Annotated in this window: 43 protein-coding genes and 1 pseudogene (2 of these 44 cut by a window edge); 29 read left to right on the top strand and 15 right to left on the bottom strand. The window is 38.5% G+C overall.

Going from position 1 to position 57,671, the window contains the following annotated elements; genetic code table 11:
* Together MTO68_RS18495 and MTO68_RS18490 are read left to right on the top strand one after the other, a co-directional pair.
* A protein-coding gene (locus MTO68_RS18495) for a Fic family protein (protein ID WP_244013855.1) crosses the window boundary here: on the top strand, positions 1–1,114 show its 3' portion. Its footprint begins 77 nt before the window's first position; only the last 1,114 of its 1,191 coding nucleotides appear in the window; its start codon lies beyond the left edge, outside the window; its stop codon occupies positions 1,112–1,114.
* A gap of 164 nt (positions 1,115–1,278) precedes the next feature.
* Positions 1,279–1,740: a hypothetical protein gene (locus tag MTO68_RS18490; RefSeq protein WP_244013853.1), complete on the top strand. Its 462-nt coding sequence runs from the start codon at positions 1,279–1,281 to the stop codon at positions 1,738–1,740.
* A gap of 224 nt (positions 1,741–1,964) precedes the next feature.
* Here MTO68_RS18490 and MTO68_RS18485 read toward each other — a convergent pair whose 3' ends face one another.
* Entirely contained in the window at positions 1,965–2,411 is a 447-nt protein-coding gene (locus MTO68_RS18485; RefSeq protein WP_244013852.1) for a GNAT family N-acetyltransferase, read from the bottom strand.
* A 269-nt stretch (positions 2,412–2,680) separates the two neighbouring features.
* The gene (locus tag MTO68_RS18480; RefSeq protein ID WP_239045037.1) at positions 2,681–3,151 is read right to left on the bottom strand and encodes a hypothetical protein; all 471 of its coding nucleotides are present in this window, start codon (positions 3,149–3,151) and stop codon (positions 2,681–2,683) included.
* A gap of 446 nt (positions 3,152–3,597) precedes the next feature.
* Between MTO68_RS18480 and MTO68_RS18475 the strand changes: the two genes are divergently transcribed.
* The 3 genes from MTO68_RS18475 (at position 3,598) to MTO68_RS18465 (ending at position 5,203) form a co-directional block, all read left to right on the top strand.
* Positions 3,598–4,179: a DUF4189 domain-containing protein gene (locus MTO68_RS18475; RefSeq protein WP_239045038.1), complete on the top strand. Its 582-nt coding sequence runs from the start codon at positions 3,598–3,600 to the stop codon at positions 4,177–4,179.
* Positions 4,180–4,439: 260 nt separating this feature from the next.
* Entirely contained in the window at positions 4,440–4,748 is a 309-nt protein-coding gene (locus MTO68_RS18470) for a hypothetical protein (protein WP_244013850.1), read from the top strand.
* Positions 4,749–4,759: 11 nt separating this feature from the next.
* Positions 4,760–5,203 carry a hypothetical protein gene (locus MTO68_RS18465; RefSeq protein ID WP_244013848.1) on the top strand — a complete coding sequence of 148 codons (444 nt, stop codon included), beginning with the start codon at positions 4,760–4,762 and terminating at the stop codon, positions 5,201–5,203.
* Between the two features lie 127 nt (positions 5,204–5,330).
* On the opposite strand, the gene MTO68_RS18460 is transcribed toward MTO68_RS18465, so the two are convergent.
* Positions 5,331–5,669, bottom strand: coding sequence for a hypothetical protein (locus tag MTO68_RS18460; RefSeq protein WP_244013847.1), 339 nt, complete (start codon positions 5,667–5,669; stop codon positions 5,331–5,333).
* A gap of 131 nt (positions 5,670–5,800) precedes the next feature.
* On the opposite strand from MTO68_RS18460, the gene MTO68_RS18455 reads away from it, so the two are divergent.
* Positions 5,801–6,562, top strand: coding sequence for a DUF4882 family protein (locus MTO68_RS18455; protein WP_244013845.1), 762 nt, complete (start codon positions 5,801–5,803; stop codon positions 6,560–6,562).
* Positions 6,563–6,756: 194 nt separating this feature from the next.
* On the opposite strand, the gene MTO68_RS18450 is transcribed toward MTO68_RS18455, so the two are convergent.
* The 3 genes from MTO68_RS18450 to paaZ form a co-directional block, all read right to left on the bottom strand.
* Positions 6,757–7,998 (bottom strand): OprD family outer membrane porin, encoded by a 1,242-nt coding sequence (locus tag MTO68_RS18450; RefSeq protein ID WP_244013843.1) that lies wholly within the window; start codon positions 7,996–7,998, stop codon positions 6,757–6,759.
* Positions 7,999–8,018: 20 nt separating this feature from the next.
* Entirely contained in the window at positions 8,019–9,395 is a 1,377-nt protein-coding gene (locus tag MTO68_RS18445; RefSeq protein ID WP_096734980.1) for an MFS transporter, read from the bottom strand.
* 783 nt (positions 9,396–10,178) lie between these two features.
* Positions 10,179–12,248 (bottom strand): phenylacetic acid degradation bifunctional protein PaaZ, encoded by a 2,070-nt coding sequence (gene paaZ / locus MTO68_RS18440; protein ID WP_244016002.1) that lies wholly within the window; start codon positions 12,246–12,248, stop codon positions 10,179–10,181.
* 304 nt (positions 12,249–12,552) lie between these two features.
* On the opposite strand from paaZ, the gene paaA reads away from it, so the two are divergent.
* The 13 genes from paaA (at position 12,553) to MTO68_RS18375 (ending at position 24,481) form a co-directional block, all read left to right on the top strand.
* The gene (gene paaA, locus MTO68_RS18435; RefSeq protein WP_151802502.1) at positions 12,553–13,494 is read left to right on the top strand and encodes a 1,2-phenylacetyl-CoA epoxidase subunit PaaA; all 942 of its coding nucleotides are present in this window, start codon (positions 12,553–12,555) and stop codon (positions 13,492–13,494) included.
* Positions 13,495–13,530: 36 nt separating this feature from the next.
* The gene (gene paaB / locus MTO68_RS18430; protein WP_004817294.1) at positions 13,531–13,821 is read left to right on the top strand and encodes a 1,2-phenylacetyl-CoA epoxidase subunit PaaB; all 291 of its coding nucleotides are present in this window, start codon (positions 13,531–13,533) and stop codon (positions 13,819–13,821) included.
* Between the two features lie 11 nt (positions 13,822–13,832).
* Positions 13,833–14,588, top strand: coding sequence for a 1,2-phenylacetyl-CoA epoxidase subunit PaaC (gene paaC, locus MTO68_RS18425; RefSeq protein WP_244013841.1), 756 nt, complete (start codon positions 13,833–13,835; stop codon positions 14,586–14,588).
* A gap of 28 nt (positions 14,589–14,616) precedes the next feature.
* Positions 14,617–15,117 carry a 1,2-phenylacetyl-CoA epoxidase subunit PaaD gene (gene paaD / locus MTO68_RS18420; RefSeq protein ID WP_209827587.1) on the top strand — a complete coding sequence of 167 codons (501 nt, stop codon included), beginning with the start codon at positions 14,617–14,619 and terminating at the stop codon, positions 15,115–15,117.
* 52 nt (positions 15,118–15,169) lie between these two features.
* Entirely contained in the window at positions 15,170–16,228 is a 1,059-nt protein-coding gene (locus MTO68_RS18415) for a 2Fe-2S iron-sulfur cluster-binding protein (RefSeq protein WP_096734974.1), read from the top strand.
* Between the two features lie 25 nt (positions 16,229–16,253).
* The gene (locus MTO68_RS18410) at positions 16,254–17,024 is read left to right on the top strand and encodes an enoyl-CoA hydratase-related protein (RefSeq protein ID WP_004817286.1); all 771 of its coding nucleotides are present in this window, start codon (positions 16,254–16,256) and stop codon (positions 17,022–17,024) included.
* On the top strand, positions 17,024–17,815 hold the full coding sequence (gene paaG, locus MTO68_RS18405) for a 2-(1,2-epoxy-1,2-dihydrophenyl)acetyl-CoA isomerase PaaG (RefSeq protein ID WP_244013839.1): 792 nt from the start codon (positions 17,024–17,026) through the stop codon (positions 17,813–17,815). The genes MTO68_RS18410 and paaG overlap by 1 nt, the downstream gene beginning before the upstream one ends.
* Before the next feature lie 2 nt (positions 17,816–17,817).
* Positions 17,818–19,371: a 3-hydroxyacyl-CoA dehydrogenase gene (locus tag MTO68_RS18400; RefSeq protein ID WP_244013838.1), complete on the top strand. Its 1,554-nt coding sequence runs from the start codon at positions 17,818–17,820 to the stop codon at positions 19,369–19,371.
* Between the two features lie 10 nt (positions 19,372–19,381).
* The gene (gene pcaF / locus MTO68_RS18395) at positions 19,382–20,596 is read left to right on the top strand and encodes a 3-oxoadipyl-CoA thiolase (RefSeq protein ID WP_244013836.1); all 1,215 of its coding nucleotides are present in this window, start codon (positions 19,382–19,384) and stop codon (positions 20,594–20,596) included.
* 69 nt (positions 20,597–20,665) lie between these two features.
* Positions 20,666–21,994, top strand: a complete 1,329-nt coding sequence (paaK, locus tag MTO68_RS18390; protein ID WP_105713456.1) for a phenylacetate--CoA ligase PaaK — start codon at positions 20,666–20,668, stop codon at positions 21,992–21,994.
* Positions 21,995–22,043: 49 nt separating this feature from the next.
* On the top strand, positions 22,044–22,985 hold the full coding sequence (locus MTO68_RS18385; protein ID WP_244013834.1) for a PaaX family transcriptional regulator C-terminal domain-containing protein: 942 nt from the start codon (positions 22,044–22,046) through the stop codon (positions 22,983–22,985).
* Positions 22,986–23,045: 60 nt separating this feature from the next.
* Positions 23,046–23,633 carry a gamma carbonic anhydrase family protein gene (locus MTO68_RS18380; RefSeq protein WP_244013833.1) on the top strand — a complete coding sequence of 196 codons (588 nt, stop codon included), beginning with the start codon at positions 23,046–23,048 and terminating at the stop codon, positions 23,631–23,633.
* 389 nt (positions 23,634–24,022) lie between these two features.
* Positions 24,023–24,481 (top strand): hypothetical protein, encoded by a 459-nt coding sequence (locus tag MTO68_RS18375; RefSeq protein ID WP_244016001.1) that lies wholly within the window; start codon positions 24,023–24,025, stop codon positions 24,479–24,481.
* A gap of 134 nt (positions 24,482–24,615) precedes the next feature.
* Here the strand turns inward: MTO68_RS18375 and MTO68_RS18370 are convergent, their stop codons facing one another.
* The 4 genes and pseudogenes from MTO68_RS18370 to MTO68_RS18355 form a co-directional block, all read right to left on the bottom strand.
* Entirely contained in the window at positions 24,616–26,217 is a 1,602-nt protein-coding gene (locus MTO68_RS18370) for a bifunctional aspartate transaminase/aspartate 4-decarboxylase (RefSeq protein WP_244013831.1), read from the bottom strand.
* A 54-nt stretch (positions 26,218–26,271) separates the two neighbouring features.
* On the bottom strand, positions 26,272–27,957 hold the full coding sequence (gene aspT / locus MTO68_RS18365; protein WP_244013829.1) for an aspartate-alanine antiporter: 1,686 nt from the start codon (positions 27,955–27,957) through the stop codon (positions 26,272–26,274).
* Between the two features lie 540 nt (positions 27,958–28,497).
* A pseudogene (locus tag MTO68_RS18360) lies at positions 28,498–28,890 on the bottom strand (transposase family protein); the annotation flags it as partial.
* Between the two features lie 37 nt (positions 28,891–28,927).
* Positions 28,928–29,332 (bottom strand): transposase family protein, encoded by a 405-nt coding sequence (locus MTO68_RS18355; protein WP_008942454.1) that lies wholly within the window; start codon positions 29,330–29,332, stop codon positions 28,928–28,930.
* Positions 29,333–29,443: 111 nt separating this feature from the next.
* Between MTO68_RS18355 and MTO68_RS18350 the strand changes: the two genes are divergently transcribed.
* Together MTO68_RS18350 and bamE are read left to right on the top strand one after the other, a co-directional pair.
* Positions 29,444–37,225 (top strand): YadA-like family protein, encoded by a 7,782-nt coding sequence (locus MTO68_RS18350; protein WP_244013827.1) that lies wholly within the window; start codon positions 29,444–29,446, stop codon positions 37,223–37,225.
* A gap of 101 nt (positions 37,226–37,326) precedes the next feature.
* Positions 37,327–37,743, top strand: coding sequence for an outer membrane protein assembly factor BamE (gene bamE, locus MTO68_RS18345; RefSeq protein ID WP_244013826.1), 417 nt, complete (start codon positions 37,327–37,329; stop codon positions 37,741–37,743).
* 172 nt (positions 37,744–37,915) lie between these two features.
* On the opposite strand, the gene MTO68_RS18340 is transcribed toward bamE, so the two are convergent.
* Complete coding sequence (locus MTO68_RS18340) at positions 37,916–38,977, bottom strand: alpha/beta hydrolase-fold protein (RefSeq protein ID WP_004717735.1); 1,062 nt, start codon at positions 38,975–38,977, stop codon at positions 37,916–37,918.
* Positions 38,978–39,416: 439 nt separating this feature from the next.
* Positions 39,417–40,226: an IclR family transcriptional regulator C-terminal domain-containing protein gene (locus tag MTO68_RS18335; protein ID WP_244013824.1), complete on the bottom strand. Its 810-nt coding sequence runs from the start codon at positions 40,224–40,226 to the stop codon at positions 39,417–39,419.
* A 137-nt stretch (positions 40,227–40,363) separates the two neighbouring features.
* Here MTO68_RS18335 and pobA point away from each other — a divergent pair, with 137 nt between their 5' ends.
* From pobA to MTO68_RS18320, 3 genes are all read left to right on the top strand, one after another.
* Complete coding sequence (pobA, locus tag MTO68_RS18330; RefSeq protein WP_244013822.1) at positions 40,364–41,596, top strand: 4-hydroxybenzoate 3-monooxygenase; 1,233 nt, start codon at positions 40,364–40,366, stop codon at positions 41,594–41,596.
* A gap of 437 nt (positions 41,597–42,033) precedes the next feature.
* On the top strand, positions 42,034–42,468 hold the full coding sequence (locus MTO68_RS18325; RefSeq protein WP_244013820.1) for a hypothetical protein: 435 nt from the start codon (positions 42,034–42,036) through the stop codon (positions 42,466–42,468).
* 271 nt (positions 42,469–42,739) lie between these two features.
* A complete protein-coding gene (locus MTO68_RS18320; protein WP_004717728.1) occupies positions 42,740–43,420 on the top strand; it encodes a GntR family transcriptional regulator in 681 nt (226 codons plus the stop codon).
* A 65-nt stretch (positions 43,421–43,485) separates the two neighbouring features.
* Here the strand turns inward: MTO68_RS18320 and MTO68_RS18315 are convergent, their stop codons facing one another.
* Positions 43,486–44,430 carry a PDR/VanB family oxidoreductase gene (locus MTO68_RS18315; protein ID WP_244013818.1) on the bottom strand — a complete coding sequence of 315 codons (945 nt, stop codon included), beginning with the start codon at positions 44,428–44,430 and terminating at the stop codon, positions 43,486–43,488.
* A 12-nt stretch (positions 44,431–44,442) separates the two neighbouring features.
* Positions 44,443–45,519 (bottom strand): aromatic ring-hydroxylating dioxygenase subunit alpha, encoded by a 1,077-nt coding sequence (locus MTO68_RS18310; RefSeq protein WP_244013817.1) that lies wholly within the window; start codon positions 45,517–45,519, stop codon positions 44,443–44,445.
* Between the two features lie 636 nt (positions 45,520–46,155).
* Between MTO68_RS18310 and MTO68_RS18305 the strand changes: the two genes are divergently transcribed.
* Together MTO68_RS18305 and MTO68_RS18300 are read left to right on the top strand one after the other, a co-directional pair.
* The gene (locus tag MTO68_RS18305) at positions 46,156–47,502 is read left to right on the top strand and encodes an MFS transporter (protein WP_244013815.1); all 1,347 of its coding nucleotides are present in this window, start codon (positions 46,156–46,158) and stop codon (positions 47,500–47,502) included.
* 31 nt (positions 47,503–47,533) lie between these two features.
* Positions 47,534–48,817 (top strand): OprD family outer membrane porin, encoded by a 1,284-nt coding sequence (locus tag MTO68_RS18300; protein ID WP_209827561.1) that lies wholly within the window; start codon positions 47,534–47,536, stop codon positions 48,815–48,817.
* A 225-nt stretch (positions 48,818–49,042) separates the two neighbouring features.
* Here the strand turns inward: MTO68_RS18300 and dsdC are convergent, their stop codons facing one another.
* Positions 49,043–49,966, bottom strand: coding sequence for a DNA-binding transcriptional regulator DsdC (gene dsdC, locus MTO68_RS18295; protein WP_314340592.1), 924 nt, complete (start codon positions 49,964–49,966; stop codon positions 49,043–49,045).
* 370 nt (positions 49,967–50,336) lie between these two features.
* On the opposite strand from dsdC, the gene MTO68_RS18290 reads away from it, so the two are divergent.
* The 3 genes from MTO68_RS18290 to MTO68_RS18280 form a co-directional block, all read left to right on the top strand.
* On the top strand, positions 50,337–51,266 hold the full coding sequence (locus MTO68_RS18290; protein WP_244013813.1) for an OmpA family protein: 930 nt from the start codon (positions 50,337–50,339) through the stop codon (positions 51,264–51,266).
* A 74-nt stretch (positions 51,267–51,340) separates the two neighbouring features.
* The gene (locus tag MTO68_RS18285; RefSeq protein WP_244013811.1) at positions 51,341–57,346 is read left to right on the top strand and encodes an Ig-like domain-containing protein; all 6,006 of its coding nucleotides are present in this window, start codon (positions 51,341–51,343) and stop codon (positions 57,344–57,346) included.
* A gap of 267 nt (positions 57,347–57,613) precedes the next feature.
* Positions 57,614–57,671, top strand: the start of a protein-coding gene (locus MTO68_RS18280) for a TolC family protein (RefSeq protein ID WP_244013809.1). 1,151 nt of this gene lie beyond the right edge of the window; the window shows 58 of its 1,209 coding nt (coding positions 1–58); its start codon is at positions 57,614–57,616; its stop codon lies beyond the right edge, outside the window.

The following is a 57,671-nucleotide window of genomic DNA, read 5'->3' as shown; positions in this document are numbered from 1 at the left end:
TCAATTGGGTTTTGAACATACTCAAGTTCAAGCGATGCTCAATCGTGTCAATGATTCACAAAAGCGCTTTAACAAAACCCCAAGTTTACCCTTAATTATTGATCAAGTGCAGGATAAGGTATTAGCAAGCAGTATTTACAGTACCAATACTATTGAGGGAGGGCAATTTACAGAACAAGAAACTGCAAACATATTAAAACAGGACCCTAAGACTATTCAAAAGTCAGAAGAGCGAAGACTGACAAATTTAAAAGAATCTATTGAATGGATAAAAAAATCCAGTTCTAAACAGTTAAAGCCTGTAGAAGGTAAGCCTTTTGAACTTTCTACGATGTTTCAATTACATACACTGGTATCTCAGAATTTAGAAGAGCAACATAATCCAGCAGGGCAGTTACGAAATAACCAGCCAACTCAAAAAACAATAGTTGGTAATGATTCTCATGGGGGGACATATCGACCACCCAAATGCATAGAGGATATTGAATATCTTATTCAGGCGTGGATAGAATGGTTAAATAGTCCAAACGTAATTAATCAACCAGCGATAATTAGAGCAGGGCTAGCACATTATTATTTTGAGCTAATTCACCCATTTTGGGATGGTAATGGACGTACTGGGCGTCTGATTGAAATGTTTATTCTTGAGCAGTCAGGATATCGGTTTAGTTCATCTGCTATTTGGAAGTATTATCAAACAAATATCCATGAATATTTTGCTTTATTCAATCAGTGTAGAAAACTAGCTGATAAAAAGGAAGATAATCCTAATCAACCATTTATTGAATTTATATTGAATGGTATGTTTGAAACAATTGAATATCTTCATGATGAAAGTAATAAATTAATAGGATATTTGCTTTACCAAACAGCTTTAAATAACGCTAAATTTAGGAAGGAAATTTCAGATAGACAATTCAACCTTATTCATAATGTAATGCGAGTGATGAGTGAAAGTAATAAATTTTTGTCAAAAGCAGAACTTTATCGTATTCCACAAATCCAGATTTTATATGATAGAAAAACCGAAAGAACATTTTATAGAGATATTGATAAGCTTGTTGAATTAAAATTTTTATCTGAGCAGGATGGATTGGTGGTTATGGGAAATTGATTAATAAGAGAATCCTTTAATTTTTTGTATCAATAATTTCAACGCTTTTTCATGCCTAAATATCTATCATGGACATCTACAAGTACGATTTGAAAATCACGTACATTACAAATAGAGTATGATACATCGCGATGACTTTCACTATTTTGAGTTGAGTATACTTGATGAAAAAAATATTAATGTTGCTTATCAGTCCTGTAATTGCTGGTTCTGTATATAGCGCTGAAGATTGGTCGAAAAAACCTCAATCCTATGTGTTTTTACAAAATGAAGAACCTCAATATGGGAATAACAATAGTGAACATGTTGATTTTTTTGAGTTGTCAAAGCAACAAGAGCAAGATCGTATCGCTCAACGCGATGTAAATGTCGCAAAAATGTATGAAAATCGAGCAAATACTTCTAATATGAGTCCATTTGAAAGATCTCAATATCTTCTGAAAAATAATGATACTTATGCTTTGAATGCACATGAAAGCGAGCAACAGCTAAAATCATTGCAAAAGGCCCGCAATAGAGGGGTCATTTCAGAGCGCGATTATCAACAGAAAATGATTAAGCAAAATCAGATGCCTTTAGAACAGAAAAATAATCAACTTAAATATTCTGTTCCTGTAGGGGAGTGATGATGAATATCTTTAGGTATGATTGGTGTTGAACTAGTTTTTACTTACTTATTTTTATAAAGAAGTACTTTAGGGTACTTTTTTAACACATTAAAAATTCAACCTCTCTACAAGTTGAAATTGTGACAAGCAATTCTATAATCTTTCGTTATCTTTGATTTAAGTTTTTATCATAGTATTTACGAATCATCCGTATCTCCTAAAAAAATTAAGTTAAAATGTAATTATATTAGAGGTTTAGAATAAAAATACACTAACTCTGGATCACCATCATCAAGATTTTCTATGTGACCGCTCGCGATAAATCCAGAATTTAGTAATAACTGCTGCATTGGCAAGTTAGATCGATTCGTTGTGGTAAAAAGCTTCGGATGTTGGCATTTTGACTTTAATGCGTTCAGTAATATACGTCCCGTACCACAGCGACGATAAGGTTCTGCGACCATCAGCATCTCAATAAAACCGCATCCGAAAAAATGGTAATTTAGAACGCCATAGCCCATCACTTTTCCATTTTTTTCAACAAGAAAGCAGACACCTTGTATACACCAATTGTGGATTTGTAATATTCGCTGCGGATCGTGTGAGGCAACACTGTCGATAGCGATTAAGTCTTTAGTGTCAGTTTCAGTCGCTAGGCGAATAAGCATATGTTCATTTATATCAGTCATTACGCTATTCACTATAGCAAAATATATAGACCAATTTAAAATTATGGTCGTGATAAGAAATTCTAGATAGTTTCTTTATAGATCAATCGCCTAATAATAGCCTTGCCGCAAAAAATAGAATCAGGGCAGAGTAAAGATATTTTACTTTGAGGTATTGATACTGTTGCTAAACACAATGAGTATAGGGCTTTGAATCATGCGAAGAATAAAGTGCTCAAGTGAGCCTAAATCAGATATAAGCTCATTTGAAATTATAGGCTTAAGCTACTCTATTTCTTCTTTTTATCACAACCGATTACGCTGGCATCGGTGATGATGTTCTTACCGTCTGTGTACAGTGTGATATTGCAAAAGTAATCGATAACAGTCCGATTTTCTGTATATCCAGTCTTCCGATATACTGGTTCGCTACCAACTGGCATTTGGCCAACCACGCCGCCGCCACCGATTCCAACCATGGTCGTCTTTTGGCCAATATACTCAACACCTGTCTGCACGAAAACTTTTTCTGGTGTTACATGAGTCTGCACTCGATTCCACCCATAGAAGCCACCACTACCATACGACGATGGACCTAGACCATGATCAGGTTTGCCAAATATTTTAAATGCATTACTGGCTGGTTGCCCGACTAGTTTTTGTGCAGCCACTTCGACTTCATTGGGTTTGGTGGCCAAGGTGGCGCAAGCGCTGATACTAAGCACCATGAGGGTGATACAACTATATTTGAATAAAGGCATGGAAAAGACTCCTGAAATAATCAATGTTATACGTACAGAGCAGAGCGAGATATTAATTCATCATAATTTATTATTTGGTATATATTTCACACGATTATATCGCATAATTATTGATAGTCAAAAGCCCATCTCCACTGAAATAGTTGGGTGTCAATTTTCCGCTACTCATAGTCCATTGCTGATCTTTTTAAAAGGCGTGATCCTTGTATTGAGCGCTGTTTTGGATAACTTTTATTATATTGAATTTATTAATCAGTATATTGATTTAATTAAAAATATTATATAGATCTCAAGTTGTAATGAGCATAGTTATGAGGATGGAAATAAGCAATGCTAATTCAAAATTTGAGTTTAGTGATGAATTATTCTAAGATTTAGAACAACTAAAAGTTAACTTATAAATGATAGATATTTCACAAAATAATTTACGGCATGGATGAAAAATTATGGCTAAATACAATAGACCGCAGATCATACAATTTTTTATATCGTTAATTTCTCTTACTCTATTTTCTTTAACGATGTCAGGTGTTGCGCATGCTGAGGGGAATTGTCCTCCGGGCTATTATCCTGTCGGTGGTCAAGGTGTACAAGGCTGTGCGCCTATTCCAAATTATGGAAGCAGTGGGGGATATTCAGCTCCAAGCTATCGGACACCAAGCACAGAAGGTTATGTGGCTTCGGGTACAAATGGTGTAATTGGTGTGGCTACTGCAAAAATTTTCCGCGGAAAGTTAGAAGAGAAAGCATTGCAAGCTTGTGAAAAAAAAGGTGGGACTGATTGCAGAATTTGGTTTACTTATGATGACAACCATTGCGCGACTATAGGGCAAGCTGAAGGAACAAATAGATTGTATAAAGCACGAACAACGGCGGGTGAAGTGCGCGATGTTGTTCCAATGTTAGTCCCAGGAAGTAGAAAAGCTTTAGGACGGAAAAAAGTTTTAGAGGCGTGTCGTTATGATGGCTTCCCAGAGGCTCAATGCAAAATTATTTATGAAGATTGCCGTAGGCTTAATCTTCCATAAGCGTTTTATTTTGTGATTAAAATATGAAATACAAAGCTTAGAAAGACGTTTACGGAGTCGAGCTGAAGCGAGTTTTTAAGACAAATAAAACCACCTTCGGGTGGTTTTTGTTTAATGGATGATTCTAGTTTGGTACTGGAAATACCTGCTATTTCGTATAGGAATCATTTTGTTAATGGAGAAAGTTTTGAGCAAGGGTGATCAAATTTTGTATTGTTTCTTTCTTATGCTTTAATATCAATGTAATGGGCAGAGGGCTAGTGCTACAAACATTAGAGTGGACTTTACCTGATTATGTCTATGACCCATATGATTATGAATTAAATAAAGATACAGATTTTAAAAAATTGAATCCTGAGCAACAGGCTAATATTGTAGCTGATTATTTTGGATTAATTGAAGGATATAATCAGATTAATTTCAGTTTAGCTTGGCGAAATCATATAGCTGATAATTCACAGTATATAAGACAGGTAATGCAACCGATTATAAGTAATCCTTCAGGATATACACTGGTTTCTAATTCTACTCCGACTCCACTAGTTCCTTTAATTTTTTTAATTTACTGAATTATCATCTCATGAAAAATATTAATTTATTAAGTGTTTTTTTTATATCAATAATATTAATTGGTTGTAAAGAGAAACGTGTAGCTGATTTCCAATATGAAATATTAGAAGATGAGAGCATTTGTTCATTAAAAACCCAAGAAATTTATGATTCTAATGAATTTTCAATGTTTGACACATCATTTAAAAATGAAAGTGGAAGTTTCAATGATGAATTATCAAAGAAAATATATGCACAAAGTTTAGAAAATTTATCTAATAAAGATAGTAAGTATATTTTTTGCTTTTCAAAAGATATGCTTATGTCAAATTATTTAGAGACTCAGATCCGTATTGAGTTAAAAAAAGGAAAATCCTTTAGACAATATGAATTTATAAATTACTTCTGTCTAAGTAAAAAAAATTCAATTATGAATTTCAATAGTCGGGATAAGAGTATACAAGAATGCCAATAATTCTGATTTCTGTAAAATTACCATAATACAGGTGACTTGAAATCTTACTTTCAACATCTATATCTGAGTCAAAGCAGCTCTAGAATTCAGCACACTGGAACAGTTTTACCGAATAAGTCTTAAGTTTTTAAAAGTGGACTTTGATCTGTTTATCTGCCGTTCTGCATTGTATTTTTTGCTGTTCTATAGGTAAACCAATGAGTTCATCATAAGCATTCATTACCTGTTCATCTGTAGGGTCAATCTGTTCACGGGAAACCTTACATTTCTTTTGATTTTTTAAAAACAAAGCACTTAAGCTTTTTCCGTAAGTTGAATTTTCATCTTTATCACAAAGACTACTAAGAGCAACTAAACGAGCAAATTTTAATTGTTGAACTTGGATTTGACATGATGATTTGGATTTTGGTAACTCAGCCCAAGTTCCACCACTAATTAAGAGGGTGAGAAGTAGGAATTTTTTCATTTTTTGATCCTTTATTTTGTTTATTCAATGATAGATTTTTTATTGAATAGTTGGTAAATTTTTATCGGATTTATTTCATAAAACTCATTTTCTGTTCTATATTTTATTTTCAAAATAACAAGGAATGGATAATGAAAAAATTAACAATAGCACTAGCAACTGGATTGATGAGTATGAGTGGGTGGAGTGCTTGTAGTTATAATTTTGATGCGACACAAGCTCAAATATCTGCAGTTTTCTCAGGATTTCAGAAATTCCCCAGTATAGTTGGACAAAAGACATCATTTACAACAGCTGTCACTCCAGAGAACTCTCAACAGATGTATATTGCAGCAAATGGTAATGCAATTTCAGGTCAAAGTAATGGTAGTGCTGTTCCACAGAGTGGAATCTTCGCTTATGAATACAAGATTAAAGTGCCAACAACCTTGCTTCCTAATAATGAACAGATATTTATGTATCCTAATTATGCTGATGCTTATTACGATAATGGAAAAGGTCAAATAGTAGCTCTATATGCAAATCATTTACTCGGTAGTACCACTCCAAATAAAGTCACAATTGGCGTGGGGAGTACTGTTGATGGTGCAACAGGTATGATTGAGCTGCCTTTGACAAGTACAACTGATGGATATCAAAAAATTGGTATATATGTTAACCAAGATACAAAGCAGGTTGGTGTCATTTATAATGGCGTTAATAAGGGTTATGTTTCAGCAAATCCAAGTAAGATTAATAGCTTAGCTTTTACAAATGGAATGGCTTACTATGGAACATATTCGACTTCACCTAATATTGGAAAGGTCCATTCAGTAGAACTGATTACAGATAAAAATCAATTCCAATTTACTTATCCAACAGGTACGAAAGATATTTGTGGAAATACAATTTAAAATTTTTTTGTAATACAAAGCTCTTCGATTTTCATAAATAAAAAACCAGTTTTAGTGATTTAAAACAATTAGGCCTAGTCAGACAATATGGCCATATATTAAGCGACAGTCAGTTGATATAAACGTTTTTTTCTCACATCCATGCCTGATGAAATTCATCAGACATGGATTGAAGCGATTTCGAGATGAGAGGATTAGAATTTATATTGATAATTGATAAAGAAACGATTTTCTGTAAAATCACTCCCATAATCTTGCTGGTAACGTGTAAATAAGTGCTGTAAAGACAGTCCTTTTAGCGCAGGTTGCTGAAAATTATAGGTGGTCAGAACATCAAGTTCGGACTCTTTATTTTTATTACCATTACTCATTTTAATATCTCGCCCAACCGCATATTTTGCAATGCTGTTTAAACCGAGGATGTAATCTTTAAAATCATAACCATAAACAAAATGCCATGATTTTTCATTTTCTTTAAAAAAGCCTGTGACATTCCAGTTAATAAAATAAAGCTCAGGTAAAAAACCATCAGGCAAAGGGTAGGCGTCCCCAATAATTCGTTGATAACCGACACCTAAAGTGTGATTGTTCAGTTTCAATGTTTCCAATAAACCTACATTTTGGCTATCAATGTCTAAAGCACTGCTATTATCTTGCGAATTAAAATATCGTAATTTTGAATGCAGGGCGATATTGTCAGCAATTGGGTATTGATGCTCCACACCTAAATAGTGTTTATCATATAAATTTTCTAAATGCCCATAGTAATAATTGATATTAAAACCTTTATTTACATCATAAGATAAATTCAGGTAATCCAATCCATCTGAATAATGTTTTATACCTTTCTGCGTATAAGAAAATTTATAAAAATCCTCCTCATTGCGAGGAGAGTTTTTCGACACATGACCAAGTTCGACTTTAAGTTTTTCCTGAATTGGAAATTTTAAGTTCACCCCTTGATAAGTCGTTAAAAGCTGACGGCTTGTGTCGATTGCGGTCATGGGTAAATTGAGCCATAACTCACCCACTCTCAATTCTGCCTGATCATATTTAAGTTTAAGTGTACCCCCATATTTTAAATAGTCTGCTGCTTGTTCTTGTTTGACTGGGTCAAAAGGCAATACGGTATCATTGACATGTTTGTCATTGCTTAGACGTACCGCATATTGCACTGAACCATCAACGCCAATTTGTAGGGGATGTTCTAAAATTTCAAGCGGTGTGTCATAAAATTGTGAGTGATAAAATAATGATACACCTTGTGACCAACTCCCCGAATCTTTGACATTTTCTTGGTCAAAATTGCGATCAATATAGGCATTTTTTAAAGTTAATTTCCATTCATCTTTGGCTAGCGCTAGTTGTGTAAAAGCACAAGTATTAATGAATATGAGCGTAGTAAAAATCTTTGTAAATGGTGTATTGAATAACATAAGGCATCCTTGACTTAAGTTTATTTCCAAATGAAAGGTGATTTTTTCTGGGTTTCTTCAGCATCAGGTTCTAAAGCAATACCTGTGCGGTCTTTAAAAATACAAATCGCTAAAAAAGCAATCACAGACATCACGGTTAAATATGCACTGACTAAATAAATACCGTTTACTTTGCCGATTAATGCTGCTGCAATTAATGGCGCGAACGCACCGCCAATGATCGAGCCAATCGCATAAGTGATGGATATACCTGAAAAGCGAATAGAAGCAGGGAAGAGTTCAGAATAAAAGACAGCTTGTACACCATAGGTGATTCCAATACCCATTGATAATAGGGCTAAGCCTGACATGATGTAGCTATAGTTACCTGTACTGATCAGTGGGAAAAGCACCAGAGCGGTAATGATTTGAATCAATGAACCGAAAATATAAACTGGTTTACGTCCAAATTTATCTGAAAGCACTGCAGATAACCAAGTAAAGAAGGTCCAAATAACGGCAGAAATACTGATCAAGGTCAAAATGATTGGACGCTCTAAATTCAGACCATTTGGATTGGTGGTAAAGCTTTGAATAAAGCCACCAGCAGTCATGTAGCCCAGCGCAGTTGTACCAGCTATCAATAATGCTGAGCTAAAAATGACTTTTTTATACTGCCCAAAAAGTTCACGGATCGGTTTTTGTGTGGTGCCTTTCTGTTTTAATTCCTCAAAAATAGGGCTTTCTTCAACTGAACGGCGAATCCAGTAGCCTAAAGCAAAGAGGAAAATACTGCATATAAATGGAATTCTCCAACCCCATGCTAAAAACTCTTCTCCTGGTGAAACATAGCCAGTCATGATCACTAAAACCAGTGACGCCAGTAATAAACCAAGTGGAACACCGAGTTGTGGGAATGAGCTAAATAATCCACGTTTGTGGGTGGGTGCATGTTCAACGGCCATCAGTACAGCGCCGCCCCATTCACCCCCTGCGGAAATTCCTTGTAAAATACGCAGTAAAATTAAAATGATAGGCGCAATGATACCCACGCTGTCGTAAGTGGGCAATAAGCCAATTAGAGTTGTGGTTCCACCCATCATGATTAACGTAGCGGCTAGAACGGTTTTACGTCCAAACTTATCGCCAAAATAACCTGCGATAAATGCGCCAAAAGGCCGAAAAATAAAACTGATCCCTACAGATGCAAAAACCAACAGGGTGGCAAAGGCTGGACCTGCGGGTTTAAAAAACAGTTGATTAAAAACTAAGCCTGCAACAGCGGCATAAATAAAATAGTCATACCACTCTATGGTGGTCCCAACAATCGTTGCTATCGCAATTTTGCGAGTACGTGATGCCGATGAAGTGGGAAGTGCAAGCGTCGAGCCGTGCAATTCTGCTTGAGAGTTTTCCATAGCTTTTCCTTTTTGTATTTCACTTATGCTTCAATCTATTCTTGGTTTTTTGATTGAAACAAAATCCTTGTCGTATTGACTCATCATGAATCAATCGAATAATTATGCTTGAATATTTTTTAAATGGATACACTATTTTTAAAATAAAATAAAAATGGTATCTTTTTAATTTAAATTGGTAATGTTTTTAATTTTAAATAATGATATTAAAATATTTTAAATCAAATGATTGTAATTTTTATCGATGTATTGGTTTTAATTTTTATTTGTAATTTGATACTAAAATTAATTAAATTACAATTTTTGGTATCTTTTTAATGTCTTTTATTAAGTCTTTTGCAACAAGAAAACCCAAATAAACTGATTTGGGTAAATATGATTTTGCAGACGAAGTTGAATCAGGTTTTGTATAAACCCTTATAAGTTATGTCTTCACTCAGTCATCCAATCGATTCAGCTGTAATGTGTGCTGTCGTGTTATCAATCAACGTTGTATTCGTGTGAGTAATGCCCTCATCTAAAGTTATTTTGGTCGTGTTTAATTCCATGAATTTCATCTTTATTTAGGCAAATACATCATCACGACCAACAATGTGATTTATTAATGCCGAGATCGCTAACTGAAATTGCATCTGTTCAGTATTTATTCTGGGGTAATTTATTTTAGGATATGTTTGAAAAACTCCCCTAAAGCCTAGCTTGATTGCCACACAATGACTAAGGCTAACTTTGGAAATTTAGGGGAGCTGATTCAATAAAAATTAGTTTTAAACAAACGCTTAATTAGTCGCGATTGACTAAGGTTAAAATATCGTAAGTGGCAACTAATTCATGACGCTGGTTTTTTACTTTAATGTCCCAAACAACAACGCCGTGGGCTTTTTGGCTTGGGTCTTGTAAAGGTTTCGGGGTTTTTTGTTTACAGGTTAATTCGACTTGAATGGTATCTCCGATTTTAACAGGCTCTACAAAACGTAAATTGTCCATCCCATAGTTTGCAATCACTGGACCTGGTGCTGCATCTACAAATAACCCCGCAGCAGCGGATACGATAAAATAGCCATGCGCAACACGATCACCAAATATTGAGTCAGCTGCAGCAATTTTGTCCATATGTGCATAGAAGTGATCTCCACTTAAGCCAGCAAAATTGACAATATCAGCTTCTGTCACAGTACGGCGAGCAGTCAATAGGCGTTCACCGATACGTAATTCATCAAATGATTTTTTAAAGGGATGAACTCGATCTTCAAAAACCTCTGAACCAATGGTCCAACTATGACCAATTTGTGTCATGGCTTTGGGTGAACCTTGGATTGCTGTGCGTTGCATATAATGTTTTACTGCACGTAAACCACCTAATTCCTCACCACCACCAGCACGACCTGGACCACCATGAACTAAGTAAGGAAGAGGCGAACCATGACCTGTACTTTCTTTGGCATTTTCACTATCTAGGATATGTACACGACCATGCCAAGGTGCAATTTTGGCAATGATCTGCTCTACATTTTCATCCGCATTGCGCACCACAGAAGCAACTAAACTACCTTCACCCCATGCAACTAAATCAGCCAGCTCTTGAAGGTTTTCATAAGGCATTAAAGTAACAACTGGACCAAAAGCTTCTATTTGATGAATGGTCGTGGCTTGGCTTGGATTTTTACAGACTAAAACAGTCGGTGGATAAAATGCACCTTGTTCAGGATTTTCAGCTTGAATGGTGAAATCTTGACGGAGGTGGCTACCAAATACAATTTCAGCCTCTTGATTGAGTTGCTCTACTTTTTCAGCCACATCATGTTTTTGTTTTACACTGGCTAATGCCCCCATGGTGACATTTTCACGTTCAGGATTACCCACGACCACATTTTTTAATTTTGCGATTAACCGTGTTTGTACTGTTTCAAGTAACTCTACGGGAACAAAGGCTCGACGAATTGCAGTACATTTTTGCCCGGCTTTTGTGGTCATTTCACGAAAGACTTCTCGTACAAATAGATCGGTTGTTTCCGTAGATGCGTGTTGAGTCAAAATAGCACTATTGACAGAATCTGCTTCCATGGTAAATGGAATTGAATAATGATTTAAATGCGGCGTTGCACGTAATTTTTGCCCAGTGGATGCAGAACCTGTAAACGTTACTGTGTCTTGAGGGTTTAAATGTTCAAATAAATCATAAGTTTGACCGCAAATAAGCTGTAATGCTCCTTCTGCTAAGATGCCGCTAGCCAAAATGTCTTTGACAACAGCGTGGGTCAATTCTGCACCTTCCGTGGCTGGTTTAACGATACACGGCACACCCGCCAATAATGTTGGAGCAATTTTTTCTAACATTCCCCAAATTGGAAAATTAAAAGCATCAATATGCACAGCGACACCAGCCTTTGGGCTAAGAATATGCTTTGCACCAAAGGTACCGTTTTTAGACAGCGGAATCCAAGCATCTTCAACCAAGGCGGTTTCATCGCTGAGTTCACGACGAACTAAACTCGAATAGGCGAATAAAGTTCCGATCCCACCCTCGATATCAATCCAAGCATCTTTACGGGTACAACCTGTTGCTTTGGCAAGTTCATAATAGCTTTCTTTGCGTTCCAGCAAATATTGAGCGACTTGTTTTAATGCATTGGCACGTTGATGAAAAGTCAGTGATGCAAGTGCAGCACCTTTTTGTTTTGCATAATCAACAATGGCTTGCGTGTTGATTCCTTGACTACTCACTTGATAAATGGCTTCACCTGTTATCGCATGATAGACAGTACGGAAGTCTTGTTGAGTGATATATTCTTGTCCATAAACCAAAGAGCTTAATGTTTTAATCGCAGGCTGCGTGGTTGATTTTGTGGTCATTTCATCGGGTTCCGTATGGGGTATTGCCGTATCTAAATCAAGCATTACTCAAACTCCTTTTGTGATACGTTTTAGATGGTTTTCTATTTTTAATGACTCATAATTTGTCTTTTAAATTTTAAAATGTCAAATTTTTTTAGCTTAATATTGTGATATTAAAAATATAATAAAAATAATTTTAATTAAAACAATTATTTGGAAAAGTAAATTTTAAAATAATTATGATACATAAAAATATGTATTGATTTTTTATTTGTATCGTTTTAATTTAAATAGCATAACACTTGGGATAAGTGAGGACACAATGAATAATCATCAACAAGATTTCGATCAATCTCTCGAAAAGGATATTTCGATTGAGCCTAAAGATTGGATGCCAGATGCGTATCGTAAAACTTTAATTCGCCAGATTGGACAACATGCACACTCAGAAGTTGTGGGAATGTTACCTGAGGGCAATTGGATCACGCGTGCACCAAGCTTAAAACGTAAAGCTGTTTTACTTGCTAAAGTTCAAGATGAAGCAGGGCATGCATTGTATCTATATAGTGCGGCTGAAACCTTGGGTGCCGATCGTGATGACATGATGGATAAACTCATTGCTGGGCAGATGAAGTATTCATCAATTTTTAATTATCCAACCTTAACTTGGGCCGATGTTGCTGCCATTGGCTGGTTGGTTGATGGTGCGGCAATTGTCAATCAAGTTGCGTTATGTCGTACCTCTTATGGCCCCTATGCACGTGCCATGGTGCGTGTATGTAAAGAAGAAAGTTTCCATCAACGCCAAGGCTTTGAAGCCATGATGCAGTTGGCAAATGGGACACCTGAGCAAAAACAATTGGCACAAGATGCAGTGAATCGTTTTTGGTGGCCTGCACAAATGATGTTTGGTCCGAGTGATGACAATTCTCCAAACAGCGCGCAAAGCATGCAATGGAAAATTAAACTCTTTAGTAATGATGCACTCCGTCAAAAATTTGTGGATAACACGGTACCGCAAGTTTTACAGCTGGGTTTGACTGTGCCAGATCCTGACTTACGTTTTAATGAAGCAACAGGGCATTACCAGTCTGGTGAAATTAATTGGGACGAATTTTTTGACATTCTTGCAGGTAAAGGCCCATGTAATCACGAACGTATCGAAGCACGCCGTAAAGCGTGGGAAGGTGGCAAATGGGTACGTGATACCGCTGTGGTCTATGCACAAAAAAAGCAACAACAAGCTGCTGCCAAAGTTGCTTAGTTCAGTGTTTTAGTCAAATTTAATAAGGATTTTATGATGGACAATAAAAATAACTGGTCGCTATTTGAAGTTTTTGTACGAAGTAAACAAGGTTTAAGCCATCGTCATGTGGGGAGTTTACGTGCGCCAGATGCAGAAATTGCACTCCAGAATGCCCGTGATGTTTATACTCGTCGCAATGAAGGGATCAGTATTTGGGTGGTGAAATCTGAATGGATTACTTCATCTCAACCTAATGAAAAAAATGAATTTTTTGATCCAGCATTAGACAAGGTATATCGTCATCCGACGTTTTACCATATTCCAGATGGCATTGAGCATATGTAAGGGGGACGAAGATGAGTCATTCAGTATTTGCACAGTTCCTATTGCATTTGGGTGATAGCCAACTGATTTTATCGCATCGTTTGGCCGAATGGTGTGGTCATGCGCCTGAGCTAGAGCTGGATATTGCATTAGCCAATATTGGTTTGGATTTGCTAGGTCAAGCCAGAACATTGTTAAGTCTTGCGGGTGAGGAGGAAGGCTTGGGTCGTGACGAAGATCAATTGGCATTTTTCCGTAACGAACGTGAATATCGCAATTTATTGTTATGTGAACAACCCAATGCTGATTTTGCACAAACCATGGTACGCCAGTGGTTAATGGATCATTATCATCATTTGTTATTTGCTGCATTAAGCCATAGCCAACACAAAGCGTTAGCTGCATTTGCGCTGAAATCATTACGTGAAGTGAAATATCACTTACGTTTTTCTACCGCTTGGATGGAACGTTTAAGTTTAGGGACAAGCGAAGCACATGCAAAAACCCAATTAGGTTTAAACGAATTGTGGCGTTTTAGCAAAGAATTATTTGTCTTAACCACCGAAGAACAAGGCTTGGTGACTGAAGGCTTAATTCCAAATATTGAACCTTTAAAAGCGCAATGGCTGGATGTCGTAACAGTTGAACTGCAACGTTTTGAGCTTAGTTTACCTGAAACAGGGGCTTATCGTAGTGGTGCAAAACAAGGCCTGCATACCGAACATTTAGGTTTCGTTTTGGCTGAATTGCAATATATGCAACGCACTTATCCCAATATGAGTTGGTAAGTTCAGCTTTTCACAAGGAGTGAAGCACATGAATTTAATTCGACAATTTAGCGATGATTGCTGGGATATTTTACAACAGATTTCTGATCCTGAAATTCCAGTGTTATCGGTTGTGGATTTAGGCATGATTCGTGGGGTGGAGTTGAATCAGGACAATAATATTGTGGTTCGACTTACACCTACCTATAGCGGTTGCCCTGCAACAGACGTGCTGAAAGATGAAATCGTACACGCGTTTACTGCAAAAGGTTTCACACCGATTCAAGTTGTGGTGGATTTATCTGAAGCCTGGACCACCGATTGGATGAGCCAAAATGGCAAAGACAAGCTAAAACAATATGGTATTGCACCTCCAAAAGGCGAGGCACACAGTTGTGGTACGCATGTCGCATTAACCGATGGGATTGAATGTCCACATTGCCACAGCATAAACAGCAAATTATTAAGCGAATTTAGTTCTACTGCATGTAAAGCCTTATATCAATGCCAAGACTGCTTAGAACCATTTGACTATTTCAAATGCATTTAAGTTGAACATTGTTCAACAGTTTGAAAAGTTAAAATGAAAGAGGGATTTTCACATGAGTCAATTTGTACCATTAACCATAAAATCAATTACGCCTCAAACTGAGCAGGCGATTTGTATTGCGTTTGATCTTACCCCAGAACAACAACAGCGCTTTCAGTATCAACCAGGACAACATTTAACCATTCGCCATTTAACAGAAAGTGGTGAAATTCGTCGTTGTTATTCGATTTGTAGCGATGTTCAAGAAGATATGAGTATCGCGATTAAAAAAATTGATCAAGGTCAATTTTCAACTTGGGCAAATGACAATTTAAAAGCCGGTGATCAACTTGAAGTAATGCCTCCGCAAGGGATTTTTTTTCAAAAAGTTGCCAAAACTGGAGGAAAAAACTACTTAGGATTTGCCGCAGGCAGTGGAATTACCCCAATTTTGTCCATTATAAAAACAGTGTTATTACAGCAACAAGCTGCCAGTTTTACTCTGATTTATGGCAATCGTACTTGGAAACAAACCATGTTTGCTGAGCAAATCATGGATTTAAAAGATCGTTTTAAAGAGCGTTTTCAATTGATCAATGTCTTCTCTCGTGAAATGAATGACAGTGCTTTGTTTAATGGTCGGATTGATGCTGAAAAACTGCAATTATTATTTAAAGCAAATCTGATTCATGCAGAATTTGATCATTGTTTTGCCTGTGGCCCCAATGAAATGATGGAGGCCGTCGAAACGGTTTTACCTGAATTTGGCATTGAACGCAGCAAAATTCATACTGAACGTTTTAATACTGGAGCTGTGAAAAAAGCCACAGCGCAGCACATTGGCAATCGTAATGAAGAAAAAGTCAATATTGTGCTGGATGGGCGTGAGTTGATCATTGAAGTCGCCAAAGAAGATGACAGTATTCTAGATGCTGCATTACGTGCCGGTGCCGATTTACCTTATGCATGTAAAGGTGGCGTGTGCGCAACCTGTAAATGCAAAGTACTTGAAGGCAAGGTCGAGATGGCAATTAACTATAGTCTTGAACCTGAAGAACTTGCAAAAGGTTATGTACTCAGCTGTCAAGCATTGCCAACGACTCCAAATGTGCGTTTGAGTTTTGATGAATAAAACGGAATAACATTGGAGCAGAGAGATGGATTTCTTAAAAACCAGTTTAGTGAAAACAGGCGTGATGCTTATCGAGTTAAATCGCCCAGAAAAACATAATGCGCTAAATAATGCCACCTTAAAACAACTTGTGGATGTGCTGCAAGATTTAGAGCGGGACCAAAGTATTAAAACCGTTGTGATTACCGGTAATGAAACATGTTTTGCAGCGGGTGCTGATCTAAAAGAATTGGCAGCCCTTGATGTGGTGACAATCCAGCAAGATCATCGTCCGCTACTATGGAAACACATTGATGAGTTTTCAAAACCGATCATTATGGCGATCAATGGCTTTGCCTTTGGTGCAGGCTTTGAACTCGCCTTGCATGGCGATATTGTGCTGACTGGTGAAAATGCACAATTTGCCTTACCCGAAATTGGTTTGGGTATGTTGCCTGGTGCAGGTGGTACGCAGCGTTTAGCACGTTTGGTCGGACAGCAATTGGCCATGCGTTGGGCAATGACAGGGGAACGTATTTCTGCAGCGCTTGCATTACAACATGGCATTAGTAGCCAAATTTGCCCAAGCGCACTGACGGTGCAATATGCAATTGAACTGGCTGAAAAAATTGCCAAACAAGCGCCATTGGCAATCCGTGTCATTAAACAATCGTTGAAATCCATCCATGAAGTGACTTTAAGCCAAGGCTTGAAGCAAGAACGTCAGCATTTTGTCTGGCTTACGGCAACTCAAGATCGTAAGGAAGGTATTGATGCATTTTTTGAAAAAAGAAAACCAGAATTTAGAGGTGTGTAATGGATTACCAAACCATAATTGTTGAAGAAAAAAATGCAGTTGGCTATTTAACTTTTAACCGCCCAAAGCAACTGAATAGTTTTAATGAAACGATGCATCATGAAGTATCACAAACATTAAAGGCCTGGGCCAAAGATTCAAATATTCGCGCGGTGGTGATTTCAGCCGAAGGTCGTGGTTTTTGTGCAGGGCAGGATTTAGCTGATCGAGTGGTTGATCCCAATGCAGACGCACCTGATTTGGGGATATCGATTGAAAAATATTACAACCCATTAATCAAACTGATTACAGAAATGCAGAAACCCGTGATTTGTGCGGTAAATGGTGTGGCGGCTGGAGCAGGTGCAAATATTGCCTTAGCCTGTGACATTGTTCTTGCCGCAAAATCTGCATCATTTATTCAAGCCTTTTGTCGCTTAGCTTTGGTGCCTGACTCAGGAGGCACTTGGTTTTTACCCCGCTTGGTTGGACGTGCACAGGCAATGGGTTTGGCAATGCTGGGCGATAAAATTCCTGCTGAAAAGGCAGAGCAACTGGGCATGATTTGGCAAAGTGTTGCAGATGAACAACTCAAAGCTGAAGCAGAAAAATTGGCTGAGCATTTGGCAACACAACCCACCTATGGCTTGTCTTTAATTAAAAAAGCAATCCATGCTGCTGCTGACAATAGCCTAGATGATCAATTGATTTTAGAGCGTGACTTACAGCGTTTAGCCGGTCGTTCCAGCGATTATAAAGAAGGCGTACAAGCATTTATGCAAAAACGTAGCCCTGAATTTAAAGGATGCTAATCATGCAACAATTCAATTTACAGCAAGCAAATGTCGCTGTTATTGGTGCAGGAACGATGGGCATCGGGATTGCCCAACTGGCTGCGATGAATGGTCATCAAACACTGGTCTTTGACCTTAATTTCAATACAGCCAAGGCAGCACTTGCACAGCTGACAGTACAACTGAATAAACGTGTACAAGCTGGAAAAATAACACAGGCCCTTGTGGACAGTACATTGGCAAATTTAACTGTGGTGGATGATATTCAGCAACTTGCGGCAGCAGGATTAATTATTGAAGCCGTGGTGGAAAATAAACAAGTGAAACAAAGCATTTTTCAACAACTTGCAGCGATTTGCTCACAACAGACTATTTTTGCTTCTAATACCTCATCCATTTCAATAACTGCAATAGCGTCTGTGATTCCACAACCTGAACGTGTGATTGGATTACACTTTTTTAATCCTGCACCGGTAATGAAACTAGTTGAAATTGTACAAGGCTTAAAAACTGCCAAAGTGAATGCAGATGCTTTGTTTAATCTGATGCAGACATGGAACAAAGTACCGGTTTTAGCCAAATCTACGCCCGGTTTTATTGTGAACCGCGTGGCTCGTCCGTATTATGCTGAAGCTTTCCGTGCTTTACAGGAAAATGTGACGACGCCTGAACAGTTAGATTTCATTTTACGTGAATGTGGTCGCTTTGCGATGGGACCATGTGAATTGACGGATTTAATTGGTCAAGATGTGAATTTTTCAGTCACACAGAGTGTTTATCAGGAATTTTTTTACGAACCACGTTATCGCCCCTCTCTTATTCAAAAACAATTGGTAGATGCAGGCTGTTTGGGCCGTAAAAATAAACAAGGCTTCTATAATTATCATCAAGAACAACCAACACCAGTATATCGCTTACCTGAAATGACTCAGGATAGCGCACAGAACATGAATGTGAGTATCTATGGTGAATGGGCCAATCAAGCTGATTTTATTCAGCGCCTAAAAAATCAAACGACATTCAATATCAACAAAGTTGTGTCTCAACAAAATTATATTCAAATTGATGATATTGATCTCCAACTCACGCAAGGCGAATCTGCCGATATTGTTTATACACATCAAAAAGTTGTACTGATGGATTGGCATGCGGATTGGAACAAAGCTAAAGCAATTGCAGCGACTGCATCTCCAGCATGTTGCCAAGCAGATCAAGATAAAATGACACAATTCTTTGCTGCAATTGGTGTTCATGTAATTTGGACAAAAGATCATCCTGGGTTATATGTAATGCGAAGCATTGCAATGTTAGTCAATGAAGCTTGCGAGGCGGTTTTGCATGATGTCGCGACAGAACACGATATTGATGCTGCCATGAGATTTGGAGTGAATTATCCGCAAGGTCCGTTCCAATGGGTGATGCAAATGGGTGCACAACAGATTTTGATGATTTTAGAAAATTTACATCAAGTTTATGGTGAAGAACGCTATCGCCCAAGTCTGTATTTAAGAAAAAAAGTTGCAGCTTCAGCTTTACCCGTAAAGCAAACACAACAATTAAAACAAGCAGGATAAGGAGTAAAAAATGGAACAAGTGTTTATTTGTGATGCTATTCGTACTCCAATTGGTCGTTATGCAGGAGCTTTAAGTAGTATCCGTACAGATGATTTGGCTGCTTTGCCGATTCAATATTTAAAACAACAACATCCAACGTTGGCTTGGGATCAGTTAGATGAGCTTATCCTTGGTTGTGCCAACCAAGCCGGTGAGGATAATCGTAACGTCGCTCGAATGGCATCATTACTTGCAGGACTACCAGATTCAGTACCTGCGATTACGGTAAACCGTTTATGTGCTTCGGGATTAGATGCGATTGGTTTGGCTGCACGTGCTATTAAGTCAGGTGAAGCACAATTTGTATTGGCAGGTGGTGTTGAGTCAATGAGTCGTGCGCCATTTGTACAGTCCAAGCCAGAAACCGCTTTTAGCCGAACACCAAGTATTTATGATACAACTATTGGTTGGCGCTTTATCAATCCAAAATTTAAAGCAAATTTTGGGGTGGACAGCATGCCCGAAACCGCAGAAAACGTTGCTGAAAAGTATCAGATTAGCCGTGAAGATCAGGATTTATTTGCTTTCAATAGTCAGAAAAAAACGGCAACTGCGCAACTTAATGGCGTGTTTGCAGAAGAAATATGTGCTGTAGAAATAATCGATCGTAAAAAAAATCTGACACGTATAACTGAAGACGAACATCCACGCGCAGATACCACACTGGAAAGTTTGGCAAAATTAAAAGCGCCGTTCCGCAAACAAGATGGTTCTGTCACAGCAGGAAATGCATCGGGGGTAAATGATGGTGCCGCTTGTGTGTTATTGACCAGTGAAGGCTTTGCAACGGCAAATCAGTTGAAACCACTTGCCAAAGTCATTGCGATGGCAAGTGCAGGCGTTGAAGCAAAATATATGGGAATTGGTCCAGTACCAGCAGTACAAAAACTGCTGAAACAGACAGGTTTAAGTCTGGATCAAATGGATGTCATTGAGCTGAATGAAGCATTTGCAGCACAATCACTTGCAGTAATGCGTGAACTAGGTCTGGATGATGATGATGCACGGGTCAATCCCAATGGCGGAGCAATTGCCTTAGGTCATCCATTGGGTATGAGTGGTACACGTTTGGTGATCACGGCAATGAAAGAATTGAAACGCCGTAATGGAAAATATGCACTATGTACGATGTGTGTGGGTGTTGGGCAAGGTGTTGCGCTTATTTTGGAAAATTTTGACGCATAACAGCCACTGCAAGACCAAACCAAGGATTTTAAGAAACAGCCAAAGGATGGCTGTTCAGGGAGTAACAATATGAATAACAATACATTGGAACATTTAGAAAAAGCATCGGTTGATGAGTTACGCAATGTTCAATTCGAACGTATAAAACAAACATTGCAACATGCTTATCAAAATAGTGCCGTCTATCGTCAGAAATTTGATGAAGTTGGGGTACATCCTGATGATTTTAAAACTTTAGCAGATCTAGCTAAATTTCCATTTACCTCTAAAAAAGATTTACGCGAAAATTATCCATTTGGCATGTTCGCAGTTCCGCAACAACAAATAGTCAGAGTACATGCTTCATCAGGTACAACGGGGCAACCCACTGTTGTGGGATATACTCAAAAAGATATTCAAGTTTGGTCTGATGTTGTGGCGCGTTCATTACGTGCTGCAGGTTTAAGTAATCAAGATATTATTCAAGTGTCTTATGGCTATGGACTATTCACTGGTGGTCTAGGCGCGCACTATGGTGTTGAGCGCTTAGGCGCAACGGTCATTCCTATGTCAGGTGGTCAAACTGAAAAGCAAGTACAATTGATACATGACTTTAAACCCACGGCAATTATGGTGACACCATCCTATTGCTTAAATATTATTGAAGCATTGGAAAAAAGATTTGGTACTGCCAAAGAGTGCTCCATTAAAACCGGAATATTTGGCGCGGAACCGTGGACCAATGAGATGCGTAAAGAAATTGAAGACCGTTTAAGGATTGATGCTCTGGATATCTATGGCTTATCTGAAGTGATGGGACCCGGTGTGGCGATGGAGTGTCTAGAGACTAAAGATGGTTTAACCATTTGGGAAGATCATTTTTACCCTGAAATTATCAATCCAGAAACAGGCGAAGTGTTGGCTGATGGTGAATTGGGCGAATTAGTTTTTACCACGATTACCAAAGAAGGCATGCCTGTCATTCGTTACCGAACTCGAGATTTGACTCGTTTATTGCCAGGTACAGCAAGAACAATGCGCCGTATGGATAAAATTGTTGGGCGTAGTGATGATATGATGATTATTCGTGGTGTAAATGTATTTCCATCTCAAATTGAAGAACAAATTTTACAAATCCCTGAATTGGTTCCTAATTATGAGATTCAGATTTGTAAACAAGGTCATCTGGATGGATTGCACATCCGTACAGAAATGCGTCAAGATATACCTCAGGAAATACACGCACAACTGTGTACTCAGCTCAAAACTAAGATCAAAACGATGGTTGGAATTACGGTAAGCATTGAAATTTTGACAGAAGGGGCATTGCCACGTTCAGAAGGTAAGGCTCAGCGTGTATTTGATTTGCGCAACAATAATCATGTTACACATCCATCAAGTACGCTTAGCCTCGGTTAATTTGAGTGTTGTTATTTGAGATTGTTAAATTAAGGTCCTATCGAACATTATGAATTCAAAATTAAAACTTGCTATAGATGATTTTATTACCAAAGAAATGTTAAGTGGAACTTCACTGATCATGACGGTTTTTGGTGACTGTGTGCATCATCACGGTGGGATTATCAGTCTTGCAAGTTTGATTCAGTTAATGAGTATTTTTGGACTCAATGAGCGTTCGGTACGGACTGCTGTATTTAGACTGGTACAAAATGGCTGGTTAGTGTCTGAAAAAATTGGTCGTACAAGTTATTATCGTGTGACTGAAAGTAGTCTCAATAGTTTTACACTGGCAGATACTAAAATTTATAATTTTAATCATAAAGAATGGGATCAAAGCTGGGATTTGGTCTTACTCAGTTCATTAGATATTGATAATAAACAAATTTTAAAGAAAGAATTGGAGTGGCTGGGTTTTGCCAGTATCGCAAGTAATGTAATGGCTTATCCAAGTTGCGATAAATTGAAATTACAGAATTTATTGCTCAGTCAGAACATGACAGATCAAGTGGTAATTTTTAAAGCTGAAACTTTGCAACTGTGGCAAGAATCTTATCCAACGGTAAAACGAATGGTGGAAGTTAATTGGCCAATTCTTGAGTTACATTCACGTTATGAAAAATTTATCCATGATTTTCGAGAGTTCTTAAATCTTGTGGAAAATTCAGATGATATGGATGCCGCACAAGCATTTCAAATCCGTATTTTGCTTATTCATCAATTCCGCCGAATTTTATTAAAAGACCCAAATTTACCATTTGAATTATTACCTTCAAACTGGTTATCGCTGAATGCGAGAAATTTGAGTAGTAACCTCTATCAACTGGTTGTTTTTGCAGGGGAAGAGTACTTTATGCAGTTTGCTCGCACATCAGAAGGTTTTATGCCACCTTTACATCCTATGTTTTATAAGCGATTTGGTGGTTTAAAAGTTGAGGAAATGGGTGTTTAAACCCACTAGTTCATTTAATTATTTAAATGAGTTGGGCTTTGAAAAATATGGATTATTCACATGCCTTGTTATGTCATTGATAATGTAATTCCAGTCGTACACCCTAACGCCTTTGTACATCCAACTGCTGTATTAATTGGTGATGTTATTCTTGAAGAAGGTGTTTATATTGGCCCTTTTGCTTCGTTACGTGCTGATTTTGGACAGATTCATGTCTGTAAAAATTCCAATGTACAAGATAACTGTGTGATTCATGGCTTTCCGAAAAGTATTACCTTAATCGAAGAGTATGGGCATATCGGTCATGCTGCTATTTTACATGGCTGTACAATTGGCAAAAATGTTTTGGTTGGCATGAATAGTGTCATTCTTGATGAAGCTGAAATCGGTGAAAATACCATTATTGGTGCCAATAGCACAATTAAAGCCAAGGCTGTTATACCCGCAAATGTGCTCGCTCTTGGAAGTCCTGCAAAAGTCGTTCGTGATTTACTAGAACAAGAAATTGAATGGAAGCGAAATGGAACAAATGAATATATTCATCTTGCACAGCGTTGTATAAATTCATTACGAGAGGTGGAACCTTTGATTTCTTTAGAAAATCGGTTGGATTTTACAAACTTTAAAACTGAGCATAAGTTGTACTAATTTGTGGCTTAATCTTCATTGATGGCGAGTATCACAATATTGTGAATTGGATCATTGCGTACTGAATTTATAATCAGAAAATAGGTTCAACACATTGTTTTTGTCTCGTCCTAAAATAGTTTAACAATATTTCATTGAGAATCGAGTTAAGCAATGAATTCGGTTCTTGCTTTTCCACACATATGATTTTTTAGCCAATCTCTTAAAATCAGGAAAAACATCCTCTTACTGACGATTATCCAAAGCTTATGGTGGCCACGCAGCAAATTGAACAAGCCAAGCTATTGAGTAAAAGGCTGTTGTCATAGATGTCTAAGTGGTTCTTTTATTTGCTAAGATTGGGTAAAATTACTGCAAATTTAGCACTTTATAAAATGTAGATTAGGATGATGAACAAAATTTTAGTGATTGCCTTAGGGATATTACCAGTATTTGTGCAAGCACAAAGCTTCAAATACACAAACACCGCGTCTGGTTTTAAAAATTATCAGGGATTAGCCACTTTAACAGGAAAATTTTCACGTAATTTAGACCCTGAATATTTGGATTATATGGGTGATGATATTTGTTTTGAACCCAACAAAACATCAGCTGCACTCATTCCGCGTCCAAAAGGTGATACACGAGATGTATGGTTTTGCTTTAGCAACTTTGATGTAGCAAAAAAGACTTTTAAGTTACCAGACAATATTAAAAAAGGTTATTGCCAATATGAGGGACAGGCAACGATTCAAATTAAAGACTATCATTTATTTATAGAGGAAACTGAAGGTTTTGATTCAACTCAATTAGTTTCAGCGACCAATATTACTCCTGCAAAAGCAATAAAATGTAAAGTGCAGAATTAAGACTGTTTGAATAGTGTGATGAGATTTGATCGCCACAGGTAAATAGAGCTTAACTTGGTTAGTCATTCGCAAACAAAAAAGATCGCATTAATGCGATCTTTTTCTTTTAAAACTGATACTTAAGTTATCCATGCTTATTTATTCTTTTTGCTGACTTTTTTATATTCCAGATAAGCTTCTTCAGCAAATTTTCGTAATGAAGTCCCGATTGCTGCATATTGGAATTCATTTAAGTTAGCAAGCGAGGCGCGTGCAGAAGGGTGTTGAACACCAAAACCTGAACCCGGAAGGAGTACGACACCTGTTTCATCAGCAACTCGGAAAAGTAATTCTGTTGGATTCTTATTTTTCATCACCCAATCAGCAAATGCATCACCATATAGTTTCCGTGAGGTATTTTCTAAATTGACCAAGGTATAGTAATCAACGGCATTCGGATCTTGTGGAACTTCAACCCCAAGCTGTCTATAAAGCGCAGCATCGCGTTCTCGAACCACAGATTTCACTGCTTTTTTATAGCTTTGACGAGAATCCATCATATTAAATAAAGCAAAAAGAACCATTTGTACTTGTTGAGGTGTGGATAATCCAGCTGTGTGATTTAAAGCAACATTACGGCTATCGGCAACAAGGCGATCAATAAACTTAATACTAGATGGATCTGTGGTGAGGGATGAGTAACGTTCTTCGAGTTCTTTCTTGTCTTTTTTAGAAAGCGCCGCAATTTTTTTATCTAAAATATTATGATTACTCAAGGCAATAACCCCAAGTCTCCATCCAGTTGCACCAAAATATTTAGAGAAAGAATAAACCAGAATGGTATTGTCAGGGCAAATTGCAAACAAGGATTTAAAGTTATCTGCAAATGTGCCATAAACATCATCTGTTAGAATAATCAGGTCAGGACGTTTTTTAACAATATCAGCCAAAATCGCTAAACCTTCATCACTCATTTTAACCGAAGGTGGATTGCTTGGATTCACCAAGAAAAATGCTTTAATCGATGGATCTTCTAATTTGCGTAATTCTGATTCTGGGTATTGCCAACCAAGATTAGGATCAGCCTTGATGAGTACTTCTTCGAGCTGATAATCGTTAAGTTTTGGAATTTCGAGATAAGGGGTAAAAATAGGCGAACCTATGGCAATACGATCACCATGTGAAATAATTTTATTTTCTTTTAATGAATTAAAAATATAAGCCATTGCAGCTGTACCACCTTCCACTGCAAATAAATCGAGTTCTTCTTTCGGCATACCTTGTACGCCCATTTCACGTAAAACATATTCTTTAATAATCTTTTCGCTGACTCTTAGCATTCGATCTGGGACAGGATAATTACAGCCAAGTATACCTTCGACCATTTCGAGTAAGAATGCATCGGGATCAAGTCCCAATTGGTCACGCACATAAGAAATTGCTTTACCCAGAAAAACAACACCTGGCTTGTCACGATTTTCTAGGATGAAGTGGTCAAAGCGTGATTGCAATCCTTCTGCACGCGGAAATCCACCAAGCCCTTCAGGCATATAGGAAAAAGAAAATTCTGACTCAGTGGCAGAAAATAAACCCAATTGGAAAAAGGCACGGCGTGGAACAGTTGCCAGAAAGTTTGGATTGCCTCGTCCCGCATTGAGCATCATACGGTCAGTATGGCTTTGTGCCAAAGCAATCAATTTATCTTTGAGTTCAAATGGGCTCAGTTTTGCGTATTTTGAATAATCAACGTTCCCCATGGGAAGTCTCCTTAATTATCTTGAAGTGAATGAGTTTGAAATTTATAAAATTATTTATGCTAAACCGACAATCAGAGGGCCAAGCAAGGTTAAAAATACATTTGCGAGTGCATAGGTAATTGCAAATGGGACAGTCGGAATTGAGTTTCCAGCTTTATCGAGTACGCCACCAAAAGCAGGATTTGCACTGCGTGAGCCAGTTAATGCTCCAGCCATTACGGCGACATTGTTATAACGGAGTACATAACGGGCAAATAGCATTGAAAGAATTAGCGGTACTAACGTGACCACCACTCCGATCATAAATAGGGACAAGCCACTTTCTTTAATGGTTTGAATGGCCTGTAAACCTGATTGCAAACCGACAGCAGCAACAAAACCAGCAAGACCTAAATCTTTGAGAAGTTGTGAAGCAGCTAAAGGCATATTGCCGTGGACTTGGTTACGGCTACGTAGCCAACCAAATAACAGACCTGATAACAGCGCACCGCCACCTGCACCAAGGGTTAAAGGAACATCACCAATACGGACAACAAAGAGGCCAATGACTAAACCAACAACTAAACCTGCACCATGGAAAATCCAGTCTGTTTTTAAGCTTTCGGGTAAAGCTTTACCCGCTTCTTTGACTAAGCGTTCAAGATCACTTTTAGTTCCATATACGGTGACCACATCGCCTTGATGCAGGACTGTATCATCACTTAAAGCTTGCGCTTCACTGTTACGTTTAATTGCCAGCACATAAATACCATGCTTTAAGTAATCTGGAGTATTGGCTTTGATATCTCCAAGAGTACGGTTGGCATATTTTGAGTTTCGTAATATGACATCTGTGGTGTCCATGATCATTTCCATACCTTGTGAGGATTGCAACTCAGATCCAATAAACTCGGCAATGGAAACGATACTTGCCCTGCGACCAACGACCAGAACAACATCATCTTTCTCTAAGGTAATTTCTGGCGCAACATCAATAAATTGATCTTTGCGTTTTAATCGTTCAATGGTGACGCTTGGTACTTGTGTTTCGAGTTCGGCAATGGTGTGTCCTGATGCTTGTTTGACTTTGTAAATACGACCAACAATTTCAGGCATAGCCAATTCTTGACCAGGTGCCAGTTCAAATGCACCTTTTAACTGCTCTGCTTGCGCTTTCAAAGCATCATCATGAATTTCTCGCCCCATAAATTTTGGCAAGATATTCACACAAACAATAATTGCGCCTAGAGAACCAAAGATATAGGTCACGGCATATCCAATCGCAACATTGGCTTGAAGTTTTTGAATTTCTGCAAGTGGTAAGTCTAGGCGAGAAATCGCATCGCCCGCTGTACCAATAATCGCAGACTGGGTCATCCCACCTGCAGCCAAACCTGCGGCTAAGCCTTTATCTAGATTAAAGATTTTTGCCATGACTAAGACTGTAATGAGTCCACATACGGCCATAAAAATAGCCAGCAAGATTTCTTTAATGGATTGTGGCCCAAGCGATTTAAAAAACTGTGGGCCACTTTCAAAACCGACTGCGTAAATAAATAAAGCAAAAAGAATCGCTTTTACACCATTGTCGATTGGTACGCCAATAAGACTTAGAATAACAGCGACAAGTAGTGATCCTGCAACACCACCAAATTGAAACTTTCCAAATTGAAACTGACCGATCCAAAACCCTATTGCTAAGGATAAAAATAATAGGATTTCAGGACTATGTTTTAATTCACCTTGTAGCCATTCAATCATTTTGCGGCCCCACCTTTATTATTTAATCTATATTTGATTATGAGTAGAGTGTTCATTTTTTTACGTTCAATGGAAAATACTATATCAGTCGAGGTTGTGTAAAATATCCATATTTGAAATATACTATTTCATGGTTTTTTTATTTATTTAAAGAATATACCAAATATCGTGAATATTAAATTGTGCTTAAATAAGAAATAATTTAATTATTGTGGTGCCTTTTGCTTGCTTATTTATTTTTAATGAGATTTAATGATTGATAATTATTTATTAAAAGTTAATTTATTTAAAAAATAAATTTAAAAAAAATAAACAAATTTTTTTGTATTTTTAAGGTGTTTGTATTGATGGTTGTTTTATTGTAAGTTATTAATAATAATATATTATTTATTTTAATATTGGATATTTGTTTTTCTGGTGTTAGCAAAGTGTATCGTTTGGTAAACAGTATGGAAAAATATAAATATATTGTGCATTTTATTTGAAAAGTAATTAATAAATCAAAACATCATTAGACTTCCTTCATAAATCATTTTTCAATCAATTTAATTGTTTATCTTTCACCCAATCTAAATTGTATATGCCAGCAAGTAAATTAAACCGCAGGTTTAATCTTTTACGACGATTTCTATATACACAAGATAAAATCTTAAAACATTTCATCCTTCCAAATACATGCTCTACTTGAATTCGTCTACGACCAATCTCTCTATTTAACTTTTTTAATTCAGAATCTAATTTTTCAGTTTTCTTTGCTTTAGATGGCATGAGGCATCCAAAACCCAATTTTTTTATCCCTAAATACCCCTTATCAACGATAAAAAAGGGCTTAAATTTTAATTTCCTCATACTTTTTTTAAATATTTTAAAATCATGCATGCTTCCATGACTTCCACATACACTCAGTATTTCACCTGTTGTATAGTGCATAGATAGCTGAAATTTAAAGGTATGTCGCTTTTTTTTACCGCTATACCATTTCTTCTGTTTTTTTTGGACGTTGAACTAATATTTCAGTTGCATCAATCACAACAACTTCCCAATCCACTTCATCTCGATTAGGAAGTTGTTTTGGCAAGTTAAATTTTCCAGAACGGATTAAGGTATCTTCAATAACACGTGTGATACGAATTGCACTCGTTTCAGATACACCGTAACTCATACCAAGATGGAAAAATGTTCGATATTCTCTCCAATATTCTATACATAAGAGCAAGCGATCTTCCAACGGTAATTTATGCGGTCGTCCTTTACCAATATGACGAGGTAAATGCTTATTTAGCTCGGCCAACATGAGGTTAAATGTAGCCCAACTAACACCGGTAAGCCTACGAAACTTAACGTCTGATAATTTTTGAATATCTTTGAATTTCATCCAAGGATTATCCCTTGAATTAAATAATTTTGCTGATTAATTTAAGATCAAATAAATTGTACGTTTTTTGATTTATGACGGAAGTCTATTATAAATGCAGGTATATATGTCATGAATAAAGTGTATAAATTGGTCTGGAATACTACAGTGGGAAGCTGGGTTGTAGTTTCTGAAATTGTAAAAGGTAATAAGAAATCGAAAATTAATAAAATTGTGAAAGGTTCGATGTTTTTATTATTTATTGTTAATTCAAATACCATTTTGGCGCAAGATATTAACGAGAGTTTAAATGTAAATGGTAGTTTAACTGCAACTGGAGATGTGGTTGCAAATGGTGTTTCATTAACAACAGTAAATACTGATTTAAATCAAACAAAAAATGATTTAAATACCCTTGATGATCAAGTTAATAATACCTCTACGGGGTTGGTCACTAAGGTATCACAGGTTGATTTTGATAGCTTAAATAACCAAGTGAATGATTCAAGTACAGGGCTGGCGACGAAAGTGTCACAGTCGGATTTCAATAGCTTGAATAATCAGGTCAATGATGTAAACACAGGATTAAATAGCAAGGCATCTGCGACGGATTTGAATTCGCTGAAGAATCAAACTTGGAATATACAAAGCAATGGTGGAACGTCGAGCGCCGTAAAAGCTACAGATACCGTGAATTTTGTGAATGGTAAAAATATTGCTGTAACCAATGCGGGTACGGATATTTCAATTTCCACTGTGGATGATCCAGAGTTTAACTCGGTAAAAATTGGTGATACTGCAAATAATACTGTATTGACCAGTACAGCAAATGGTTTAGACCTGGGTGGCGATAAGCTCACAAATTTAGCCAACGGTAGTATTGCTGCAGGATCTACAGATGCAGTGACAGGCGGGCAAGTGAATGATTTACTTTTCCAAAGTGGTCAAGGTATCAAATATTTTCACACCAACTCATCGCTTGTTGATTCACAAGCCAATGGTTTAAATTCTCTTGCTATAGGCCCTGTGGCAAAATCTGAAGGTGAGCTATCAATCGCTATCGGTCATCTCTCAAATGCTACAGGACTCAACAGTATTGCTGTCGGAAATACAGCCAATGCCATCAATGATTATTCTATTGCTTTTGGTAAAGAAACAGGCGCACTTGGCGCCAATTCAACCTCTATCGGAAATGGTGGTCAAGCGAGAGCATTGACCCCGACTTATAACGTATCCAATACGCAACTGATTGCAATCAACGGTATTCCTGTCACCGCAATGGGAACGGATCCCAGCACTATTACTGAAATTAATGGGGTTGCTGTCTCTGCAACGCAAGTGAATCAATTCCTTACAGCTTTGCAAAATGGCGCCAATATGTCTGTTGGCGATAAAAGTGTTGCATTAGGGTCCTCTGCATTAGCAGGTGGGCCTTCAAGTATTGCGATTGGGGATGCTGCGATAGCAACAGGAACGCACTCAAATGCAATCGGTCAGGGTGCAAATGCCGTGGGAACCAATGCCAATGCGATAGGAACCTCGGCATCCGCTGCCACCAATGCCAATGCGATCGGAAATTCAGTGTCTGCAAGTGGAACTGCGAGTGTCGCAATCGGAAATCAAGCGACTTCAGGAGGCGCGAGTTCAATTGCATTAGGTGATGACGCAAAATCTAGTGTGGTTAATGGTGTTTCAATTGGTAGTGCTGCAGGAGTTGGTTCTATTGGTTCAGGTACATTTGACCGCAATGGGCATATCGCCGTTGGAGCAAACGCAGGACAAAATATTAGTGGTAACCAATCGATTGCGATAGGGGTTGGAGCGGGTAGCAATTCAACAGTCAACTCAACAAGTTCTGATTACAATATCGCTTTAGGTAGCGATGCAGGAACAAACTTATCGGGTAATCAGAATATTTCAATTGGTTTTGGCAGCAATAAAGATAGAAACGCCACCGTACAAAGCTCAGTTGCGATCGGTGCGGCAACATTTACTGAAAGTTTAGGGGTTGCAGTTGGAACACGAGCAAGTGTTGCTCAAGGTGGTGTTGCACTCGGTTATGACTCGATTGTGACGGGTACTTCAGGGGTTGCAATTGGCTTAGATTCTTTAGCAGGTCAAAGTGATGTGGCACTAGGCTCGGGAAGTGTTGCGCAAAATAACTCACTTGGAAACGGCTATATCACCAATGTTTCTGGTGGTGTGGGGGGCTTTAACATTGTTTCGGTCGGGAATAAAAATGAGCAACGTCGAATTACCAATGTTGCAGATGGTTCAGAATTGCAAGATGCGGTGACGGTCAATCAGATTAAAGCTTTACAAAATGACATTATCCGTGTGATGGGCGCAACGGATGCAAAAGGTAATCCTGCAACTATTGGAAGTGGCGGTACTTTACCTCTAATCCAAGTCAATGTTAAAGATTCTTCAGGAAATACCAGTAAGCTTCCAACAACAATTCAAGATGCTTTTGATTTACTGGGTACAGGACAAATTGGTGGTGTAGTACCTGATGCTGTGTTGTATAACTCAGACAAATCAGTTGTGAATTTAGTCGGTACTGATGGAACGATCATTCGTAACGTAAAAGGCGATGAAAATGATCTGTCCTCAGCGGTGAATTTTGGGCAATTAAAAACAGCTGTTGCGGAAGCAGGGCCACAATACTTTTCAGTAAATACCACGGATATCAATAATAAAAACAATACAGGGGCAAATGGCGACAATTCTTTAGCAATTGGCCCGAGTGCCAGTACATCTTCCCTTGCAGCGGGGAGTGTTGCTTTAGGTAGTAATGTGATTGTAGCAAGAGAAAAATCAGTTGCGATTGGTGCTGGTGCGGGTTCAGTAGGGGTTTCCTCAATTTCAATTGGTGATTCTTCGATTGCCACAGGTACAAATAATATTGCGATGGGAAAAAGCGCAGAAAGCCGTGGCGAAGATAGTATTGTCATCGGGAATGGTTCTGAGGCGGATGGAACCAAGTCAAACTATGCGGTTGTTGTAGGAAGTGACGCTGAAGTTAATTCCGCAGATCAAGGGATTGCAATTGGTCGCCAAGCATTGTCTCAGGGAGATAATGCGACGGCAATTGGTTATCAGTCTAAAGCAAATGGTGCACAGAGTGTTGCATTAGGACGCTTTGCCACAGCAACTGCTGAAGACAGTATGGCCTATGGAGATAATGCTAAAGCTTCGGGTGTGAATTCGACTGCAATAGGTTCAGATGCAAACAGTACTTCTCAAGATGGTTTGGCAATAGGCTCTCAAGCAAAAAGCTATGCAGCAAAGGCCACGGCAATTGGTCAAAACGCAGAAAGTGCTGGTGAAAATGCGATAGCGTTTGGTGTCAACAGTGTAAGTCGTGCTAAAGATGCCACTGCGATAGGCAATAATGCAACTTCAAATGGAATCAATGCGATTGCACTCGGTAAACAATCCAATGCAAACGCTTTAAATTCAATTGCGTTGGGTACAGGAACCAATGCACTTCAAGAGGATGCGGTCGCAATCGGAAATAGTGCTTCGGTGAGTGCGAAAGGCGCAACTGTATTGGGTAAGTCTGCAACAGCATCACATGAAAATGCTGTGGTTTTAGGAAATAACTCAGTTTCGGCAGCTTATGTGGCAACCAAATCAGCCACAATTAATGGCAAAACCTATAATTTTGCAGGAGCTCCGACTGCATCTTCTAGTGTAAGTGTTGGGGATGTCGGGGCTGAACGAACGATTGTCAATGTCGCTGCTGGGCGTATCAGTAGCTCAAGTACAGATGCAATCAATGGCAGTCAATTGTATCAAACCAATCAAGCCATTACCGATTTGGCAGACACGCCATTAAGTTTTGCCGGAGACACTGGCGCGAAAGTAGAGCGTAAATTGGGTGAGCAATTAAAGCTCACTGGTGGAGCGACTGGGGTACTTACAGATGGCAATCTGGGGGTGGTAAGTAATGGTACCGATACTTTGCAATTAAAATTGGCCAAAGATGTCAACCTGACCGCTCAAGGAAGCTTAAGTGTCGGCACTTCCAAAATTACAGATGGGCAGGTGGAAATTAAAGACAGTGCCAATAATAGTTATATCAGCACCTCCACTCAGACAGTGATTACTGCTGGGGCAAGCAGTAATAGCGCAAATGCCAATACCATTAACTTAAAAAATGCGAGCAATAATGTTGTGTTAAGTGGCACGACAGGTACTTTGACAGGGCTGACCAATAAAACTTTAACTGAATCAGACTTTGCCAAAATGGGGCGTGCAGCAACAGAAGAACAGCTTAAGTTAGTCAATGAGGTGGCTGAAAATGCCAATAAAGGTTGGAATTTAACCACCAACAAAGACGTTACAGGCACTACAAATATTGCAGCCACGGATACAGTTGATTTTTCAAATAGTGATGGCAATCTAGCCATTGGTCACACTGGTGCAAATGTCGATCTAAAACTTGCAGAAATCGTTAATGTGGGCGGACTTCCAGGTGGGGCAAACATTGCCATTAATGGCAAAAATGGCACCATTACAGGATTAACCAATACCACTTTTGATCCAAGTAACTATTTATCTGGGCGCGCTGCAACTGAGGATCAATTGGCAACACCAATTACATTTGCTGGAGACAATGCCGGTGTGAATGTCGATCGTAGATTGGGGCAACGCTTGAGTATTGTCGGCGGTGAATCTGTTGCGAGTAATTTAACCGACAATAACATCGGTGTGGTTGCAGACAGTGCCGACAATAAACTAACCATTAAACTCGCTAAAGATATTCAGCTCGATAGTGTAAATGCGAGTGGCACAGTGATCGATAGCAAAGGCTTAACTTTTGTAAACGCAAGTGGCGGTGCTGTGCCGAATTCACCAAGTGTGACCGTGACAGGAATCAATGCGGGGACCAATAAAGTGACCAATGTTGCATTGGGGGATATTAGTGATAGCTCTATGGATGCTGTAAATGGGAGTCAGATTAAACAGATTATCGATAAAGGATTTAGTATTAGTGCAAATGCTGACAGTGCAGCAAAAGATACGATTGGTCTCGGTGAAAATGTTGATTTTAGTGCAACCGATGGCAACATTAAAATTACCAACACAGGCAATAATGGAATTAGCTTTGGGCTTGAGCCAGTGGTCAAGATTGGACCTACCACAGGTGGAAATCCAATAACAGTCAATGGTAATACAGGAACAATTACAGGCCTAAGCAATACAACCACATCCAGTAATGACTTTGCTACAGTCGGTCGCGCGGCCACAGAAGAACAGCTCAAACAGATGCAAACTGGGCTCAATGATGCGGGCTTTGGCTTAACGGCTGGCGACGGCAATACCATCAACAAAAAATTGGGTGAAAGTATTGAGGTTATTGGTGCCGATAGCAATATTGCCACCAAAGTCACTGGTGGCAAAGTTGAAATAGAGCTCGCCAAAAATATTGATCTGAGTAGTGCAGGCAGCTTAACAGTCGGTACCAGTAAAATTACAGATGGTCAAGTTGAATTAAAAGATGCGGGCAAATCGAATACTAGTACGGTGAATAGTACAATTGTCAGCGATGGTAGCAATAGCAGTACGTTAGGTGCAGGAAATATCAATGTCAGTAATGGCACTTATCAAACCCAAGTCGGCCCAACACAAATTGTTGTAGGTGGTGCAAATCCAGTTACGGTGAATGGTTCAACAGGACGGGTGAGTGGTTTAAGCAATACCACTTGGGATCCAAATGCAATTTACAATCAAAAACAAGCTGCCACTGAAGAGCAGTTAAAACAAGTCAGTGATGTTGCTCAGAATGCCAATAAAGGCTGGAACGTCAAAACGGATGCTATTTTGGGGACAACGCAAGTCAAACCAGGAGATACGGTCGATGTTGGCTTAGCAACAGGTGAAACTAATTTAAATGTCAGTGCAAAAAATGACAGTAATGGAACAACAACCATTGATTTCAGCTTAAATAAAGACCTGAATATTGATAGTGTCACTGCGGGTACCGCAACGGACTCCACTGTACTGAATAAAGATGGTATGACCGTACAAGACGGTAGCACTCAAAGTGTGATCAGTTCTGGTGTGATCAGCGTCAAAAATACGGTCAATCAAGTTGTACTTGATGCCAATAAAGGCACTCTAGAAGGTTTAACCAATAAGACTACATCAGGTAAAGATTTTGCTACCACAGGTCGTGCAGCCACAGAAGAACAGCTTAAAGAAATCCAAACTGGACTGAATGATGCCGGTTTTGCCTTAACCGCTCAGGATGGCAATACAGTAAACAAGAAATTAGGTGAAAGCGTTGATGTAATTGGTGCTGACAGTAATATCAGTACAAAGGTGGCAGCTGGAAAAGTACAGGTTGAGTTAGCAAAAAATATTGATCTTACTTCTGCAGGCAGCTTAACGGTTGGTAAAAGCAAAATCAGCGATGGCAAAGTCGAACTGAAAGATGGCGCTAAATTGAATATCAGTACCGTCGATGGTACATTGGTGAGTGATGCAAGTAATAATAGTAGTTGGATTGGTGCAGGCAGTATCAATCTAAGCTATGGTATTTATCAAACCCAAATGGGACCAACACAAATTATTGTGGGCGGTGCAAACCCTGTAACTGTGAATGGTGCAACAGGGACTATTGGTGGGCTGACCAATAAAACATTTAATCCAAATAACTTTGTCAGTGGTCAAGCTGCGACAGAGGATCAGCTTAAAGCGGTGAGCGATCGTATTCAAACTGCAAACCAAGGTTGGAATTTGACCACCAATGGAACCAATAGTAATCCAGTCAAATCAGGCGATACGGTCGATTTTAGTAACAAAGATGGTAATATTAATATCAGTAACAATGCCAATAATGTCAGTGTCGAATTAGCCAAAGATATCCAGGTTGATAGTGTGACTGCAGGCAATACCGTAATCAATAATGATGGTCTTAGCATTACTGGCGGGCCAAGTGTGACTAAAAATGGTATTGATGCTGCGGGTAATAAAGTCACCAATGTTGCAGAGGGGAGTATTGCTCAGAGCAGTAAAGATGCGGTGAATGGAAGCCAGATTCATAATATTATTGGGGACGGTGCATTCCAAGGCGGAGATGGCAATACCATTACCAACATCGGTGGGACAGGTGCGACCAACATTAATGATGCGATTAGCTCAATCAACCAAAAAGCTGGGCAACATGCTACAGTTATTGCTGGGCAGAATATGACGGTCACTGAAACAACCAATAGCCTAGGAGGTAAGGAATATAAGGTTGCAACAGCGGATGACGTAAAATTTAACACGGTTACCGCAAATACGGTTACTGCAGATAATGTCATAGCAAACACAGTCAAAGTGGGTGATGTTGCAATAGATCAAAATGGAATAAATGCTGGGAATAAAAAAATCACCAATGTTGCAGCAGGTGAAGTATCCAGCACTTCAAAAGATGCGGTTAATGGTTCACAACTTAATACGTCAAACCAATACATCACCACATCATTAGGCGGTGGCGCAAAATATGAAAATGGTCAGTTCACTCCGCCAACCTACAATGTAAATAACGGCTCATATCATAATGTGGGTGATGCCTTAGGTGCGCTTAATCAGGCTGATATTGATTTAGGTAATAAAATTACCAATCTAGGTGATCGTTTAGAGCAAGTATCTTATGACACCAATGGTCGTATAGATGATTTAGAGAAAAGAGCCAGTGCAGGCAATGCGCAAGCACTTGCAACAGCAGGTTTACCTCAAGCTTATATTCCAGGCAAAAGTATGATGGCAATCAGTGGGGGGACTTACCGTGGAGAAAGTGGGTATGCGATCGGGATGTCATCAATTTCAGATAATGGTCGATGGGTGTTTAAGGTGAGTGGAAGTGGTAACTCGCGTGGTGATTTTGGGGGAACTGTAGGTACTGGGATCCAATGGTAGTTTAGGGAAGCTAAGACATTTTATCCATGTAAACAGTGTCTTAGCTTACCATTTTTTGGATTCAAATTAACGAGAACAAGAATTTATGCGAGAGTCGACATATGAAAAATTTATTAATATTGAGTTTAATTGCCGTAACATTGAGTGCTTGTGCCACAGGAACCATTATTTCTAAAGAGGGTAAAACCGAGCAAGCGAAATGGCACAAGGTGGATGATGTTATTTTAAATAAAAAAGCGGGAACATTACCAAATGTACAGAACTTGAATCAAGTCAGAGCAGGAATGACCAAAGATCAACTTTACGCGCTGATTGGTCGACCTCAATATGAGGATGGCTGGAGAGCTAGAGAATGGAATTATTTGTTCCATTTCACAACTGCAGACCGTACCAATGACACTATTACAACATGTCAGTTTAAAATTTTATTTGACCAAGAAAAGATCGCAAGAAGCTTTTACTGGAATCCAATACAGCCTAAAGATGGCCTCTGTCCTCCCTCTCTTGAATTAAAGTAACAATCAGTGAGTAGATGATTGAAGGCTTTAAAATTGTATACTTTAAGCATTTAATTTTTGCGTGTATGAAATTCATACCCAAACAACAGTGTGTAAAGAGAAAACCCACATCGATGTGAACACTTTAAATAAGCGGTCATATCGTTGTGGCACATTTAAATCATATACGTTTTTATGATGATGTTTTAACACGCCATTGAGGATAGATCGAAAGGATATAGTCCTGAAATTGTTGTATTACTTTTGGATTGTTTGAACGTTTTAAATAGTCTAAAACACGATCTAAGTAAGCCTCACTGGGTTGTATCTCAAAGCCTAAATTTTGACTTAATTGAGCATAATGTTGTTTTATAAGATTGGGATTTTCTGGGATCGCTTTAATATTGACTCGCATACCTTCAAAAATATAACGCAAACCATCAAGATTACCTTTGATTGGTACAGTACCGTGATCTTCACCCTCATACTGGACATATTTATAGTTCAGTTGAGTAAAAGGCTGTTGACTTAAATATTGATTGAACTTTTTGATACCCTTGTAATGGTTGTCTAAACTGTCTGTATTTTCACTGGCACCAACTTGGGTTAAAAATAAAGTTTTATGCTGAAAATCTTGATTGTTCGCTTCCTTAAAACGTTTCAACATGATCTCATCATCCCACCAAATACTAGGGTCATGGACAATATAGGCTTGGATATTTTGTTGACCATTGAGCATATGATTGAGTGCGGTAATACCTCCGAAAGAATGACCAATCAATATATTTAACCCATTCGTACGATATTTTTTCTCAATATCAGGCATGAGCTCAGATTCTAAAAATTTAAAAAATGCGACATTTCCACCAGTTTCACCTTCAATTACACGTCCTTCATTAATTTCAGGCTTTTGCTTGGTTGGGGTTAAGTCTCGAGCACGATCTGTATTGACGATGCCCACAACGACCATTTCAGGAATCGAGGGATAAGGTGACTTCGATAATTTCTCGACAATTCCTGTCAAATAATGAAAGTTACTTTCGCTATCTAATAGATAAATCACAGGATATTTTTGCTTGGGATATTTGCCATATGTCGCAGGGAGATAGATCTGTAATGGTCTTTTTTCATTTAAAATAGCGGAAGATATGTTTTGCGTTTCTCCAATACGAATGCTGTTATCGGCAAAAGTATGTATTGAGATTTGCATGATTAACACGCCTAGCGCCAAGTAGAGAGAAGTTTTCTTCAACATGAAAAATGACCTATTCGATAACAGTGATGTGATTACGCCTGTTGAGAAACTTATTGATTGCTCAAGTATGGGTACGGATGATTTACAGAAAAAAAAGAGATTAAATTCGATTTAGGTTTCGTTGCTGGCTGTTAGTGCTTTTAACAGAAACAGGTGTTTTGCAGCATCTATTTGTATTTTTATAACTGACCAAAGTCATAGAGTTGAGTACACGATTTGCTATTGGCTGAATAAGAATAGATTGGATCATAAAATTGATTTTTATAAATATGCAAATAATAATTATTATCTTTTAAGCTGGTGGTAAAAATCAATATGGATCTTTATGTTTTATAAATTTATATTGTTTTGCGCTGTCATGAACAAGTTAAAAATTATGCGTTTAAAAAAATTAGCCTTTAAGCACTATGGTTCCCATTAAAATTTCTTCAACGTATTTTTAAACCATACTCCTTAACTCATAGGCTGTATTTCTCAGTAAAGGCAAAACTTGCTGAATCAGCTGTTCTTCAGTGACACGATGTGTTTGAGCAATACAATTTAACGCAGCGACGGCTTTGCCTTGTGCATTTAATACTGGAACTGCAATGGCAATAACCCCTAATTCATGTTGTTCTTTTGATAGACAATAATCTTGTTTTTGAATTTCTGCCAATACTTGATAAAACTGGACTTCATCTTGAATGGTATAAGCGGTGAGGCGTTTCAAACTATATTTATTTACCCAGTGTTTTTGTTCTTCTAAATTTAATGCTGCCAATAAAACTTTGCCTGTTGAGGTTGCATGTGCAGGCAAACGATTGCCCAAATGCATCCCATACGGGCTGAGGCGTAAATTATCATGTTGAGGTAAGTAGCTTCGCGCAATCGGAACAACTTCATGTTCATCTAAAACCACCAGCGAAAAAGTCAGGCTGGTTTGTGCGCTTAACAGGTTGAGAAAAGGTTGCACAACTTTAGGCAGATGTGCAGAGCTTAAATAGGAGCTCGATAAGCGTAATACTTTGTGAGTTAACCAAAAGTAGTGATCATCAGTTTCTAAATAACCTAAATATTTTAAAGTTCGTAAATATCTTCGTGCCGCTGTACGGCTCAATCCTGTGCGCTCTGCAATTTGAGTCGAATTGAGTTTTTGACGATCAACTCCAAAGGCTTCAAGCAAACTTAGTCCTTTGGCGAGTCCAGCGATGTAATCGTCTTGCTTAATGGTTTCACCTGAAACTTCGTTCTCAATTAAATCGTATCTCATCGTTCATCCATTCCCTATTATAATTTTATGGCCGATATACGGTCATTGTTGCCACTATACGGCGATTATCCAGTTTTCACCATATCAAAAAGAGATCAAAAAAATTAATTTAATGGTCAGGATATGGAGAAAATGTTATGGAAAATTTAACCACACAAGTGGCGATTATTGGTTCAGGCCCAGCTGGGCTATTGCTTGGACAACTGTTGTTTAAAGCAGGTATCTCGCATGTGATCATTGAGCAACGCAGTGCTGAATATGTAGCTGCACGTATTCGAGCAGGGATACTTGAACAAGTATCGGTTGATTTATTGAAGCAAGCGGGTGTGGATGAAAATCTAAACAAGTTTGGCTTAGCGCATGATGGTATTGAAATTTTAACCAATGGCTTAAAGCATCGTGTGGATTTATCTGAGTTAACTCAGGGTAAGCAAGTTACGGTTTACGGACAAACGGAAGTCACAAAAGATTTAATGCATGCACGTGAAGCGGCAGGTTTGTGCACTTACTACGAAGCAGAGAATGTGCAAATTCATGATTTTGAGCAAAACCCGTATGTTAGCTTTCAGCAAAATGGTCAATCGTACCAGCTTAGATGTGATTTTATTGCAGGCTGTGATGGTTATCATGGAGTCTGTCGTGCAAGCGTGCCACAAGATAAAATCAAAACTTTTGAGAAGATTTATCCATTCGGTTGGTTAGGTGTGCTTGCAGATGTTCCACCTGTTTCAGATGAATTGATCTATGTGCAGTCAGAACGTGGTTTTGCTTTATGTAGTATGCGTTCAAAAACCCGTAGCCGATATTATTTGCAAGTTCCTGTGACGGATCATGTTGATGAGTGGTCTGACGAACGATTTTGGGATGAGTTAAAAAATCGCCTTGATGAAGAAAGTCGTAAAAATTTGGTTACAGGCACTTCAATTGAAAAAAGTATTGCACCTTTACGCAGTTTTGTGACAGAACCAATGCGATTTGGGAAACTATTTTTCGCAGGAGATGCCGCACATATCGTTCCGCCGACAGGAGCAAAAGGTTTAAATTTAGCTGCATCTGATATCGCTTATTTATCAAATGCCTTAATTGAATTTTATCTCAATGGTTCAGAACAAGGCATCGAGGAATATTCTGAAAAATGCTTAAAACGTGTGTGGAAAGCAGAACGTTTTTCATGGTGGATGACGCATTTACTACATCGTTTTGAAACGGAAAGTGAGTTTGATCATAAAATTAAGCAGGCTGAATTGAGTTATATTTTAGATTCACATGCGGGTTTAACCACATTGGCTGAAAACTATGTGGGTTTACCTTATGAAATTAAAACGTTTAATGAGGTGCAGGGGAGTCGTTCTGACTTGCTTAGTCATTAATTTTTGAAAAATAGAAAGTTACCTATTTTGATCAAGGTTTTAAATCTTAATTAAATATAGGTGGCTTTTTGTTGCTAACCAAATTAAACGAAAAATAAAAAGCTTGATTTTCATGTTTATAATTAAGCTGAATTTAAAATGATATGGCTTTATTTAAAGTTTTTTTTAAACGTATTTTAAGCAAATTTTTTGATAAACAATGAAAAGATATAGTTAAGAAAAGGATACTAAGATTAGAAAAAAGTAGTGTGATTATTCATAAATAATGTGAAAAAAATACTGGAATTTTTGATACTTAAAAAACAAAAGGTTCTGGATGTTACAAATTATTTTATAAAAATAAATACTTAAGAATGAGAAAATACCAAAAATTGGGTATTTTTTTACCAATTGGAAAATAATAATTTATTTACTCCATAACTCAAAGAGTAATTAAAATGACTAATTTAAATATTTTAAGTATTGATCAAAATGAAGAGTACATTGTGGTTTCCCTTAAAAATAATGAGGGTAAAAACTATGAGGTTGGCTATCCAAAATCTGCAGGATATAGCTTAGAACTAGTGACAGATACGTTGAATAAAAAGCAAAGTGATAAAGTTGAAGGAAGCCGTTGTGAGTTGAAATGGGAAGTCAATGTAAAACCAGGTTATACATCTGATTGCGCAAAAGCATTAGGTATTGCTGAAGGGAATGTAATAGGCGGTATCAGTAAGATATATCAATGCCGCATACAATTTCGTAATACAAAAGGTTGGGGATTTACATTTTATGATTTAAGTGGTGATGACTATAGTTGTTCAACCGTTTTAAATGGCTGGCACTATATTGATTATAATTCTAGCGAGCCTACAATCATCGCTGTTGACTAATAGAATTATTATTCTATGTAATTGATATATTAAAGATTTGATAAAAAAGCACACGCGTTGCTTTTTTATCAAAAAACTGCATCAATTGAGAGGGTATCAATAGTTATAGTTAAGGTTGAATTTAATATTAAGTAGGTTTTATGTCTGTAATGTAACTTCTTAAACCAAAACATTAGCTTCAAACCAAATAGATTCAAATCGAAAATTTGTTTTCATTTTATAGATGAACTTGTTAGCATCAAAGGGTATTTTTGATAGCGTGTGACAGTGAATGTCTTCAGGTCAACAAGTTTTAATTAAACTTAGAAAAATGATTATTGCTGGGGAGCTAGAGGGCGGTGCCAGAGTGGCAGAGATCCCAACGGCTGAGTTGCTTGGGGTGTCCAGACAGCCTGTGCGTATGGCATTTCGTTTGCTTGAGCAAGAAGGCTTGCTGATTAAAAATCCGACTCGAGGTTATACAGTTCGAGAAATTTCAGAAAAACTGATCAATGATGCACTTGAAGTGCGTGGCATCCTTGAAGGACTGGCTGCTAAAACCATTGCAGAACAAGGTTTGACGGAAGAACAGAAAAAAACACTACAAAATTGCATTGTCGAAACTGAAAAACTTTTTGATGGAAAAACTGAGTTTGGTGATCATGAACTGGAACGTTACCACCACTTTAATGTGATTTTTCACGATACCATTATTCAAGGCGCGCAAAATGTTGCATTGATCCAAGCCTTAGCTAAAAACAATCAATTGCCCATGGCCTCGGCCCAAGCCATTACCTATGACCAAACTCAAGCACTTTCAGAATATCGTCGCTTACATTATGCCCATCTACAACACTGTTCAATTTACGATGCTTTAATGCATAGACAAGCTGGACGTGCTGAAACATTGATGCGGGAACATAGTAGTGTTGTGGTTTTGGGCGAGACCTTAAGAAACGTGTTGTCTCAATAAAACCGAAAAGAAATATCAACAGACCCTAAGCAGCTCTTTTAATCGAATCAAAGGGCTGTTTTTCATTAGAATTCAATCAGCAAATTTGTAGATTTTGCTCGAGAACAGCAGGGGGTAAACTGGTTATTTAATGCATGTTCTTCGTCAGTCATAAATACATCACGGTGATCTGGAATTCCTGCCAGCACACGCGTGATACAGGTTCCGCAAATACCTTGTTCACAAGAAACAGGGACATCAAAACCATTTTCAATTAAGGCTTGGGTTGCTGTTTGATGAGGCTGCACTTCGATTCGACGGTCACTGCCTTTGATTTCAATGGTAAACGCCGCATTGTTAGATGCCTCTGACTTTTGTGCGACAAAGTGTTCTTGATGTAGCTGCTCTGTCTGCCAGCCCATGTGTTGAGCTGACTCCATCACAAATGCCATAAAACCTGCTGGCCCACAAACATATAAATGTCTATCGGATGAATTCTGCTCCAAGACGGACGACATATCACATTGAGTTTCTGGTTGATCTTGAATATGAAAATGAATCTGACCTGCAAAGTGTTCGGTTAAATTTCCATAGAAAGCAATCATTTCATGACTACGTACAAAATAATGCAATTCAAATGGTATCCGCTGAGCTTTAAGCCGATATGCCATTGAAAGAATCGGGGTAATGCCGATACCACCTGCAAATAAGACTGCCTTTTGGGTATGAGGATGAATTTCAAATAAGTTACGTGGTGCGCCAATACGTAATTGATCACCTTCACGGTACTCGCTATGCATACAACGAGAACCCCCTCTGGAATGCTCATCATACAAAACACCAATCACATAACGGTGTTTTTCACGACAACAGTTTGAAAGTGAGTATTGGCGCGTTAAGCCATTTTTGAGATGTACATCAATATGCGCGCCTGCCTCAAAGCTTGGAAGGGCAGAACCATTGCTTGAAATCAATTCAAAGGCTCGAATTGATGGTGTAAGTTGATGAATTTTATCAATAACAACGTCCATGTGTATTCTCCTTTAAATCACCCGAATATTTGGAAACTTATGTTTTGTTGTTTCAGGCGTGAGCGTACTTTCTTGTGCCAGTAATCGCTCAATCACTTTACGTGACTGTACGCCACCAGCATCGATATTTAGCATCAGTAACTGGCGATGGGGATTTCGTAAAATATTTTGTTGCTGTTGTTCCAGCATTTCTAAATCTTCGGTAAAGATTTTGCCTTGACCTTCGCGGATGAGATCAGTGAGGGTCGGGTTATCTTGTTGGAAATTACGTGCCATTCCCCAAAAATACCAATGTGAGGTTTCTGTTTCAGGGCTAATAAAATCAACCACAATCGATGACACTTTTTTATCTTTAGGGGCATGATATCCGCCATATCCTGCATGAGCGACACCCACTTCAATGTGTACGTTACTTGGTGCAACGAAGTGGCAGCGTTGCCAACGATCTACGGCAACATCATCTGCTAAGTTATTACAACGAAGTGCCATTTGCCAAAATGGGGGAGCGATGACATTTTCGATATAACGCTCAGTAATGACATGGTCACCATCGACCTTGGTGACAGGAAGGGCTTCATCAATTTCTTTTTGCCCAATACTGCTCGAATGGACATAGGTTTCATGGGTCAAATCCATAAGGTTGTCAACCATCAAACGATAATCACAATGGATATGGAATAAACCACCGCCATAGCTCCACTCAGGATGATCTGCCCATTCTAGTGTTGGGAGTTTGGACTCATCAGCCAAAGTTTGATCTCCAGGCCAAACCCAAATAAAGCCAAACTTTTCTATGGCTGCATAGGCTTTATTGCAGGGGAAACCGTTTACACGTTGAGCTGGCATAGAAATGGTTTTTCCCTCGCATCCCATGACTAAACCATGATAACCACAAACTAAATTGCCATCTTCTACATAGCCTAATGATAATGGGGCGCCACGATGTGGACAAAAATCTTCAACAGCAGCGACTTTATTTTCTTTGCCGCGATAGAAAACAATTTTTTCACCACAGATGGTGCGACCTAGCAGCTTGTCTTGGATATCTTCAGGATAGCAAGCAACATACCATGCATTTTTTATAAACATTTGTGATGACTCCTTATCACTTATTGGATCCAATTTATATCAACACAAATAAACAGTCAATCGATAAAATGATCATTAAATCCTTTTATTTAGGCTTTGTTATTTTGTTTTTATCAATATTTTACTGTTTTTATTTAAAAAATATCTCTACGAGATTTATGTGGTTTTTTGTGCTTTTATTTATATTTTTGGATCCAATTTTTATTTTTGTTGAATACCTATTACGTTGCGAAAACTGAAATATTTAAAAATAAGGGGGTGGGCTTTTTGAATATCCTCAATAAGGTCACTTACTTAGAAGAGGTTAAATGAACTAAATGGATCCATTTTAGTATAATTTTCAAATATGTATATTCGTTTTCCATTCTTTTGATTTAAATATATTGAGTTAAATCATGTGTTTTATAGGTTTTAATCTAATTTTGAAAATATTTTTTAATAATTCTATTGATTTTTGGATCCAATTAATCAAGATGAAATAGAGCAGGACGCTCCAAAAAATATTCTTGTTCAAAAACGAGTTTTAAAAATTAAATTATTCCTCTAGGTAATTATGGATACGGATATGCATAACCACCCAACGACGCAGTTCAGTAATGTCGTGTGTATATCCTATCCAGATTGGGAGATACACAAATGGAAAGAGATGTGCTTGGTGAGATAAGTCAAAATAAGATGAGCCGCTATCAATGGTTTGTGATTTTGATTTGTGTTTTCCTCAATATTATTGATGGTTTTGATGTCATGGTTATGGCATTTACCGCACCTTCAGTTTCAGCGGATTGGTCGCTTTCTGGTGCTCAAATCGGTTTGTTATTAAGTGCTGGTCTATTTGGTATGGCTGCTGGTTCGATTTTTCTGGCACCACTTGCCGATAAAATAGGTCGCCGTTTACTGATCTTAATTTGTTTGGTGATTGCTGGAATCAGCATGCTGGCATGCGCTTTTGTCAATAGTCATAGCATGTTGGCAGTCCTTCGTTTTGTCACAGGGATTGGGGTTGGCGGTATTCTTGCCAGTAGCAATGTTTTGGCTAGTGAATATGCCAATACGCGCTGGAGAAGTTTCGCGGTAAGTTTAATGTCTACAGGATATGGGATTGGTGCCACACTTGGTGGGATATTGTCACTGACACTGATTGAACATTTAGGCTGGCGCTCGATTTTCCTTGCAGGTGGGATCACAACCATTGCAATGCTGTTGGTGAGTATATGGTTATTGCCTGAGTCCTTAGATTATTTGTTGGCAAAAAGACCGCAACAAGCGTTAGGGCGAATGAACTCAGTGTTACAGCGTATGGGCTTAAATCATCTGGACGCCTTACCTGATTATGCAAAAAGTGATGCAAAGGGTGGCGGAGATTTTGCTAAATTATTTGGTGGGCAACAGGGCTTTCAAACATTGTGTTTATGGGGCGCTTTCTTTCTCGTAATGTTTGGCTTTTATTTTGTGATGAGTTGGACACCGAAAATTTTAATTTCAATGGGAATGTCGCCTGAACAAGGGGTTACCACAGGTATTTTAATTAGTATTGGTGGGATCTTTGGTGCAGCAATTATTGGTTTGCTGGCATCCCGTATCAAAATCTTCTATGCCTTAAGTCTATTTCTAGGATTAACTGCCGCATGTGTGTTTTTATTCGTGGCTGTCTCGGCCCAAGTGAGCGTGGCATTGATTGTTGGCCTATTACTTGGAACGCTGATTAATGGCTGTATTGCTGGTTTATATTCTATTTCACCTACAATTTACGATGCCGATATTCGTAGCCGTGGCGTAGGCTATGCCATCGGTTTTGGACGTATTGGTGCCATTTTATCACCAACTATAGCAGGCGTTTTTTTAGATAAAGGTTTAGCGCCAGCCACGCTTTATGCATATTACGGGGTGGTATTTATTTTGGCAATTGTACTTATTTTAATGTTAGGTAATGCATTTTATCGACATAAAAATGAAGCAGCCTATACGCTTAAAACAACAACTTAATCCTCTAAAAATTAAATAGTTGAGATAAAAAATGAAAAAAACATCTTTGTGGGTGTGGGTATACTTTTGCCCATTATTTAGTGCCCTGGCGCATGCCGATTTAGTGACAGACAGTAGTGCAGAGCTAACGCTTAGAAATTTTTACTTTGACCGAGACTATAAACAAGATCCATATCCTTATACTGCTGCGCGCGATTGGGCACAAGGTATTATCTTTAATGGTCAATCGGGCTATACCGATGGAACAGTTGGTTTTGGTGTTGATGTATTGGCAATGGCTGGATTTAACTTAATTGGAGATCGAGCCGATGACTATGCACGGAGTAACTTATTACCTGTAAATGCAGATAATTCACGAGATGATTATTATGGGAAAATAGGGCTAACTGCCAAAGCAAAATTTAAGAAAAATGAGCTTTTTGTGGGAGATTTGGTTCCACGATTGCCCACGATTTTTTCTTCACCTGCGCGTTTGTTCCCTCAAACTTATCGAGGTGCTCGGTTTGTTTCCAATGAAATTCCAAAGTTACAATTGGAAGGTTTTTATGTAGACCAAGTGCGACAGCGTGATTCGATTCATTATAGTGATGTCGGTACGGACAATATCAATCGCCGTTTTGATCAATCAGCAACAACAGATTACTTCTATAGTTTTGGTGGCGCTTATCAACTCAATGATGCGTATCGAATCCGTGCTTATCAGGCTGAACTGCATGATATCTACCAACAGCAATTTTTAGGTTTCAATGGTAAACAGCCTTTAAATGAACAGTTAACTTTTTTAAGCGATGTACGATTTTTCAATAGTCAGGAGGCAGGTAGGCAAAAAATCGGTGATGTAGATAACCAGCATTTAAGTGGATTATTTGGCTTAAATTATCAAAACCATACCCTGTCTTTGGGTTATATGCAGGCCTTTGGTTCGACCGGGTTACCATTTTTATCGGGAACAGAAAGTCCAGTGGTGCTTGATTTTATGAGCTCGGATTATTCCAATAAAGACGAGAAAGTCTATTCACTGCGTTATGAATATGATTTTAAAAATGTAAAATTAGCTGATATTTCTCTCAATGGACTGCGTTTTATGACCCGCTATGCCAAAGGGCAAGATATTGATTTACTTAGTTATGGCGATAAACGATTTAAAGAAGAATCGATGGAGCTGGATTTAGCTTATAAAATCCCAGAAGGGAAGTTAAAAGGCTTAGGCATGCGAGCACGTTTTTCTCATTACCGAAATGATATGCCAACCAATATGGTCTTTCACTCAGCCAATGAAACTCGTTTAAATATAGATTATAGCTTTAAGTTCTAAGGGTTCTGTATTACGAAACGGTTCTTTGATTTAAAGAACCGTTTTAAAATTCAGTCTAATGGTGAAGAGAATTTTTATAAAAAATCTATGTTTCGTCAGAGTGGATCAAGGATATCTTTCTGACGATTTTTAAGTATGTGAATATAAACTCATTTAAAAGCAGAAGGTACTCGATTTATAAATGAGTACAGTATTGATTTAATTATGGTTTGTTAGCAAGTCATTTTAGTCGTGACTCATGGTTTGATTTTTGAGCCATAGACTAAAGGCCTCAATTTTTGGCCAGTGGCGATCTTTCAGTGAAGTGATATAGTAATGTTGCTCGCAGAGTAAAAACTGATCGGGGAATGGTGCGATTAGTTCGCCATTTTTAATGGCTTTTTCAACCAATCGTTTTCTCCCCATTGTCACGCCAAGGTTATTTTTGGCAGCAATAGAAGCGAGATCTGATCGGTTGAAGTAAAGCGCTGAAGGGGTATCAATATTGATATTAAAATGTGCGGCCCAACTGTCCCATTCCCCCGTTCCAGTCTTATTGCACCATGCATGGCTGTCATGAAGTAAAGTACACTGGTTTAAATTCTGCCAATTGTCTACAAGGTTGAATTTTTCAGCATACTCAGGACTACATACAGGTAAAATATGTTCATCCATTAAGTATTGATAATTCAATTGCGGGCAAGGTTGGTTATCAAAATAAAGTGCTAAATCTATCCCTTCTCGTTGCAAATTAACATTTTCATTGCCAGTCAAAATGGACAATTCAATAAAAGGATAGCGCTGTATAAAGTCAGACAGTTTGGGAACCAACCAATTTTGTGTAATCGATGGCCTAGCATAAATTGTGAGTGGTCCAGATAAAGTTTGATTTTGGATGGCCTTAATTTCAGTATTGAGATGGCCTAAAGAAGACTGCAATGCCCAAAAAATGTGCTTGCCTTCAGCCGTGAGTTCAACTTTACGGTGTAAGCGTAAAAATAGTTTTATATTGAGTTCTTTCTCTAATAAATTGATTTGGTGGCTAACAGCACTTGGCGTTAAACATAACTCTTTTGCCGCTAATGAAAAAGACTCATGCCTTGCAGCTACTTCAAATGTATGAAGTTTAGATAATTGAAAACCTGTTAATGACTTATCTAAGTTCATCACTTTATTGCTCGCTGTCATATATTTTATAATTCATGTGAAATATTAAATAAAAATTTTAAAATAGATACTGCTTTCTAAATCAAAATATATTTAAAGATCAATATTTAACCTTATGTTTTTTCAGGTGAATTATTTTAACCCAAAGGCAAATTTTTATCATTTGACGTATTAACCCTAATTCATTATTTTTGCGTACCTTAAATATTAAACCGTGAAATATGTCACGAAAAAACGTGTTTTTAGGCAGCCTTACTGAAATTTAAAATATTGGTCTCGCTGTCTAAAAGGTTTTTATGTGCAACCTCTACGAAGCTTAAACGTTTCGTTGTAGAGGTTTTTTACTTTTAAATTCTGTAAGGAACAAATTTTAATGATGGTCACAAATAAAGGCTTGTTGGTCACAACACTACTCCTCAGCTCAATCTTGTCTGGATGTGCTGTGAAAGGTGGTAGTAATGGTACGGCTGTTGAAAAGTGGCATAACTTTGAAAATCAAAAAATTAATGAAAAAGTAAATAAAAATAAAGCAAATGTTGTTTTTGTTCGTGATGAGAAAATTGAGGGAAAAGCGGTAAATATTTTTGTAGGTGGAGAATATTTGGCTTCATTGTTACCCAATGCTTATAAAGAGCTTGAAGTTTGTCCTGATAACCAAAAGTTGGTTGCAATTGAAACGGATGTCAAAGATCGCTATGCAACTAAAGAAAAAGGCGGGCAATACTATAATTTACCTCTCGAAAAAACCACCTACTTACGTGTGAGTCTGGATCAGAATGGGCAGACTTATTTCTTAGCAATGAATGAGGATGAAATTAAAAAAGCTCAGCAGCATTTAAAGGAACAAGTCCATACCTTGCCACGTGTTGATCGCGATTTAAAGTGTAAGCCTACCGTTAAAATGTTGAAGAAATTTACATTACAAGCTGGCGCTTTGTTTCAGTTTGATAAATCAGATGAAGCAAATATGTTAACTCAGGGTAAACAAGAAATTAAGGATGTTGCAGATGCCATTCGTAATGAAACAGCCGAGATTAGCCATATAGATGTTATTGGTTATACAGATCCAGACGGTACGGAAAGTTATAACCAAGTGTTGTCAGCGTATCGTGCGCAAAGTGTAAAAAATATGATGGTAAATTATGGTTTATCTGCTGATTTAATTGCTGCAGAAGGCCGTGGTAAAACAAATTTATTGATCACAGATTGTTCTGAAAAACACACTCAAAATCGTACTGCGCGTTTGGCATGTAATCAGCCCAATCGTCGAGTTGAGATCCTTCTTTATGGTACTCAGCCGTAATTACGCTTCATTTCAAAACTTAGTATTTTGATTCTATTAATTAATGCTTAATTATTGAAATTAAGGAAATAAACGTGACTGTAAAGAATATTGTTCTCAAAATTAATGCTAAAAAATCAACACTCGATACCTTGAATATTGAAGGGGGCGAGTTTGGTCGTGGTTCTCAAGGGAAACCATTAAAAATTGCTGCAAAAGCAAATGTTCATTATGAGTTTACCGATAAAGAGACTTCATTTGGGCCAGAAAATATTGCGACTAAACGTCATGATAAGGATTTGTGGATTAGTTTCGAAGGTGGGGATGTTGATCAGCCAGATCTGATTATTGAAAACTATTATGCTGCAAATGGTGAGTTGGGCTATTCAGAAGGGGAGTCTAACTTACTGATCGGTCAGCATGAAAATGGCAAATATTACCCTTATGTCCCAGAAAGTGCAGAAAAAAGTGATGCCGTGAGTTTGCTTGCGGATCAAGTTGAAGCTGGTCAGGCTTTAGGTGGTGAAGAAGTTGCAGCATTTTGGGCCTTTAATCCATTATGGTTATTGGCTTTGGTTCCGATAGCGGCAGTGGCTATTGGTCAAGGTCATGATAACAATAAAAAATCTCCTGTAATTGAACATCCTCAGCATGTTCCTATCGCAGAAAAAGACAGTGCTGAAACTAAAGAAGACACTCCAATCATTATTGATGTGACTGCAAATGACACTGATAAAGATGGTGACTTAGATCCAAGCACGGTGGTGATCACGAAACAGCCTCAGAACGGTACGGTCAGTGTTGATCCAATCACAGGTGAAGTGACTTATACCCCAAACAAAGGTTATGTTGGTCCTGATGCATTTGAATATACCGTCCAAGACAAAGCTGGCAATGTTTCTGATCCTGCAACTGTCGTGATTGAGGTGAGTGCAAATCCAATTGCGGTTGATGACAGTGCTAACACCAAAGAAGACACCCCGATCATTATTGATGTGACTTCAAATGATAGTGACAAAGATGGTGACTTAGATCCAAGTACAGTAGTGATCACGAAACAGCCTCAGCATGGTACGGTCAGTGTTGATCCAATCACAGGCGAAGTGACTTATACCCCAAACAAGGGTTATGTCGGTCCTGATGCATTTGAATATACAGTCAAAGATAAGGCTGGGAATGTGTCTGATCCTGCAACTGTGGTAATTGATATCACAGCCAATCCTGTTGCGGTTGATGATAATGCTAACACTAAAGAAGACACCCCAATCATTATTGATGTCACTTCAAATGACACTGACAAAGATGGTGACTTAGATCCAAGTACGGTGGTGATCAGCAAACAACCACAGCATGGTACGGTCAGCGTTGATCCAATCACAGGTGAAGTGACCTATACCCCAAACAAGGGCTATGTCGGTCCTGATGCATTTGAATATACAGTCAAAGACAAAGCGGGGAATGTGTCTGATCCTGCAACTGTGGTAATTGATATCACTGCCAATCCTGTTGCAGTTGATGACAGTACTAACACCAAAGAAGACACTCCTATCATTATTGATGTGACTGCAAATGACACTGATAAAGATGGTGACTTAGATCCAAGCACTGTGGTGATCACAAAACAACCACAGCATGGTACTGTCAGCGTTGATCCAATCACAGGTGAAGTAACCTATACGCCAAACAAAGGTTATGTTGGTCCAGACCAGTTTGAATATACCGTCAAAGACAAAGCTGGGAATGTGTCTGATCCTGCAACTGTAGTGGTTGAAGTCAGTGCAAATCCTGTTGCAGTTGATGATAGCGATGAAACTAAAGAAGACACTCCAATCATTATTGATGTGACTGCAAATGACACTGATAAAGATGGTGACTTAGATCCAAGCACGGTGGTGATTAGCAAACAACCACAGCATGGTACTGTTAGTGTTGATCCAATCACAGGTGAAGTGACCTATACCCCAAACAAGGGCTATGTCGGTCCTGATGCATTTGAATACACAGTCAAAGATAAAGCGGGGAATGTCTCTGATCCTGCGACTGTGGTAATCGATATCACCGCTAATCCTGTTGCGGTTGATGATAGTGCTAACACCAAAGAAGATACCCCAATCATTATTGATGTGACTTCAAATGACACTGATAAAGATGGTGACTTAGATCCAAGTACGGTGGTGATCACGAAACAACCACAACATGGTACTGTCAGTATTGATCCAATCACAGGTGAAGTAACTTATACCCCAAACAAGGGTTATGTCGGTCCAGATGCATTTGAATATACCGTCAAAGATAAAGCGGGCAATGTTTCTGATCCTGCAACTGTAGTGATTGATATCACCGCCAATCCTGTTGCGGTTGATGATAGTGCTGAAACTAAAGAAGACACCCCGATCATTATTGATGTGACTGCAAATGATACCGATAAAGATGGTGACTTAGATCCAAGTACTGTAGTGATCACGAAACAACCACAGCATGGTACGGTCAGCGTTGATCCAATTACAGGTGAAGTGACCTATATTCCAAACAAGGGCTATGTCGGTCCAGATGAATTTGAATATACAGTCAAAGACAAAGCTGGCAATGTATCGGATCCTGCAACTGTCGTGATTGAGGTGAGTGCAAATCCAATTGCGGTTGATGACAGTGCTAACACCAAAGAAGACACCCCGATCATTATTGATGTGACTGCAAATGACACTGATAAAGATGGTGACTTAGATCCAAGTACGGTGGTGATCACAAAACAACCACAGCATGGTACTGTCAGCGTTGATCCAATCACAGGCGAAGTAAGTTATACCCCAAACAAGGGTTATGTTGGTCCAGACCAGTTTGAATATACAGTCAAAGACAAAGCTGGCAATGTTTCTGATCCTGCAACTGTAGTGATTGAGGTGAGTGCAAATCCAGTTGCGGTTGATGATAGTGCTGAAACCAAAGAAAACACCCCAATCATTATTGATGTGACTGCAAATGATACTGACAAAGATGGTGACTTAGATCCAAGTACAGTAGTGATCACAAAACAACCACAGCATGGTACTGTCAGCGTTGATCCAATCACAGGTGGAGTAACTTATACCCCAAACAAGGGCTATGTTGGTCCAGACCAGTTTGAATATACTGTCAAAGACAAAGCGGGGAATGTATCGGATCCTGCAACTGTAGTGATTGATATCACCGCCAATCCTGTTGCAGTTGATGACAGTGCTGAAACTAAAGAAAATACACCCGTAATTATTGATGTCACTTCAAACGACACTGATAAAGATGGTGACTTAGATCCAAGTACGGTGGTGGTCACTAAACAACCACAGCATGGTACGGTCAGCGTTGATCCAATCACAGGTGAAGTGACCTATACTCCAAACAAGGGTTATGTTGGTCCAGATGCATTTGAATATACAGTCAAAGACAAGGCTGGCAATGTGTCTGATCCTGCAACGGTAGTGGTTGAAGTCAGTGCAAATCCTGTTGCGGTTGATGATAGTGCTAACACCAAAGAAAACACCCCAATTATTATTGATGTGACTGCAAATGATACCGACAAAGATGGTGATTTAGATCCAAGTACGGTGGTGGTCACTAAACAGCCTCAGAATGGTACGGTCAGCGTTGATCCAATCACAGGTGAAGTGACCTATACGCCAAACAAGGGTTATGTTGGTCCAGATGCATTTGAATATACAGTCAAAGACAAGGCTGGCAATGTATCTGATCCTGCGACGGTGGTAATTGATATCACAGCCAATCCTGTTGCAGTTGATGATAGTGCTAACACCAAAGAAGATACTCCAATCATTATTGATGTGACTTCAAATGATAGTGACAAAGATGGTGACTTAGATCCAAGTACAGTAGTGATCACGAAACAGCCTCAGAACGGTACGGTCAGTGTTGATCCAATCACAGGCGAAGTGACTTATACCCCGAACAATGGTTATGTCGGTCCAGATGCATTTGAATATACTGTCAAAGATAAAGCGGGGAATGTGTCTGATCCTGCGACTGTGGTAATCGATATCACCGCTAATCCAGTTGCAGTTGATGACAGTGCTAACACCAAAGAAAACACACCTGTGATCATTGATGTGACTTCAAATGACACTGATAAAGATGGTGATTTAGATCCAAGCACTGTAGTGATCACGAAACAGCCTCAGAACGGTACTGTTAGTGTTGATCCAATCACTGGAGAAGTGACTTATACCCCAAACAAGGGTTATGTCGGTCCAGATGAATTTGAATATACAGTCAAAGACAAAGCTGGCAATGTATCGGATCCAGCTCACGTAACTTTAGATATAAGCCCTACAGGTATCTTAACCGAGATACTCAAAGAAGCTGATTTAGGAGATGGTTCAACAGCCGCTGTTGTAAATGGTGAATTGAGTTTAGATAACCCTAGTAATGCTGACATTAGCGATATCTTAATGACATTGCCAACAGTGGATGTCACTTCTGGTGGTGAGACAATAAACTGGACTCAAACAGCAAATGGCGGCTTAGTTGGAACCACGCCAAGCGGTCAAGAAGTGATGTCGATTACTTTGGGTACACCAGTGACCAGCAATGGTAAAACCACAATTCCTTATGAAATTGGTCTTAAAGCGCCAGTGGATCATGTTGGTGAGAACAGTGAACGTTTAGATCTTGATTTTGGTATCAATACCAATATTGGCGATGCTAACCTCATTATTACTGTGGAAGATGATAAATCAGTAGCAGCGCCAATATCTGTAGTTGCAGATGGTGAGACGACTTTTTATGCGAACGTGATCATTAGTCTGGATCTCTCTAGCAGTATGGGTGCAAGAGATAGCGGTATTCCAGATCCAGTAAATGGTGGCGAGAAAATGCGTATGAACGCAGCTGTCGAAGCGATTGAAACGATGCTAGATAAGTATCAGGAGCAACTTGACAGTGTAGCCCCAGGTAATGGAGACGTGAAAGTGAATATCATTGGCTTCTCAAAATTAGCCAAGCATCTTTCGCTACCTGGTCAAACAGATACATGGGTGTCATTAGATGACGCCAAGAAAATTGTGAAAGGATTATATAATTTTGGCACTCGACCAAAAGATATTGGTGTAGATACCAACTACGATGCGGCTTTACAAGAAGTTATTCATAGTTATTTGAATAATCAAGGTGCTGGTCCAGTTGTCGGTGTGGACGGCGCTAAGGTGAACAATAGTTTGCTCTTTGTCAGTGATGGTATTCCAAACTTTGGTAATGGCACTGATGGAGTACGTGGTATCCAACCAACGTCACCATCAAATTATGAACCAGGCAATCAAAATATCGATATCGGTGAAGATAAGTGGACAGCGTTCTTAAAAGAACAAAACATAAAATCTATTGCGATTGGTATTGGTCCTCAAATGGATGAGGGTGCAGATTTCTTAAAACCAATTGCTTTCGATGGCGAAAAAGGCACCAACAAAGATGGTTCGAGTGACATTATTATTTTGAAAGATATGTCTGATCTCGGCGGTATTATGTCTGAGTTGGTTCCAGAAGCTACTGATACTCAGGGGTCTATTCGTACGGATGATGTGGGCAATATTGTTTCATCTTTCGGTGCCGATGGTGCAGGTCAGTTAATCATTCAGATTGATGGGTATGACTATACTTATGACTATGCAACAAACCAAATCACCAGTAGCAATAGCAATGCGAGTATTTGGCAAGATGCTGGTAATGGTGTACTGATGGTGAAAACAGAGATCGGTGGTAGCTTTATATTAAATATGTCAGCAGATAAGTTTGGTGACTTTAGTTATAACCCAGCTCCGACTCGTCCTGTAGGTAAAACCCAAGAAGAGTTTACATTTACACTTGTCGATAAAGATGGCGATAAATCTAGTGATAAATTGCTCATTGATATTCAATTAATTCCTGAAGCAAGTGCCAGTAAAGCAGCACTAAGCATGAGTAATCAGTTGGATCATTTAGAGGTTTTTAATGCAGTTGGTCATACTTTAGATGGCTTTGCCAATACGCCAAATCCAGCTGAAGTTGTGAATACAAACCATATCAATGTCTCACAACATTTAGAGCAACTCAGTGTTGAGCAGCCTAACTTAATTTAAGTCTAATTAAACCGCACAAAAAGCATTTTCTACATCCTGTAGCGAATGCTTTTTGTATATTTATCTGGGTTTTTTAGTGTGGTTTGGCACGCACGTGATGGTGCTATACCACATTTAAATAATACTTCAATGCAAATTTATTAAAAATACAGTTAAAACATATGGTTATTTTTTATAGCCATTGATTGTATTTCTGGTAGCCGATAGAACTCATCAATGCAAATGAATAGAAAACTGACACGGTCAATATCTCTGTGTTTTATAGGGATGTTGGCAATACATAGCCCATTGGTACATGCAGCGACGTTAAAAGAGATACTCAAAC

This window comes from Acinetobacter sp. NyZ410 (assembly GCF_022828975.1).
In the GTDB taxonomy this organism is placed as follows: Bacteria; Pseudomonadota; Gammaproteobacteria; order Pseudomonadales; family Moraxellaceae; genus Acinetobacter; species Acinetobacter guillouiae.
This window is presented reverse-complemented; position numbering and strand designations above follow the sequence as displayed.

Coding starts and splice junctions, on each gene's coding strand:
- MTO68_RS18290 (WP_244013813.1), top strand. CDS start 50,337: ATGATGGTCACAAATAAAGGCTTGTTGGTCACAACACTACTCCTCAGC.
- MTO68_RS18310 (WP_244013817.1), bottom strand. CDS start 45,519: ATGTTTATAAAAAATGCATGGTATGTTGCTTGCTATCCTGAAGATATC.
- aspT (WP_244013829.1), bottom strand. CDS start 27,957: ATGATTGAATGGCTACAAGGTGAATTAAAACATAGTCCTGAAATCCTA.
- pobA (WP_244013822.1), top strand. CDS start 40,364: ATGGAAAATTTAACCACACAAGTGGCGATTATTGGTTCAGGCCCAGCT.
- MTO68_RS18485 (WP_244013852.1), bottom strand. CDS start 2,411: ATGACTGATATAAATGAACATATGCTTATTCGCCTAGCGACTGAAACT.
- MTO68_RS18455 (WP_244013845.1), top strand. CDS start 5,801: ATGAAAAAATTAACAATAGCACTAGCAACTGGATTGATGAGTATGAGT.
- MTO68_RS18300 (WP_209827561.1), top strand. CDS start 47,534: ATGAAAAAAACATCTTTGTGGGTGTGGGTATACTTTTGCCCATTATTT.
- MTO68_RS18475 (WP_239045038.1), top strand. CDS start 3,598: ATGGCTAAATACAATAGACCGCAGATCATACAATTTTTTATATCGTTA.
- bamE (WP_244013826.1), top strand. CDS start 37,327: ATGAAAAATTTATTAATATTGAGTTTAATTGCCGTAACATTGAGTGCT.
- MTO68_RS18375 (WP_244016001.1), top strand. CDS start 24,023: ATGAACAAAATTTTAGTGATTGCCTTAGGGATATTACCAGTATTTGTG.
- MTO68_RS18350 (WP_244013827.1), top strand. CDS start 29,444: ATGAATAAAGTGTATAAATTGGTCTGGAATACTACAGTGGGAAGCTGG.
- MTO68_RS18315 (WP_244013818.1), bottom strand. CDS start 44,430: ATGGACGTTGTTATTGATAAAATTCATCAACTTACACCATCAATTCGA.
- MTO68_RS18410 (WP_004817286.1), top strand. CDS start 16,254: ATGGATTTCTTAAAAACCAGTTTAGTGAAAACAGGCGTGATGCTTATC.
- paaG (WP_244013839.1), top strand. CDS start 17,024: ATGGATTACCAAACCATAATTGTTGAAGAAAAAAATGCAGTTGGCTAT.
- paaB (WP_004817294.1), top strand. CDS start 13,531: ATGGACAATAAAAATAACTGGTCGCTATTTGAAGTTTTTGTACGAAGT.
- MTO68_RS18320 (WP_004717728.1), top strand. CDS start 42,740: ATGTCTTCAGGTCAACAAGTTTTAATTAAACTTAGAAAAATGATTATT.
- MTO68_RS18305 (WP_244013815.1), top strand. CDS start 46,156: ATGGAAAGAGATGTGCTTGGTGAGATAAGTCAAAATAAGATGAGCCGC.
- MTO68_RS18325 (WP_244013820.1), top strand. CDS start 42,034: ATGACTAATTTAAATATTTTAAGTATTGATCAAAATGAAGAGTACATT.
- MTO68_RS18370 (WP_244013831.1), bottom strand. CDS start 26,217: ATGGGGAACGTTGATTATTCAAAATACGCAAAACTGAGCCCATTTGAA.
- MTO68_RS18480 (WP_239045037.1), bottom strand. CDS start 3,151: ATGCCTTTATTCAAATATAGTTGTATCACCCTCATGGTGCTTAGTATC.
- paaD (WP_209827587.1), top strand. CDS start 14,617: ATGAATTTAATTCGACAATTTAGCGATGATTGCTGGGATATTTTACAA.
- MTO68_RS18385 (WP_244013834.1), top strand. CDS start 22,044: ATGAATTCAAAATTAAAACTTGCTATAGATGATTTTATTACCAAAGAA.
- MTO68_RS18355 (WP_008942454.1), bottom strand. CDS start 29,332: ATGAAATTCAAAGATATTCAAAAATTATCAGACGTTAAGTTTCGTAGG.
- MTO68_RS18380 (WP_244013833.1), top strand. CDS start 23,046: ATGCCTTGTTATGTCATTGATAATGTAATTCCAGTCGTACACCCTAAC.
- MTO68_RS18465 (WP_244013848.1), top strand. CDS start 4,760: ATGAAAAATATTAATTTATTAAGTGTTTTTTTTATATCAATAATATTA.
- pcaF (WP_244013836.1), top strand. CDS start 19,382: ATGGAACAAGTGTTTATTTGTGATGCTATTCGTACTCCAATTGGTCGT.
- paaA (WP_151802502.1), top strand. CDS start 12,553: ATGAATAATCATCAACAAGATTTCGATCAATCTCTCGAAAAGGATATT.
- paaK (WP_105713456.1), top strand. CDS start 20,666: ATGAATAACAATACATTGGAACATTTAGAAAAAGCATCGGTTGATGAG.
- MTO68_RS18335 (WP_244013824.1), bottom strand. CDS start 40,226: ATGAGATACGATTTAATTGAGAACGAAGTTTCAGGTGAAACCATTAAG.
- MTO68_RS18340 (WP_004717735.1), bottom strand. CDS start 38,977: ATGTTGAAGAAAACTTCTCTCTACTTGGCGCTAGGCGTGTTAATCATG.
- MTO68_RS18400 (WP_244013838.1), top strand. CDS start 17,818: ATGCAACAATTCAATTTACAGCAAGCAAATGTCGCTGTTATTGGTGCA.
- paaC (WP_244013841.1), top strand. CDS start 13,833: ATGAGTCATTCAGTATTTGCACAGTTCCTATTGCATTTGGGTGATAGC.
- MTO68_RS18415 (WP_096734974.1), top strand. CDS start 15,170: ATGAGTCAATTTGTACCATTAACCATAAAATCAATTACGCCTCAAACT.
- MTO68_RS18460 (WP_244013847.1), bottom strand. CDS start 5,669: ATGAAAAAATTCCTACTTCTCACCCTCTTAATTAGTGGTGGAACTTGG.
- MTO68_RS18450 (WP_244013843.1), bottom strand. CDS start 7,998: ATGTTATTCAATACACCATTTACAAAGATTTTTACTACGCTCATATTC.
- paaZ (WP_244016002.1), bottom strand. CDS start 12,248: ATGACCACAAAATCAACCACGCAGCCTGCGATTAAAACATTAAGCTCT.
- MTO68_RS18445 (WP_096734980.1), bottom strand. CDS start 9,395: ATGGAAAACTCTCAAGCAGAATTGCACGGCTCGACGCTTGCACTTCCC.
- MTO68_RS18490 (WP_244013853.1), top strand. CDS start 1,279: ATGAAAAAAATATTAATGTTGCTTATCAGTCCTGTAATTGCTGGTTCT.